59 protein-coding genes (2 of these 59 only partly in view) are annotated in these 57671 nt (G+C 36.1%); all 59 read right to left on the reverse strand.

Going from position 1 to position 57671, the window contains the following annotated elements:
• Positions 1 to 530: the beginning of a transcription termination factor NusA gene (nusA, locus tag H7K77_RS08805; protein WP_186577434.1), read on the reverse strand. 580 nt of this gene lie to the left of the window's left edge; the window shows 530 of its 1110 coding nt (coding positions 1–530); the start codon lies at positions 528 to 530; the stop codon falls past the left edge of the window.
• Between the two features lie 18 nt (positions 531 to 548).
• Positions 549 to 1019 carry a ribosome maturation factor RimP gene (gene rimP, locus H7K77_RS08810; RefSeq protein WP_186577435.1) on the reverse strand — a complete coding sequence of 157 codons (471 nt, stop codon included), beginning with the start codon at positions 1017 to 1019 and terminating at the stop codon, positions 549 to 551.
• A gap of 336 nt (positions 1020 to 1355) precedes the next feature.
• A complete protein-coding gene (locus H7K77_RS08815) occupies positions 1356 to 5648 on the reverse strand; it encodes a PolC-type DNA polymerase III (protein WP_186577436.1) in 4293 nt (1430 codons plus the stop codon).
• A gap of 107 nt (positions 5649 to 5755) precedes the next feature.
• Positions 5756 to 7459, reverse strand: a complete 1704-nt coding sequence (locus H7K77_RS08820; protein WP_186577437.1) for a proline--tRNA ligase — start codon at positions 7457 to 7459, stop codon at positions 5756 to 5758.
• A gap of 37 nt (positions 7460 to 7496) precedes the next feature.
• On the reverse strand, positions 7497 to 8753 hold the full coding sequence (gene rseP / locus H7K77_RS08825) for an RIP metalloprotease RseP (protein ID WP_186577438.1): 1257 nt from the start codon (positions 8751 to 8753) through the stop codon (positions 7497 to 7499).
• Between the two features lie 32 nt (positions 8754 to 8785).
• Positions 8786 to 9931 (reverse strand): 1-deoxy-D-xylulose-5-phosphate reductoisomerase, encoded by a 1146-nt coding sequence (dxr, locus tag H7K77_RS08830; protein WP_186577439.1) that lies wholly within the window; start codon positions 9929 to 9931, stop codon positions 8786 to 8788.
• A 33-nt stretch (positions 9932 to 9964) separates the two neighbouring features.
• Positions 9965 to 10747 carry a phosphatidate cytidylyltransferase gene (locus H7K77_RS08835; RefSeq protein WP_186577440.1) on the reverse strand — a complete coding sequence of 261 codons (783 nt, stop codon included), beginning with the start codon at positions 10745 to 10747 and terminating at the stop codon, positions 9965 to 9967.
• A 13-nt stretch (positions 10748 to 10760) separates the two neighbouring features.
• Entirely contained in the window at positions 10761 to 11525 is a 765-nt protein-coding gene (locus tag H7K77_RS08840) for an isoprenyl transferase (protein ID WP_186577441.1), read from the reverse strand.
• Positions 11526 to 11686: 161 nt separating this feature from the next.
• Complete coding sequence (gene frr, locus H7K77_RS08845; protein ID WP_186577442.1) at positions 11687 to 12244, reverse strand: ribosome recycling factor; 558 nt, start codon at positions 12242 to 12244, stop codon at positions 11687 to 11689.
• Positions 12244 to 12969 (reverse strand): UMP kinase, encoded by a 726-nt coding sequence (gene pyrH / locus H7K77_RS08850; RefSeq protein ID WP_186577443.1) that lies wholly within the window; start codon positions 12967 to 12969, stop codon positions 12244 to 12246. Before pyrH ends, frr begins: the two co-directional genes overlap by 1 nt.
• A 191-nt stretch (positions 12970 to 13160) precedes the next feature.
• Positions 13161 to 14048, reverse strand: a complete 888-nt coding sequence (tsf, locus tag H7K77_RS08855) for a translation elongation factor Ts (RefSeq protein WP_186577444.1) — start codon at positions 14046 to 14048, stop codon at positions 13161 to 13163.
• Positions 14049 to 14137: 89 nt separating this feature from the next.
• The gene (rpsB, locus tag H7K77_RS08860) at positions 14138 to 14872 is read right to left on the reverse strand and encodes a 30S ribosomal protein S2 (protein WP_186577445.1); all 735 of its coding nucleotides are present in this window, start codon (positions 14870 to 14872) and stop codon (positions 14138 to 14140) included.
• A gap of 148 nt (positions 14873 to 15020) precedes the next feature.
• Positions 15021 to 15536, reverse strand: coding sequence for a DUF6115 domain-containing protein (locus H7K77_RS08865; RefSeq protein ID WP_186577446.1), 516 nt, complete (start codon positions 15534 to 15536; stop codon positions 15021 to 15023).
• Between the two features lie 11 nt (positions 15537 to 15547).
• Positions 15548 to 15859: a hypothetical protein gene (locus H7K77_RS08870; protein ID WP_186577447.1), complete on the reverse strand. Its 312-nt coding sequence runs from the start codon at positions 15857 to 15859 to the stop codon at positions 15548 to 15550.
• 103 nt (positions 15860 to 15962) lie between these two features.
• Positions 15963 to 17330 (reverse strand): DUF342 domain-containing protein, encoded by a 1368-nt coding sequence (locus H7K77_RS08875; protein ID WP_186577448.1) that lies wholly within the window; start codon positions 17328 to 17330, stop codon positions 15963 to 15965.
• A gap of 92 nt (positions 17331 to 17422) precedes the next feature.
• Positions 17423 to 18190 carry a FliA/WhiG family RNA polymerase sigma factor gene (locus H7K77_RS08880; protein ID WP_186577449.1) on the reverse strand — a complete coding sequence of 256 codons (768 nt, stop codon included), beginning with the start codon at positions 18188 to 18190 and terminating at the stop codon, positions 17423 to 17425.
• A 54-nt stretch (positions 18191 to 18244) separates the two neighbouring features.
• The gene (locus tag H7K77_RS08885; protein WP_186577450.1) at positions 18245 to 18742 is read right to left on the reverse strand and encodes a chemotaxis protein CheD; all 498 of its coding nucleotides are present in this window, start codon (positions 18740 to 18742) and stop codon (positions 18245 to 18247) included.
• Positions 18739 to 19365, reverse strand: a complete 627-nt coding sequence (locus H7K77_RS08890) for a chemotaxis protein CheC (RefSeq protein ID WP_186577451.1) — start codon at positions 19363 to 19365, stop codon at positions 18739 to 18741. The genes H7K77_RS08885 and H7K77_RS08890 overlap by 4 nt, the downstream gene beginning before the upstream one ends.
• A 10-nt stretch (positions 19366 to 19375) precedes the next feature.
• Complete coding sequence (locus H7K77_RS08895; protein ID WP_186577690.1) at positions 19376 to 19837, reverse strand: chemotaxis protein CheW; 462 nt, start codon at positions 19835 to 19837, stop codon at positions 19376 to 19378.
• Positions 19838 to 19865: 28 nt separating this feature from the next.
• Entirely contained in the window at positions 19866 to 21881 is a 2016-nt protein-coding gene (locus H7K77_RS08900) for a chemotaxis protein CheA (protein ID WP_186577691.1), read from the reverse strand.
• Positions 21882 to 21893: 12 nt separating this feature from the next.
• Positions 21894 to 22943 (reverse strand): protein-glutamate methylesterase/protein-glutamine glutaminase, encoded by a 1050-nt coding sequence (locus H7K77_RS08905; protein ID WP_186577452.1) that lies wholly within the window; start codon positions 22941 to 22943, stop codon positions 21894 to 21896.
• Complete coding sequence (locus tag H7K77_RS08910) at positions 22940 to 23812, reverse strand: MinD/ParA family protein (RefSeq protein WP_186577453.1); 873 nt, start codon at positions 23810 to 23812, stop codon at positions 22940 to 22942. Before H7K77_RS08910 ends, H7K77_RS08905 begins: the two co-directional genes overlap by 4 nt.
• 3 nt (positions 23813 to 23815) lie before the next feature.
• On the reverse strand, positions 23816 to 24937 hold the full coding sequence (gene flhF, locus H7K77_RS08915) for a flagellar biosynthesis protein FlhF (protein WP_186577454.1): 1122 nt from the start codon (positions 24935 to 24937) through the stop codon (positions 23816 to 23818).
• Positions 24934 to 26967 (reverse strand): flagellar biosynthesis protein FlhA, encoded by a 2034-nt coding sequence (gene flhA / locus H7K77_RS08920; protein ID WP_186577455.1) that lies wholly within the window; start codon positions 26965 to 26967, stop codon positions 24934 to 24936. The genes flhF and flhA overlap by 4 nt, the downstream gene beginning before the upstream one ends.
• Positions 26968 to 27030: 63 nt before the next feature.
• The gene (gene flhB, locus H7K77_RS08925; protein WP_186577456.1) at positions 27031 to 28110 is read right to left on the reverse strand and encodes a flagellar biosynthesis protein FlhB; all 1080 of its coding nucleotides are present in this window, start codon (positions 28108 to 28110) and stop codon (positions 27031 to 27033) included.
• Positions 28111 to 28890, reverse strand: a complete 780-nt coding sequence (gene fliR, locus H7K77_RS08930; protein WP_186577457.1) for a flagellar biosynthetic protein FliR — start codon at positions 28888 to 28890, stop codon at positions 28111 to 28113.
• Positions 28891 to 28893: 3 nt separating this feature from the next.
• Positions 28894 to 29163, reverse strand: a complete 270-nt coding sequence (gene fliQ / locus H7K77_RS08935) for a flagellar biosynthesis protein FliQ (RefSeq protein ID WP_186577458.1) — start codon at positions 29161 to 29163, stop codon at positions 28894 to 28896.
• Positions 29164 to 29197: 34 nt separating this feature from the next.
• Positions 29198 to 29863, reverse strand: a complete 666-nt coding sequence (fliP, locus tag H7K77_RS08940) for a flagellar type III secretion system pore protein FliP (RefSeq protein ID WP_186577459.1) — start codon at positions 29861 to 29863, stop codon at positions 29198 to 29200.
• Positions 29856 to 30500: a flagellar biosynthetic protein FliO gene (locus H7K77_RS08945; RefSeq protein ID WP_328701084.1), complete on the reverse strand. Its 645-nt coding sequence runs from the start codon at positions 30498 to 30500 to the stop codon at positions 29856 to 29858. The genes fliP and H7K77_RS08945 overlap by 8 nt, the downstream gene beginning before the upstream one ends.
• Positions 30501 to 30534: 34 nt before the next feature.
• Complete coding sequence (locus tag H7K77_RS08950) at positions 30535 to 30897, reverse strand: response regulator (RefSeq protein ID WP_186577461.1); 363 nt, start codon at positions 30895 to 30897, stop codon at positions 30535 to 30537.
• Positions 30898 to 30925: 28 nt separating this feature from the next.
• Positions 30926 to 32146, reverse strand: coding sequence for a flagellar motor switch phosphatase FliY (fliY, locus tag H7K77_RS08955; RefSeq protein WP_186577462.1), 1221 nt, complete (start codon positions 32144 to 32146; stop codon positions 30926 to 30928).
• The gene (gene fliM / locus H7K77_RS08960; protein ID WP_186577463.1) at positions 32136 to 33137 is read right to left on the reverse strand and encodes a flagellar motor switch protein FliM; all 1002 of its coding nucleotides are present in this window, start codon (positions 33135 to 33137) and stop codon (positions 32136 to 32138) included. Before fliM ends, fliY begins: the two co-directional genes overlap by 11 nt.
• A gap of 30 nt (positions 33138 to 33167) precedes the next feature.
• On the reverse strand, positions 33168 to 33587 hold the full coding sequence (locus tag H7K77_RS08965; protein ID WP_186577464.1) for a flagellar basal body-associated FliL family protein: 420 nt from the start codon (positions 33585 to 33587) through the stop codon (positions 33168 to 33170).
• Positions 33577 to 33798 (reverse strand): flagellar FlbD family protein, encoded by a 222-nt coding sequence (locus H7K77_RS08970; protein WP_186577465.1) that lies wholly within the window; start codon positions 33796 to 33798, stop codon positions 33577 to 33579. The genes H7K77_RS08965 and H7K77_RS08970 overlap by 11 nt, the downstream gene beginning before the upstream one ends.
• 52 nt (positions 33799 to 33850) lie before the next feature.
• Complete coding sequence (gene flgG / locus H7K77_RS08975) at positions 33851 to 34825, reverse strand: flagellar basal body rod protein FlgG (protein WP_186577466.1); 975 nt, start codon at positions 34823 to 34825, stop codon at positions 33851 to 33853.
• Positions 34826 to 34905: 80 nt separating this feature from the next.
• The gene (locus H7K77_RS08980) at positions 34906 to 35271 is read right to left on the reverse strand and encodes a TIGR02530 family flagellar biosynthesis protein (protein ID WP_186577467.1); all 366 of its coding nucleotides are present in this window, start codon (positions 35269 to 35271) and stop codon (positions 34906 to 34908) included.
• Between the two features lie 17 nt (positions 35272 to 35288).
• Positions 35289 to 35738 (reverse strand): flagellar hook assembly protein FlgD, encoded by a 450-nt coding sequence (flgD, locus tag H7K77_RS08985; RefSeq protein ID WP_186577468.1) that lies wholly within the window; start codon positions 35736 to 35738, stop codon positions 35289 to 35291.
• Between the two features lie 10 nt (positions 35739 to 35748).
• A complete protein-coding gene (locus H7K77_RS21715) occupies positions 35749 to 37140 on the reverse strand; it encodes a flagellar hook-length control protein FliK (protein ID WP_186577469.1) in 1392 nt (463 codons plus the stop codon).
• 33 nt (positions 37141 to 37173) lie between these two features.
• Positions 37174 to 37773 carry a MotE family protein gene (locus tag H7K77_RS08995; protein ID WP_186577470.1) on the reverse strand — a complete coding sequence of 200 codons (600 nt, stop codon included), beginning with the start codon at positions 37771 to 37773 and terminating at the stop codon, positions 37174 to 37176.
• Positions 37774 to 37777: 4 nt separating this feature from the next.
• Positions 37778 to 38224 carry a flagellar export protein FliJ gene (gene fliJ, locus H7K77_RS09000; RefSeq protein ID WP_186577471.1) on the reverse strand — a complete coding sequence of 149 codons (447 nt, stop codon included), beginning with the start codon at positions 38222 to 38224 and terminating at the stop codon, positions 37778 to 37780.
• Complete coding sequence (gene fliI / locus H7K77_RS09005) at positions 38224 to 39540, reverse strand: flagellar protein export ATPase FliI (protein WP_186577472.1); 1317 nt, start codon at positions 39538 to 39540, stop codon at positions 38224 to 38226. The genes fliJ and fliI overlap by 1 nt, the downstream gene beginning before the upstream one ends.
• Positions 39518 to 40291, reverse strand: coding sequence for a flagellar assembly protein FliH (gene fliH, locus H7K77_RS09010; protein ID WP_186577473.1), 774 nt, complete (start codon positions 40289 to 40291; stop codon positions 39518 to 39520). The genes fliI and fliH overlap by 23 nt, the downstream gene beginning before the upstream one ends.
• Complete coding sequence (fliG, locus tag H7K77_RS09015) at positions 40284 to 41297, reverse strand: flagellar motor switch protein FliG (protein ID WP_186577474.1); 1014 nt, start codon at positions 41295 to 41297, stop codon at positions 40284 to 40286. Before fliG ends, fliH begins: the two co-directional genes overlap by 8 nt.
• 15 nt (positions 41298 to 41312) lie before the next feature.
• Positions 41313 to 42923, reverse strand: coding sequence for a flagellar basal-body MS-ring/collar protein FliF (gene fliF / locus H7K77_RS09020; RefSeq protein WP_186577475.1), 1611 nt, complete (start codon positions 42921 to 42923; stop codon positions 41313 to 41315).
• Positions 42924 to 42976: 53 nt separating this feature from the next.
• Positions 42977 to 43285 carry a flagellar hook-basal body complex protein FliE gene (gene fliE / locus H7K77_RS09025; RefSeq protein WP_186577476.1) on the reverse strand — a complete coding sequence of 103 codons (309 nt, stop codon included), beginning with the start codon at positions 43283 to 43285 and terminating at the stop codon, positions 42977 to 42979.
• Positions 43286 to 43307: 22 nt separating this feature from the next.
• Positions 43308 to 43763 carry a flagellar basal body rod protein FlgC gene (gene flgC, locus H7K77_RS09030; RefSeq protein WP_186577477.1) on the reverse strand — a complete coding sequence of 152 codons (456 nt, stop codon included), beginning with the start codon at positions 43761 to 43763 and terminating at the stop codon, positions 43308 to 43310.
• A gap of 2 nt (positions 43764 to 43765) precedes the next feature.
• On the reverse strand, positions 43766 to 44164 hold the full coding sequence (flgB, locus tag H7K77_RS09035; protein ID WP_186577478.1) for a flagellar basal body rod protein FlgB: 399 nt from the start codon (positions 44162 to 44164) through the stop codon (positions 43766 to 43768).
• 440 nt (positions 44165 to 44604) lie between these two features.
• Positions 44605 to 45384, reverse strand: coding sequence for a GTP-sensing pleiotropic transcriptional regulator CodY (gene codY, locus H7K77_RS09040; protein ID WP_186577479.1), 780 nt, complete (start codon positions 45382 to 45384; stop codon positions 44605 to 44607).
• A 22-nt stretch (positions 45385 to 45406) separates the two neighbouring features.
• Entirely contained in the window at positions 45407 to 46801 is a 1395-nt protein-coding gene (gene hslU / locus H7K77_RS09045; protein WP_186577480.1) for an HslU--HslV peptidase ATPase subunit, read from the reverse strand.
• A gap of 22 nt (positions 46802 to 46823) precedes the next feature.
• Positions 46824 to 47369: an ATP-dependent protease subunit HslV gene (gene hslV / locus H7K77_RS09050; protein WP_186577481.1), complete on the reverse strand. Its 546-nt coding sequence runs from the start codon at positions 47367 to 47369 to the stop codon at positions 46824 to 46826.
• Positions 47370 to 47388: 19 nt separating this feature from the next.
• A complete protein-coding gene (xerC, locus tag H7K77_RS09055) occupies positions 47389 to 48303 on the reverse strand; it encodes a tyrosine recombinase XerC (RefSeq protein WP_186577692.1) in 915 nt (304 codons plus the stop codon).
• Positions 48304 to 48919: 616 nt separating this feature from the next.
• Positions 48920 to 50998 carry a type I DNA topoisomerase gene (gene topA / locus H7K77_RS09060; RefSeq protein WP_186577482.1) on the reverse strand — a complete coding sequence of 693 codons (2079 nt, stop codon included), beginning with the start codon at positions 50996 to 50998 and terminating at the stop codon, positions 48920 to 48922.
• A 194-nt stretch (positions 50999 to 51192) separates the two neighbouring features.
• On the reverse strand, positions 51193 to 52110 hold the full coding sequence (gene dprA, locus H7K77_RS09065) for a DNA-processing protein DprA (RefSeq protein ID WP_186577483.1): 918 nt from the start codon (positions 52108 to 52110) through the stop codon (positions 51193 to 51195).
• A 73-nt stretch (positions 52111 to 52183) separates the two neighbouring features.
• A complete protein-coding gene (sucD, locus tag H7K77_RS09070) occupies positions 52184 to 53086 on the reverse strand; it encodes a succinate--CoA ligase subunit alpha (RefSeq protein WP_186577484.1) in 903 nt (300 codons plus the stop codon).
• 56 nt (positions 53087 to 53142) lie between these two features.
• Positions 53143 to 54303, reverse strand: a complete 1161-nt coding sequence (gene sucC, locus H7K77_RS09075) for an ADP-forming succinate--CoA ligase subunit beta (protein WP_186577485.1) — start codon at positions 54301 to 54303, stop codon at positions 53143 to 53145.
• Between the two features lie 111 nt (positions 54304 to 54414).
• Entirely contained in the window at positions 54415 to 54696 is a 282-nt protein-coding gene (locus H7K77_RS09080; RefSeq protein WP_186577486.1) for an EscU/YscU/HrcU family type III secretion system export apparatus switch protein, read from the reverse strand.
• The gene (locus H7K77_RS09085) at positions 54693 to 56516 is read right to left on the reverse strand and encodes a hypothetical protein (protein ID WP_186577487.1); all 1824 of its coding nucleotides are present in this window, start codon (positions 56514 to 56516) and stop codon (positions 54693 to 54695) included. The genes H7K77_RS09080 and H7K77_RS09085 overlap by 4 nt, the downstream gene beginning before the upstream one ends.
• Positions 56517 to 56537: 21 nt before the next feature.
• On the reverse strand, positions 56538 to 57314 hold the full coding sequence (locus H7K77_RS09090; protein WP_186577488.1) for a ribonuclease HII: 777 nt from the start codon (positions 57312 to 57314) through the stop codon (positions 56538 to 56540).
• A gap of 80 nt (positions 57315 to 57394) precedes the next feature.
• Positions 57395 to 57671: the end of a ribosome biogenesis GTPase YlqF gene (ylqF, locus tag H7K77_RS09095; protein ID WP_186577489.1), read on the reverse strand. The gene runs 569 nt beyond the window's last position; only the last 277 of its 846 coding nucleotides appear in the window; its start codon lies beyond the right edge, outside the window — the gene reads right to left on this strand; its stop codon occupies positions 57395 to 57397.

Genomic DNA, 57671 nt, shown 5'->3' on the forward strand with positions numbered 1-57671 from the left:
CGATCGTGCACATTATATTCTTCTGTTGGCATTTGTTCACTGTCCGGTAGTTTTGCTTCTATTTTTCCAAGGTTAACATATATAAAGCGAGGATCTTTCCTTTGAATAATTCCTGTCATTATGTCCTCTTCTCTATCTATGTACTCACTAAAAATAACGCCTCGTTCCGCTTCACGAACTCGTTGTGTTACGACTTGTTTTGCAGCTTGAGCTGCAATTCTACCAAAATCCTTTGGCGTAACTTCTATTTCCATAACATCGCCAATTTCATAGTTCGGGTTCAACTGCTTTGCTTCCTCAAGCGAAATCTGTTGTTGTTGATCATCCACTTCTTCAACAATATCCTTTCGAGCATAAACATGCATCGAGCCAGATTGTTCATTTAAATCAACTCTAACATTCGTAGCAGATTTAAAATTTTTCTTATAAGCTGAAATAAGAGCAGCCTCAAGGGCCTCCATTAAAATGTTTTTATCGATACCTTTTTCTCTTTCCAAATAATCAATGGCATCAAAAAGCTCACTACTCACTTTTTTTCCCCCTTAATATTAAAATGTTACTGCTAACCGAGCTTTTGCAATTTTTTCAAAAGGAATTTCAATTTCTTTCTTTTTCGTTTTAACTTTAATTTCTATTACAGCTATATCATTTTCAAAAGACTTTAAAATACCTTCAAACTCTTTTGCATCATGAAGTGGCTCATATAACTTAATGTAAACATTATTTTCTAAGTTGCTAAGAAAGTCCTTTTTCTTTTTTAAAGGACGTTCTGCACCTGGTGATGACACCTCTAAAAAATAAGGGAATGTAATCGGGTCGTCTGCGTCTAATTTTTCACTTAGTTTCTCTGATACTTGCCCACACTCCTCAATGTCGACACCACCATCTTTGTCAACAAAAATGCGTAGAAACCAGTTTGGCCCTTCTTTTTCAAATTCAACATCAACAAGTTCTAGGCTCATTTCTTCAAGTATTGGTAGTACTAATTGCTCTGTCTGTTCCGTTACTTTATTACTCACTAAAATTCCCTCCTTTTAAGCACTACTAATGGTCCTCGGATAAATACCTTTTGTAATTAGTATATTCAACTATACACTTTTCATTTAAAAGCAATACTTGGAAAGTATAACTACAAAACCCTTGCCAAAAATTGGCAAGGGAACATATCGAATTCCATCCTAATTCAGGGACTCTTTTTGCTGCGACAGGTCAGATCAAAAAGACATAAGTATGAAAGAAAGAGTGGGTTTCCCCACTCTCTCTTTCTTACGTATCATTGCTTACCACTATAAAATATAACACATCTTTGTTAATTATGCAAGAATATACCAACTAGTAATAGATTATCGTTTTTTCTAAAATAAAGATAACTGGTTTTTATCTGCCATTCCTTCTAAACAACCATGGTTATCAAGATATTCTAAAACCGTTTTGGAAATACGACTTCGCTCCCGAAGATCTTCTTTGGAAAGAAATTCTCCTTCTTCTCTCGCTTTTACAATATTTAAAGCAGCATTCGTACCTAAGCCGTCAACTGCATTAAATGGTGGAATTAATGTATTTCCATCCACTATAAAATTTGTTGCACTAGAACGGTATAAGTCAACCTTTTGAAATGAGAATCCTCTTTCGTTCATTTCTAAAGCGAGCTCTAAAACAGTAGATAAATTCTTCTCTTTTGGAGGTGCATCGTTTCCTTTAGCAAAAATTTCCTCAATTCTTTTTCGGATCGCAGCAGAACCTTTAACCATAACATCAAGGTCAAAGTCACCTGCGCGAACAGAAAAATAAGCAGCGTAAAAGAAAATAGGATAGTGAACTTTAAAGTAAGCAATACGGATTGCCATCAACACATATGCAGCGGCGTGTGCTTTTGGGAACATATACTTAATTTTCTTACAAGAATCAATATACCAATCTGGTACATTATGTTTTCTCATTTCTTCTATCCATTCATCCTGTAATCCTTTACCCTTACGAACAAACTCCATAATTTTAAAGGCTAATGATGCATCTAAGCCTTTGTGCATGAGGTAAACCATGATATCGTCACGACACCCAATAACATCTGGCAAACCACAAATCCCGTTATTAATCAATTCTTGTGCATTGCCTAACCAAACATCTGTACCATGAGATAATCCTGATATAATGACAAGTTCTGCAAATGTTTTTGGTTTCGTATCTTCAAGCATTTGCCTAACAAAACGTGTTCCAAATTCAGGTACACCTAACGTCCCTGTTTTACACATAATTTGATCAGCAGTTACTCCTAACACTTCAGGACTAGAAAAGATCTTCATTGTTTCTTCGTCATCTGTTGGTATTGTTTTTGGGTCAATCCCACTAAGATCTTGAAGCATTCGGATAACCGTCGGATCATCGTGTCCAAGTATATCTAACTTTAACAAGTTATCATGGATAGAATGGAAATCAAAGTGCGTTGTTTTCCATTCAGAAGTTCGATCATCTGCTGGGAACTGTATCGGTGTAAAATCATATATTTCCATATCATCTGGCACAACGATAATACCACCAGGATGCTGTCCAGTAGTTCGTTTAACACCTGTACATCCTGATACTAATCGATCCACCTCTACATTTTTCACCTGCATCTGGTGATCACTTGCATACCCCTTCACGTATCCGTATGCAGTTTTTTCCGCTACTGTACCGATTGTTCCTGCACGATATACATTGTCTTCCCCAAATAACACTTTCGTATAGTTGTGCGCTCGTGGTTGATACTCTCCGGAAAAGTTAAGGTCAATATCGGGAACCTTATCTCCTTTAAAGCCCAAAAACGTTTCAAATGGAATATCTTGTCCATCTTTCTTTAGGTTAGCTCCACAATTCGGACAAGCTTTATCTGGTAAGTCAAAACCACTACCGAAAGATCCATCATTAAAGAATTCATTATACTGACATGTTCTACAAACGTAATGAGGTGGAAGTGGATTAACCTCCGTAATTTCTGTCAACGTAGCGATTAATGATGATCCAACAGAACCACGAGATCCAACTAGATAACCATCGTCTAAAGATTTTTTAACTAATTTATGTGAAATTAAATAAATAACAGCAAATCCATGCCCAATAATACTTTTTAACTCTTTCTCTATACGTTTTTCTACAATCTCAGGCAATTGCTCCCCATACAAATTCCGCGCAAAACTATAACTCAACTCTCTAATTTCTTCCTCAGCACCATCAATATTAGGCGTGTATAGGTCTTCTTTCACAGGTTTTATAGATTCAATTTGATCAGCTATATATTGTGTATTCGTTACTACAACTTCTTTTGCTTTATCTGGTGGAAGGAAATGAAAACATCCAATCATTTCATCTGTTGTTCTAAAGTGTACATCAGGTAATGTTTGTCTACTTAATGGGTTACCATTTTGAGATGAGATCAAGATCTGACGGTACATTTTATCATGTGGCTCTAAGTAATGAACATTTCCTGTCGCTACACATTTTTTTCCAAGTCGATCTGCCATTTCTACTAAGTTCTTTAAAATATCATAAATTTGTGCCTCGTTCTGCACTAATTCCCTATCCATTAAATGAAAATAATTTGATGGTGGTTGTATTTCTATATAATCGTAAAAATCAGCGACTTGCTCTGCTTCATCTTTTGATTTTTGCATCATCGTTTCAAAAACTTCCCCTTTGTCACAGCCTGAACCGACTAAAATACCTTCTCTTAAAGACTGTAACTTTGATCGTGGAATTCTTGGAACGCGATAGAAATAATCAATGTGAGATAGGGATACAAGCTTAAAAATATTTTTTAAACCTACCTCATTTTGAGCCAATAACGTCACATGGAATGGTCTAGAACGTTGGTAAGCATTTCCTTCCCCCATGTGAATATTAAATTGATTGTGGTTATTTATTTCCTTTTCTGAAGCTAATTTAATTAGCTTCCACATTAAATAACCCGTTGCTTCGGCATCATAAATAGCACGGTGGTGTTGTGTTAACTCAATATCAAGCTTTTTACACAGCGTATTTAAGCGGTGATTTTTAAGTTCAGGGAATAAGAAACGCGCTAACTCTAATGTATCTACTACTGGGTTAGTAGCTTTAGGGAAGTCGATTTTCTTCAATCCTTCATTCAAAAACCCCATATCAAAGCTCGCATTATGAGCAACTAAAATGTCGTTACCCATCCACTTATGGAAATCTCTCAATACTTCATCTACTTCAGGTGCATCCTTAACCATATCATCTGTGATACCAGTTAGATCTATGGTTGTTTGAGATAACGGATGATGAGGATTAGCAAAGGCCTCAAATCGATCAATAATATCTCCATTTTTAATTTTGACAGCAGCAAGTTCAATAATAGTGTCATAAACCGCGGATAGTCCTGTTGTTTCTACGTCAAAGACTACATATGTGGCATCTTCTAAGATAACATCGGACTCATTATATGCAATGGGTACACCGTCATCGACAATATTCGCCTCTAATCCATATATAACCTTTATTCCATGCTTACTACCAGCAGCATAGGCTTCCGGATATGATTGAGCAACAGCATGATCCGTAATCGCAATAGCAGGATGGCCCCATTTAGCTGCTTGCTCTACTAACTTAGATGCTGAAACAACTGAATCCATTTGACTCATCATAGTATGGGCATGAAGCTCTGCTCGCTTTTCATCATCAGATGCTCTATCTTGCCTAGTTTTAGGTGTCACCTCATTGATGTCATTTACCATCATGGTTAGTTCATTGGTAAAAGTATCTGTTTGGATACTTCCCCGTGCTTTTATCCACATACCCTTTTTAATTTGTTTAAACTTCTCTGCGTCTTGATCGCCTTTAGAAAACATTTTTAATTGGAATGAATTGGTATAGTCTGTTGCTTTTACAATTAATAAGTGCCTTCCAGATCTAAGTTCACGGACATCGACGTCAAATATATAGCCTTGCACAATCATTCGACGTTCTTCTTCTGTAATAGTTTCCATTGGAACAGGTTCTTCCGTAATGTTATAGCCTAACATAACTGGACCTTCTGGAGTCTGATCATTACTTTGCTTTGATCTTTCTTCCTTATCTTTCACAGCTTTTTGGACAAGCCGTTGGTCTTCTAATGCCTTTTGTTCCCGGAATTTTTCTAGGTCATTTAGTTCTGTTTTCACATCGATTGTTAAATTATATGTTGCAGCCCCGATACGATAGCAATAATTTTTAAAAGCGGGTTCTAATCTCTTTTTTAAAGCATTTGCTTCTGCATCATTTCTTGCAGTTAACATAATCTTATTACCGTCAATACGAGGTTTTTGCTCATGAACCAAATCTTTATAAGCGGGTGATAGATCTTTCATAGTCGAAATAAAGTCCCGCCAATAATCACATACTTCCTCTTCTTCTAACTTTTTATCTGTTGTATAGATGGTCCAATCTATTGTTGCGATATGGGAAAAGCTATCTCTTAGCTTTAACGTGAATTCATGATACACTTTAGGTGGCAAAATCTTAGCAAGATTAATGTGAAAGTGCCATAGTTTTTCCTTTGTATAAACTTCCAATTTAGATAAGGAACTATCTATAAAATACTGTTCCGTTATATCTTCTTGTAAATTAATTTGTTGCAGCAATAATGTCATTTTCTCGTTGCTGGATATCCCCATTTATTGTTCCTCCCTACCCAGAAACATGTCTTCTTAAAAACACTCTATTATATTCTACTATTAATTAAAACCCTTGTCATTAGAGAATTAGACAAGGGTTTTTATAACTAAATTTCCAATAATTCTTTTATTTTATTTAAAATATCAGATTGATGTAAGTCGGTCTGGTCTCCAGTATTTCGTACTTTAAATTCCACATAACCTTCATTAGCTCTTTTACCGACTGTTATCCTGAACGGAATTCCTACAAGATCACTATCTGCAAATTTAACACCAGCTCGTTCCTTACGGTCATCGTAAAGCACTTCCATACCTGCTTCTTGTAACATCTGATATAGTTCATCTGCAAGCTGTTTTTGCTCTTCATTTTTTGCATTAATAGACAGTAAATGAACTTGAAATGGCGCTACATTTGTAGGCCAAGTTATTCCTTTTTCATCATGGAATTGTTCTACAATAGCGGCTAGTGTTCGAGAAACACCAATACCATAACAACCCATAATCATCGTGTTTGCCTTCCCTTGATCATCTAAGAATGTTGCGCCCATTTTCTCCGCATAAAATTTCCCTAGTTTAAACACATGGCCTACTTCAATTCCCCTAGCGAATTTAATTGTACCATTGCCATCTGGAGATGGATCCCCTTCTTTGATGAACCTTAAATCTGCATATTCCTTAACGTTGAAATCTCTACCTGGGTTAACATTTTTATAATGGAAACCATCTTCATTAGCACCACAGGATACATTAACGACATATTGCACAGCAGTGTCTGCAACAACATCAATCTTTTCATTCACACCAATAGGACCTAGCGAACCGAAACTAGCTCCTAAAACTTCCTTCGTTTCTGTTTCAGTAGCGAGCTCTACTACACTTGCATTGTATAGATTCTTAAGTTTAATATCATTTACTTCGTGATCACCACGAGTGATAACGAGAACCAATGATTCATCCACTTTAAACATTAGTGCTTTTAATCCTTGTTCTAAGCTATGACCTAAAAAATCAGCTACTTCTTGCATTGTTCTTTGATTTGGTGTTTCCACCTTTTCCATGTCTTTCAAAGGTATATCTAATTGCTTATATTCTTGTGTTACTGGAGCCATTTCGATATTAGCTGCATAATTAGATGTATCTGAATAGGCAATTGTATCCTCACCAACATCAGACAATACCATAAATTCGTGTGTATCCTTCCCGCCCATTGCACCAGAATCAGCAATAACTGCTCTGAAATTTAAACCACAACGACTAAAAATATTAGAGTATGCTTGATACATTTTAGAATATGTCTCATCAAGGCTATCAAACGAATCATGGAAAGAGTAAGCGTCCTTCATTACAAATTCTCTACCGCGTAATAAACCAAATCGAGGTCGTTTTTCATCTCTAAATTTAGTTTGAATTTGATATAAAGTTAATGGTAAGCGTTTGTAACTCTTTACTTCATCTCTTACTAAACTAGTAATAACTTCTTCATGAGTTGCACCCAGTGCAAATTCTCGATCATGTCGGTCATGGAGACGCATTAACTCTGGACCAAAGTTATTCCATCTGCCAGTCTCTTTCCAAAGTTCAGCTGGCTGTAGTGCTGGCATAAACATTTCATTTGCACCAGCTTTGTCCATTTCATCTCTAACTATTTCTTCTACTTTACGCAACACCCTTTTACCTAAAGGCAAAAAGCTATAAACACCCGATGCCGTTTGACGGATGAAACCAGCACGAAGTAATAGTTGGTGACTTTTTATATCTGCATCTGCTGGTACTTCTTTTAGTGTTGGTAATAATGTCTGACTTTGCTTCATCCTTAATTCCCACCTCTGAATTATTTACCGAACTATTCTATAAGAACAAACGTTGTATATCATTCCATGTAACTACAATCATCAAAAGCATTAACAATGCAAAGCCAATAAAGTGAACAATTCCTTCTTTTTGTGGGTCTATTGGTTTACCTCTAACTGCTTCAATTCCTACAAATAATAATCTTCCTCCGTCAAGCGCTGGTAACGGGAGTAAATTCATAATACCTAAGTTAACACTTAATGCAGCAGTCCAAGATAAGAAATTCATAAATCCTGTTTGAACCACTTGGTCTGTAACGTCATAGATACCTACAGGACCAGATAATGCTTCAATCGAGAATTGTCCTGTTACTAGTTTCACTACGTTAACAAGAATAAGTTTCCCCCAAAAGTAAGTTTCTTCTAAACTATAGGGAATTGCTTTTATCACTGATTTTTCTACTTGTGTGGTAACACCAATTTGGCCAAATTCTTGGTCTTGTGACTTTATACTTTTAGGGACAACCGTTAATTCAACTTGCTCATTATTCCGGTTTACTACCATAGATAGCTCTTCTTCTGGACTATCCCCAACAATTGCTTTAAATTCATCAAATGAACTGATTGAAGTATCTTCAATTTTTATAACTTGATCGCCTGATTGAAACCCAGCTTCTTCCGCAGGACTATCAGGTACCACTTCACCAATAATAGCTTCATCAGTCGGAACTCCTTGAACAAATCCTATAATGGCAAAGATAACAATAGTTAAAAGAAAGTTCATCATTGGTCCAGCAAATAGTTGCATCGCACGCTGAGGTATTGTTTTAGAAGCAAATTGTCTATTATAAGGTGCAATCTGTGTCTCATTTTCATCCATGACAAATACAGCTTTTGGATCTACTTGAAAAACCAATCTATCTTCAGCATCAACTTCATAACCCTCAATCATTAAGCGATGATCTAAATCTGCCTTTTCAACCTCGATTACATGCGCATTAGGATGTTTCGATTTGTTGTTGACAATTATCTTGTTGACATGACCAGACTCACTAAATTCCAGTCCAATGTGTTGTCCCGCTTTCAGTTCAATAATTTCAGGATCTTCTCCGGCTACACGAACATAACCACCAAGCGGAAGTAGACGAATCGTATATAACGTTTCATTTCTTTTAAGAGAAAAAACTTTAGGACCCATTCCTATAGCAAATTCTCTAACTAGCATTCCTGCTCTTTTTGCGAATATAAAATGACCAAACTCATGTACAAACACGAGAAGTCCAAACATTAAAATGAATGCAATGATGGTGTTCAAATGTAGCACTCTCCTTTTTTGTCTTTGTTCCTCTATAAAAGATAGGATTGAACTTGATGACGTGTCTCCTTATCAATTGCTATAATGGTTTCTAAATCAGGGTGTTCAATCAACCGATGACTGCTCATAGCACGTTCTATGTACTCTTCAATCATTAAAAATGATATTTTACCTTTTAAAAACATGTCCACAGCAATTTCATTAGCTGCGTTCATCACTGTTGGGACAGACCCCCCTAATCTTCCTGCTTCAAAAGCAATCGCTAGACTCGGAAAACGATTCAGGTCCATTTCTGAGAAGTGAAGTTTGCTAACCTCTAATAAGTTTAACTGCTTTGTTGTAGGTAATTCAAGCCTCGAGGGATATGTGAGCGCATATTGGATTGGAACACGCATATCTGGTGTTCCTAGTTGAGCGATGACACTGCTATCTTTAAATTCTACCATAGAATGAATAACACTTTCCTTATGTTGAATTACTTCAATCTGGTCATAAGGGATATCAAATAACCAATGGGCTTCAATGACTTCTAAACCCTTATTCATCATAGTGGCAGAATCTACCGTTATTTTTGCTCCCATACTCCAATTAGGATGGTTTAATGCATCTTCCACAGAAACATTCTTTAGGTCTTCTCGGGATTTATCCCGAAAACTTCCACCTGAAGCTGTCAAAATCAACTTGTTAATTTCATTTCTGTTTTCGCCATTCAAACATTGAAAAATAGCGGAATGTTCACTATCAACAGGTAATAAACTAACATCATATTTCTTCGCTTCGTCCATCACTAAGTGGCCTGCTGTAACTAACGTTTCTTTATTTGCAATAGCAATTTGTTTCCTTTCACGAATGGCGTGTAAAGTAGCTTGTAAACCTACACTCCCCATAACAGCATTGACTAGAACATCAGTAAACTTGTCAACACTTATTTCAATCATACCTTCATTACCCACTAATATAGTTTGGTGAGGAATATGTATGGATAACTTTCGCTTAGTTTCCATATCTTGAACAACAATTTTTTTCGGATAAAATTCTTGGATTATTGGTAATGCTTTCTCCACATTCTTGCCGAAAGCAATAGCATATAAACTAAATTGCTCGGGGTGCTGTCTAATCACATCTAATGTTTGGATTCCTATTGATCCAGTAGCACCCAAAAGGGTAATATTCTTCATTTTTTTACGCTCCTATACGTATCTATCCTATGTTTAAAAAAGGATAAAATGCAGTAATGGAAAAACAAATAACCAACTATCAAATCGGTCTAATATTCCTCCATGACCAGGTAATATTTTTCCGGAATCTTTGACATCATAATATCGTTTAAATGCTGATTCCACAAGATCTCCTACTTGTCCAAAAGCCGATGCTAATATGGTGACCAATATTAACACAATTACAGATGAATGAACAGGGAAAAACAGGTGAAATACAACTCCTGCGACACAAGCCAGGATAATACCGCCTATGGCCCCTTCAATTGTTTTATTAGGACTTATTTCAGGCCATAATTTATTTTTACCGAAAGCTCGTCCAAAAAAGTAGGCACCGGTATCCGTCGCAAGAATGACTACAATACCATAGAAAATATATACTAACCCATTATCTGGATCCGCGTTTCTTGTTTGGATAAAGTAGTAAAATCCTAAACCTACATAGATTGCTGAAAGAACAAAGAAACCTGCATCTTCAAAGGTAAACTTATTTTTAACTAAGACTGTATAAGCTAATAATAAGAGAACTCCTAATAGAGTTATTTCTATTTTTGAAGCAAATAAAATATGATCATTTGGGTAAAGCAAGGCCCAAAGAAATAACATTGTGATCAATGTTGGTACAGGGTATGTTGTTGTTTTCCGCATTTTCAATAGTTCTAGTAGCCCTATCGTTGCAATAACGTACATAACTAAATGAAAAGGCAATTTGCCTATATAAACAAACGGAAAAAATAAAAGGATAGCGATGACTGCTGTTATAATTCTTTGCTTCATATTAATTCACACCTTAAATCCCGCCAAAACGACGTTTTCTATTCTGATAGTCCAAAAGCGCTTGTTCAAACAACGCTTCGCTAAAATCAGGCCATAGTGCATCTGTAAACCAAAACTCTGTATAAGCAGATTGCCATAACAAAAAGTTACTTAATCTAATCTCTCCACTAGTTCTAATCAATAAATCAGGATCTTTAAGATGACTAGTATAAAGATTATCAGATATAACGTTTTCGTCAATTTCTTCCACACTGTATTTTCCATTTTGAATATCTGTCACGGTTTTCTTTATAGATTGTACTAATTCATATCTACTTCCATAGTTTAAAGCAATATTTAGTATTAATCCATTATTCTTAACTGTTTTATCCTTTGCCTCTTGGATCGCCTTTTTTGTGTGATCAGGTAATAAATCAAACTCACCAATAGTTTGGATTTGAACATTTTCCTCTATTAACTCAGGTAAATATGTACTTAAGAAATCCATAGGTAATTTCATTAGATAATCTACTTCAGGCTTTGGTCTCTTCCAATTTTCTGTTGAAAAGGCATATAGCGTAAGAACTTTCAAACCATGTTTATTCGCGGTTTTAACAACTTTTTTTACGTTGTCCATTCCTTCTTTATGACCTGCGAACCTAGGTAACCCACGTTTTTTAGCCCAACGTCCATTCCCATCCATTATTATTGCCACATGTTCTGGTATGTTATCCGGTTTTAGCGTTCGTATTTCTTCGCTACTTTTCTTTTTTAAAAAAGGAAGTTTATTAATCAGCATACGGAATCCTCCATCAAGAAATACATATATGTAATGTGCTCCATCTGTTATATAAATAACACTACTTCACAGCATATGCATCATTTGTCTTGCCTATAACGTGCAAAAACCCCCTTTGTAAAGAGGGTCTTCCTTAATCATTAATTTTACATGTTATAAGCTCAAACTTCCATAATTTCTTTTTCTTTTTCTTTTGTTACATTATCTATCTCTGTAATGTACTTATCTGTTTCCTTCTGAACATCATCTTGAAAGCCACGAAGTTCATCCTCAGTAAGGTCTCCGTTTTTTTCATCCTTTTTTAACTGATCGTTAGAGTCACGACGGATATTTCTTATTTGAACTTTTGCCTCTTCCGCATATTTCCCAACTACTTTTACTAATTCTTTTCTTCTTTCCTCAGTTAATGCAGGAATACTAATGCGAATGACATTACCATCACTAGATGGTGATAGCCCTAAATCAGCTTTCTGAATAGCTTTCTCAACATCAGATATGGATGATTTATCAAATGGAGTAATCATTAATAATCTCGCCTCGGGTACTGAAATAGTTGACAACTGGTTTAATGGCGTAGATGCTCCGTAATAATCTACATAAACGTTATCAAGTAATGACGGATTTGCTCTACCTGCACGGACTGTAGCTAATTGTTTAGAAAAGGCTTTTACTGCTTGTGACATTTTAGAACTAGTTTCATTAATTAATTGTTGTGACATTATTTTTTCCCCCTTATGATTGTCCCTATTTGTTCGCCTTGAACAGCTCGCTTAATATTGCCTTCTTCCATTATGGAAAAAACAAGTAATGGAATGTCATTATCCATACAAAGTGATGATGCAGTAGAGTCCATAACACCTAATCCTTCATTCAGCACTTCTAAATACGATAGTTCTTCATATTTGGTTGCATGTTCATCAAGCTTTGGATCTGCTGTATAAACACCATCCACATTATTTTTAGCCATTAGGATAACATCTGCTTCTACTTCCGCTGCCCTTAATGCAGCAGTTGTATCAGTTGAGAAGTATGGGTTACCTGTACCCGCAGCAAAAATAACTACTCTTTTCTTCTCAAGGTGTCTTATTGCTTTTCTTCTAATGTATGGTTCTGCAACTTGTCTCATTTCAATAGACGTTTGTACCCTAGTAGGAATTCCAAAGTTTTCAAGACTATCTTGAAGTGCAAGTGAGTTCATAACAGTTGCTAACATACCCATATAGTCGGCGTTAGCTCGGTCCATTCCCATTTCACTCCCCACTTTGCCGCGCCAAATATTACCGCCACCAACAACAACAGCAACCTCAACACCAAGTTCTACTACTTCTTTAACTTGAGATGCGATTGACTGGATAACCTTTGGTTCGATTCCATACCCAAGCTCTCCACTAAGCGCTTCTCCACTCAATTTTAACACAATTCTTCGGTAGCTAGCAGTAGTCATAATAACCTCCATTATGTAATTTTCTTCACTTTATAAGGATTAGATTTTCCTATTAATATGTACTCTATCAGTTTAATTAGAGTATATCTGCTTCGATTTTCACATTGCTGCACCAATTTATAGAAAAGGGAACACAGTGTGTCCCCCTTTAATTAGTATCTAATCCAAGTTTTCCTTGTTAAACAAAGGTCTTATTTATTTTTAACTTGGCTCATTACTTCTTCAGCAAAGTTATCAACACGTTTTTCAATACCTTCGCCTACTTCGTAACGTACAAACCCTTTAAGGGTAGCACCTTTTTCTGCTACAACCTGTTTTACTTTTTTATCTGGATCTTTAACGAATCCTTGCTCAAGTAAACAGATCTCTTGGAAGAATTTGCTTAGGCGGCCTTCCACCATTTTTTCAACGATATTTTCTGGTTTTCCTTCGTTTAATGCTTGTGTTTTTAATACTTCACGCTCTTTTTCTACTTCTTCTTCAGAAACAGCATCACGTGATACATAACGAGGATTTACTGCTGCTACGTGCATTGCAATATCTTTAGCTGTTTCTTCATCTGTGGATCCTTCTAATACAGTTACAACACCAATGTTTCCACCCATATGAATGTATGCACCAAATGCATCATTATCAGTCTTTTCAAAGATTGTAAAACGACGAAGAGAGATTTTCTCCCCAATTTTAGCAATATTAGAATTGATGTATTGCTCTAACACTTCGCCATCACCATGAAGTTTTTGTTGAAGAGCAGTTTCTACTGAATCGGGCTTCTGGTTAAGTAGGTGCTTACCTAATTCAGCTAATAAGTTTTTAAACTGATCATTTTTTGTAACAAAATCTGTTTCACAATTTACTTCTAGAAGTACAGCAGTGTTACCTTCTACTTCTACATATGTAGAACCTTCAGCAGCAATACGGTCTGCCTTTTTAGCAGCCTTTGAAATACCTTTTTCACGAAGGTAATCGATTGCTTCATCAATATTACCATTTGTTTCAGTTAGTGCTTTTTTACAGTCCATCATACCCGCACCAGTTTTTTCACGAAGTTCTTTTACCATTTGAGCAGTTACAGCCATTGTTAATTTCCTCCTTGGTTTCCGTATAGTAGTATTCCCTTAAAAAAAGGTGATAAAAGGTTCCCCTTCTATCACCCCTAAACCTTTTGTTACTCAGATACAGCTTCAGTTTCTGCTTCTTCAGCAACTTCTTCTGTAATTTCACCTTGCTTAACTTCTAAAATAGCGTCAGCCATTTTAGCAGTAAGAAGTTTTACAGCACGAATAGCATCATCGTTTGCTGGGATTACATAATCGATTTCATCAGGATCACAGTTTGTATCCACAATACCCACGATTGGAATGTTTAATTTGTGTGCTTCAGCAACCGCAATACGCTCTTTTCTAGGATCGATAATGAATAAAACATCAGGAAGTTTATTCATATCTTTAATTCCACCTAAAAATTTCACAAGACGTTCTTTTTCTTTAAGAAGTCCAACAACTTCTTTCTTTGGAAGTACATCAAAAGTTCCGTCTTCTTCCATACGCTCGATGTCTTTTAATCGGTTAATACGTTTACGAATCGTACCGAAGTTAGTTAATGTACCACCTAACCAACGTTGGTTAACGAAGTACATACCAGAACGGATCGCTTCTTCTTTAACAGATTCTTGTGCTTGCTTTTTAGTACCAACAAAAAGTACAGTTCCTCCATCTTGAGCAACTTCCTTAATGTAGTTATAAGCTTCATCAACCTTTTTAACTGTTTTTTGAAGATCGATGATATAGATGCCGTTACGTTCTGTGAAAATGTATTTCTTCATTTTCGGGTTCCAACGGCGAGTCTGGTGACCAAAATGTACACCAGCTTCCAAAAGTTGTTTCATTGAAATAACTGCCATAATTTCTTCCTCCTAAAGGTTTTTTATCCTCCGCTTGCTTCATCTTTACGTAAGGACTAGAAAACCAGCACCTCTTACATAATCCACAAACGTGTGTGATTAACACCAAAAGTAAATATACCACATGCTAAACTTGCAATCAAGCAAATTATGAGTTTTTACGATGAAATTTTAACAATAACTCCACTTCCGTCCTACCCAAGCCGAGTTTTTTCGCGATTGCTTCCGGTGATTCACCTTGATCAAATAGTGCAAATACTTTACCAGATTGCGACTGTTCAACTGTATCTTGTTCCATATTCTCAAGTGGCGGAACATATTCGACATTTTTTTTAACCTTGTCTTTTTGTTGGGGAATAGGATATTGTTCAGCGTTATTTTGTTTTTTGTCCATTACTGGTCTAGCTGATTCAATACTGGTATCCTTTTGTTGACTATGGTTTGGATAAAGTGGAGTCCCTTGTTGTATTGAGTCGATAAATTTATCGTTTTCCTCACGTATTTCTAGCAGGTAGACGGCTAACAAATCTTCCATTTCTTTAATATTTTGTTTTTGCTTTCTGTCTATTTCTTCAAAATTCTGTACTTTTTCTTTCATTGTACGAATAAGAGTAAAAGCTAAAATATGTAATAAAAAACTAACTAACAATAAAATTATAACCATAAAATCCCTTCTTAACCGTTAAAGTCAACTTTATTTCCTAAATAAGGATGATTAATATGTATGTGTGGTGACTGTGATCCTTCATTATTCTGCTGATTATCCACAAAAGAGCTGTTACTCAGTTCTTGTTTTTGTTGATTATTTATATTATTTTTTTTATTCGTGTCATTTACTTGCTTCCTTTTTTGCTCTTCCATTGCAGATTGATTTTCTGCCATCATTTGCTGTACCAATTTGCTTTGTTGTTGCATTTGATCTTGTATTTTACCAGCATCATGTGTCCTCGGCAAGGCCACCTGCAATTCTACAGGTTTCCAACTCATTATTATCACTCCTTAGGGTCTATTCTACCTTAAATGATCGGTTAATGGTCACCAAATTACTCCTATCAGCTTCCATAGATTCAACATTTTAGGGAATTCAACCCTAAAGCGAGTGTATTTCTATTTCACTATCTTTCAAATAGACTTGTGTAAAATGATAATTAGTAGTAATGGATTTTGTATATTTATCAAACGTGATATGAACATTAGGATGTAGAACACCTTTTGCAACTAATTTCATTCCTTCTAAGTTACCTATGGTTACCTGGAGTTCCCCTAATTCTTCTTCTATTTCTTCAAGTTGTTTTATTGTTTTTTCCAACATATTCCGCTGTTTAAGTAATAAAATCCGTTCTTTGGTGCTGAGACTTGATGATTTTTCTTTTACCATTAAGCTATTTCCTAATTGCCTTAATTTGCTTATATTTTCTGTTTGCTCTTTTTTTCGGGCATATAATTCCTTTTCACGGGCTTTCACTTTATTATTGATGCCGAATGAAAGGTCTGTATTCGTATTCATATTATTGCCAATATCTTTTGCTTCAATCATTTTACCAGCTGAACTCATACCCCCAATAATATTGCCTGACTGACAGAAAATATTCTCTTGTGCAACACAGTGACTGTGTAATATCGAATTTTTAACAATAATATCTCTACCAGCTTCAATTATTGCTTGATTTACATAAGCAGCCTTTACATCTAAACTGGCTATAAGTGTTGCCTTTTTCATGCCTGAGATCCCCTCGGAAATATATATACTCCCCCCCGCTTCTAGATAAGCTGATTCCACTAATCCGTGAACGGTTATATCTCCTTGAGCTTTGACGGAGTATCCTGTTGGAACATTTCCCCTGATTGTGATTGATCCTACAAAATCTAAATTTCCTGTTTTAAGCGATAAGTCCCCATTCACCTCAAAGTTAGGTTGAACATGGATACTCTTTTCTCCAATTGACAACTGTCCATCAGCACGAGCATAGAACGTGTTGTCAGACTGTGAAAAATCAACATTTTTACCTGCCTTTATCTTTACAGGTTTCCCTACTTTCTGTTTGACAGGTTTTCCATATATATTTGTACCTGCCATTCCTTCTGTAGGGGGGATGATCTTAGCAATTTTATCATTTATCATAACGGAGGGAATTTTAATAACATCTCGGAACGTCCTTTTCTCCTCTAATTCCATATAGATAGATTGTTCATGATAAAAGTGGATACTTCCGTCGGCTCCATTTTCGGGATCTTTGCCAACTGCTACAGTATATGATTTGTTTTCATCTGTTCCATTTAGTAATAGATCATTTAGAACATTCTCTTGAATCCCGAAAACGATTCCCTTGTCAACTAAGAGTTTTTTTAAATCTTCTATATTTAACATTTCTGGACCATATGCTTCTTTGAAACAGAAATCTGCTTCCATTGCTCCTTTAGTTATTTCTACTGAGATCGTATTTTGTAACGCTTCCATTAACTTCATCTCCTATTGTGTACTGAAGTTCTATTGAAAAGAAGGTAACCAAATAAGATAAAAATCTCTATAGGTTACCTTTACTTTATTAATTAATGAACTTGTGTTAAGGATGATTTTAATTTAAAGATAGCTTGTTTATGAATTTGTGAAATTCTAGAAGTAGTTAATTCTAAAACTTTACCAATTTCGGTAAACGTTAATTCTTCATGATAAAATAAACTAAGAATAATTTGTTCATTTTCATTCAAGTTACGAATGGCCTGTTCTAATTCTAAATGGTCTTCTTTTGTTTTCAAAAATTGTTCTGGTAAGGGTGTTTTATCATCTGGAATCGAATAACCTATTCCATCTTTGAATTCATCACCATTATCATTTGAATTCTCTTCTATCGACAGAAGATTAGCAAATAAATTATCTTTAATTACTTCTTCTACTTCTGAAGAGCTCCATTGTAATTCTTTGGCTATTTCTTCAGAAGTGGGCGATCGATGAAGTTGTTGTTCCAATCTATGTGATTCACGCTCTACTTTTTTTGCTTTGTCTCTTGATGACCTGGGTAGCCAATCCTCTTTACGTAATCCGTCTATAATGGCACCCCTGATTCGGAAAGAAGCATAAGTTTCAAACTTTAAGTCTCTTGAGTAGTCAAATTTCAAAAGTGCATCATACAATCCAAACAACCCTAAACTTTTTATATCATCTTTGCTTACGTTCTTCGGTAAGTGAATGCCGATTCGTTGTACATGGTAGTTTACTAGATAAGTATAGTTCTCAATTAATTTATTCGCGTTATCATTATCTCTTTGATTTATCCAGTTTTCCCACAAATCATTTTTTATAGATGCCTGATTGATCATTGGTAACCACCTCACATTAGCCCTTTTTCTGAATTAATAACCATACTTTTATTGCTAAATTTCAGTTTCACCTAAATGAACCGTCTTTACTTTTAATAGACCCGTTTCTGGTGAAAACTCAATGGTCCTTCCACTGCTACCTCCTACATCCTTAGCCATAATCGGTATCCGATAGTGATCAAGCATATGGAGTACAGCCTCCACATTCCGTTGTCCAACTCGGAGCATATCATTGGATGATGTAAAAGAGAACATTTGCGCTCCTCCTGCCAATTTTGCTTTTAAAGCAAACTTTCTAGCCCCCAGTCCTACAATATCATTAACTAGTATTTCAATAGCTGTATCTGCGTATTTCAATAGATTCAAGTTTTCTCTTTTAGATGATGTGGAATCAGGTAACATAACATGAGCCATTCCAGCCAATTTAAGCGGTAAATCATATACTACAACACCAACACAAGACCCTAACCCTGAAGTTCTTAGTACCTCAGGAGATTTAGTAAACTTTAAGTCGGCTATTCCTACTTTTACGACTTGATTGATCACATTCATTGCTCCCTAACACCTAGTGCTTCAAAAATTTTCACAAATGATTCCGGATCTGGCAAAAGGAAAAAGTGACCATTTATTGCTTTATTAGCATTGTCTAGTTCTTGGATATTCGTATCAATAATAATGGCATAATCACTTTCTTGAGATAGTTCTATCAATCCCTGAATCAGTACTGCACCAGCCATATCCATGTGTAGGGACGGAACAGATGGTTGCATGTTAATTGAAGTGAAATCGGATAAAGCCGATAAATAAGAGCCTGCCAATATATTCCCGACCTCTTGTAGTGCTGATAGACCAAGCTCTTCAATTGGTGGTTCTGTTAAAGAAAAAGTCGAATTTCCAGTAACCTGTTTAACAAAAGTTTCGGCTTCTGAAGGGGATAGCACAAAAAACATACTTCCTGGCGCTTCCCCTTGGATTCTCAAAAAGACAGAGACGATTAACTCGTCTGGTCCTCCTACCATATCCATCATGTCATCGAACCCTACAACTCGAACAGAAGGCACTTTCATGTCTACCTTTTGATTTAATAGCTTAGACAGGGCCGTTGCGGCATTTCCAGAACCGATATTACCGATTTCCTTTAAAATATCTAACTGATAATTGGATAAATGGTCCATAATAGATAACTTATCCTTCTAAATTATTAAGTTCTTTATAGTCTTGAGTAGATAACACCTTATCCAAATTCAAAAGCATTAAAAGGCGTGAATCTACTTTAGCAACACCTTCGATATAATCTGCATCGACCGTACCGATCACTTCAGGTGGAGGCTCAATTGCATCCTTAGCAATATCAATGACATCATATGCTGCATCTACAATTAACCCAACTTCCATTTCACTTATATAAACAATAATAATTCGAGTGCTATCCGTATATTCAGAAGCTTCGATACCAAATCGTTTTCTTAAATCGATGATAGGTGTGACAACACCACGTAAGTTAATAACTCCCGTTACAAAGTCAGGTGTCTGTGGTACTCTCGTGATGTGCAATTCACGTTCAATGGAACCTACTTGTTGAACAGGTATCGCATATTCCTCATCTTTTAATTGAAAGATAATCGCTTTTACAGTTTCATTACTCATTTCTGCCATTTTTAAACACTCCCTTAATTTACTTTATTAAAGAATTCGTATCGACAATTAATGCTACTTGTCCATCTCCTAAAATAGTGGCCCCAGATATTGCAAACACATCTTTCAAATAGTCCCCTAACGATTTAAGCACGACTTCTTGTTGGCCAATAAATGTATCTACTATTAAGCCTGCCATTTTGTCACCTTTTCTTATGATAACAATAGAGTAAAATTCTTCTTCCACTTGTTCACCTGGCACATCAAATACCTCTTTTAGTGAAATAAGCGGCACAACTTTCCCTCTAAAATCTATTACTTTTTTATTATGTGCATTTAAAATATCCGACTTACTCACAATTGCCGTTTCAATTATAGAAGATAGTGGAATTGCATATTTCTCCTTTTCAACTTCTATTAATAAAACGGAAATGATAGAAAGTGTAAGCGGGAGCTGAATAGAGAAGACTGAGCCTTTTCCAAATTCAGATTCAATTGTTATATTTCCACCAAGTGATTCAATCGTGTTTTTCACAACATCTAGCCCTACACCACGTCCTGATATGTCTGATATAGTTTCAGCTGTCGAGAAACCACTTGCCATAATTAATTGGAACACTTGTTTGTCTGATAAAGTATTCGCTTGTTCTTGCGTTATAACGCCATTAGAAATTGCCTTTTTCACTATTTTCTCTCTGCTTATACCCGCTCCGTCATCCGAGATTTCAATAAACACATGATTCCCACTATGAAAAGCATTCAATAATAACTTACCTTCAGCAGGCTTTCCTTTTGCTTCTCGTTCATTTGGGGTTTCAACGCCATGGTCCAACGCATTTCGAATTAAGTGAACAAGTGGATCACCGATTTCATCAATTACTGTTCTATCTAATTCTGTTTCTGCACCAACGATTTCAAGGTTCACTTGCTTTCCTAAATCTTTTGTAAGTTGACGTACCATACGAGGGAAACGGTTAAACACCTGTTCAATTGGTACCATTCTCATATTTAGAATAATATTCTGTAGGTCTCCAGAGATTCTTGTCATTCTTTCAACTGTTTCTTGTAGTTCTCCATGTTTTAGATTGGCAGAAATTTGTTCTAATCGGCCTCTATCAATTACTAATTCCTCAAATAAATTCATTAGGGCATCTAATCTATCAATGTTAACACGGATCGTCTTGTTATTAATGACACCATTGTTAGGTTTCTTTGCCGTTTTCTCAGCTGTCGCAGTCACTTCTGTAGCTTTATCTTGACCTTCATCAACCTTCTCAGAAACGTCATCCGATACACCTAGTTCAAATAGATTAATAGAGACATCCTCAATTTCTGATACCTTTAAAATACGTTTCTTTACATCATCGGCAGATTCTTTAGTTACCAATAAGACAGTAAAATCAAGCTCAAAATTCTCTTCTTCTAATTCTTGTACGGATGGATTTGCTTTAATAACTTCTCCTACCTGTTCCAATACTTCAAAGACCATATAGACACGTGCAGCTTTTAACAGGCAATTTTCATTAAGTCTGATATGAATTTCTTGATTCTGGAACCCTTTTTCTTCAGATTGTTGAAGAATTGCCCATTCAAATTGATCTAATTTTTCAAAGGATGAATCATTGTTTTTAACTGGTTTGCTAGAAGTCTTACTAGATTTATCTACCTCTTGATGTTCTCCAGTTTCAATTGCATTTAATTGGGCAACCAATGACTCTACATCTCGAGTACCATCTCCACCACTTGCAATATCAACTACCATTGCTTCAAGTTGGTCAACCGCATCTAATACTACGTCTAGAATATCTGAAGTAATGACTAACTTGTGATTACGAACTGCATCTAAAACGTTCTCCATTTTATGAGTTAGATTTGCTAAATCCTGATAACCCATGGTTGCGGACATCCCTTTAAGTGTGTGAGCAGAACGGAATATTTCACTTACTGTATCCATGTTTGTCGGTTCTTTTTCTAATATAAGTAACTGATCGTTCAACGACTGAATATGCTCTTTGCTTTCTTCAATAAATACTTCTAAATACTCATTCATTTCCATCATTCATCACCTCTAAGCCTTTATTTTATTAATAAGAACATCACTTATTTCATGCAAATCTACTACCAAATCGACTAAATTTGTTTTTTCTGCCGCTTGAGGCATCCCATAGACAATGGCAGTGTTTTTTGACTCGGACACGATAAACGAATTTTCTTTTTTTGCCTTTAAATTGTGCAACGATTTGGCTCCATCAGATCCCATACCTGTCATAATCACCGCATATGCTCGATACTGCTCTAAATCAGCTACCGAATCAAACAGAACATCCACTGAAGGCTGATGACCATTCACAGGTGCCTCCTTCGTGATTTGGGCGATTAGGCTTTCTCCTCTTTGCTTAACTCGAAATTGATACCCTCCAGGAGCTATGTATGCAGTCCCTTTGGTTAGAATTTCGCCATCATCTGCTTCTTTTACCTCAATTTGTGATAGTGTATTTAACCGTTGAGCTAAGGAACGCGTAAAGCCGGCTGGCATGTGCTGAACAATGACAATTGGTGTAGGGAAATTTCCCGGTAAAGTCGTTAATACTTGTTGTAACGCCCTTGGTCCTCCTGTTGAGGTACCAATTGCAACTACTGTTTGATTTGGTTTAAAAGTAGTTATCCGTCTAAAAGGTGTATTATTCAGTTCTGTTTGCTTTATTATTTGTTGTATTTTTAACTTTGCAGCACTTTTAACTTTATCAATAATTTGGCTTTGAATTTTCTTGATATCCAAAGAGATAGAACCCGACGGCTTCGCGATAAAATCAATAGCACCTAAGGTCATTGATTCTATTGTTTTTTCTGCTCCCTCTTTTGTTAAACTAGAAAGCATAATAACAGGGATTGGAGATTTAGCCATAATCTCTTTTAACGTAGTTATACCATCCATAATCGGCATTTCCACATCAAGTGTCACTACATCTGGCTTTATTTGTTCTACTTTAGTTAACCCTTCCTTACCATTTCTAGCGGTTGCGACTACTTCTATATTTGGATCTGAATTTAGTATATCGGATATCATTTTCCGCATAAATGCCGAGTCATCAACAACTAATACGCGAATTAAACTCATGATAGTCTACCTTTCTTTAAGAACTGTTTTAACTTGTGTGTAAAAGGTACTGTCTCTTTTACATCCTGTTCGCTATAATCACGGACATACTGATCAACGATGCGGTTCATTGCTAACGATATCGATGATTTTGGTGCGTACAAAACAAAAGGTGTTTGACGAATAACTGCTTTTCCTACAGTACTATCGTCCGGCAAAATTCCTATCGTTGCTACTTCCTTTTTGATAAATTGTTGGACCACCTGAAATAAACGTTGTGAAGTTCGTAATCCTATCTTTTGACTAGGTGCCTTATTTACAATCAAACTCATAGGTAAGTTAAAACGTTTATGCGTCAAGTGTTTAATCATGGAATAAGCGTCTGTTAGAGAGGTAGGTTCTGGTGTTGTAACAACGATACACTCATCGACTGCTAATATATAATGAACGCTTTCCTCCGTGACGCCTGCCCCCATATCAAAAATAATGTAGTCGTAAAGACTCATTAATTCGTCAAGTTGCGACAAAAAATAATCGAACTTATCTTCATTTAAGCTAAAAATCTGATTTAACCCTGAACCTGCAGCAACATATGATAAGGAATTTGGTCCTAGTTCTATAATATCATGAATCGACAAATTTTGATCAAACAAATTTATAATTGTTTTCTTAGGAGTTAGACCCATTAAGATATCAATATTACCCATGCCAATATCTAAATCAAAAATTAGCACTTTTTTATTTTTCATTGCCATAGTCATAGAGAAGTTCAATGCAAAATTTGATTTACCAACGCCGCCTTTTCCACTAACAATTGCTAATGTTTTGGCTCTTTTTATACTACGTGACATTTCCATTTTTCTTCGTAGGTTTGCTGCTTGGTCACTCATGTTCTATTCCCCCACGATTAATGTACTTATATAATCAACAGTTGTCTCAACAATATCATCCGGAACATCTTGACCATGGGTAACGTACGCAACCCCTTTATTATGCAAAAGACAAAGATTTAATATTGCTCCAAACGTTGTAGTCTCATCTTTTTTAGTGAAAATTAACTGTTTAATTGGAATATTTTTAAATTGAGTAAATATCTCTTCCAGATCAGTTGCCCTTGTTGTAAGCGAAAGGACTAAATAAGTGTCAATGTCATGCGTTAAGTCCACTACCTTGCCTAAATCCGCAATGTATTTAGGATCTCTAAAATTTCGTCCAGCAGTATCCACTAATACCAGATCGTAATCCTTAAACTTTTCTCTAGCCTGACGATAATCTTCAATCGAGTATGCAATCTCTAACGGAATATCTAAAATTTTAGAATACGTCTTTAATTGTTCAATTGCGGCTATTCGGTATGTGTCAGTCGTGATCAACGCAACTTTCTTTTTATCCTTTAACATACTGTTTGCAGCAATTTTAGCAATTGTTGTTGTTTTTCCAACACCAGTTGGGCCTACTAGATGGACGAATTTTTTTGAATAGTCGATCTGATGAAATGATTGCTTACCTAGTCTATTTTTAATTTCCTTCCGGAGTAATCCTTTAATATCTTCATAGCTAATCTCTTGCTTATTGCTAGAAGGATACTCCATAACCGTTTCGATCAAATCATAAGCTAGTTTGCCGTCCACTTCTTTATCAATCAATAAATCATAAACTGCCTGATAAGAGGATGGAAAATGGTGTTGTTGTTTAGAAGTATTTTTTTCCATCCACCTCCTAAGCTCTCTCACTTCTTCAATTACCTTATCATTATTAATTGAATCATTGGTCTTTTGACTAGTCCGCTCAAATTTAATATCTGCTAATGATGGTTGTGGTGGTGTTTTCTTCGGTTTTTCTGGCTGTGGATCAACTGCTGCTAAAACCTCTATTTTTCTTTTCTTAAATAACCCGAAGACCCCACCTTGGTAAACCTCTTTAGAATTCAGAATTACCGCATCACTACCCAATTCTTTACGAACTTGCTTCATAACCTCAGGCATGGTTGGTGCTGTATACTTTTTTACCTTCATGCTACGTTCACCACCCCGATACTTTGTACTTCTAGATTTGGTTCTAATTCGTTATAGGATAATACAACCACCTGCGGGAAGAAACGATCAAGCAATTGCTTCACGTACATACGAATAGTTGGTGAACACAATATTATTGGTGTTTCCTCTTGCAGGGTAAGTTGCTCCATTTTTTCTGTTACAGAATTAATAATTAGTTGTTGGGATTCAGGATCCAAGGATAAATAACTTCCATGCTCCGTTTGCTGAATATGTTCTGCAATCATTCTTTCTACTTCATTACCAACAGTAATTACTCGTAAAGAGTTATTCTGCCCTACATATGTTTTTGTTATTTGAACAGCTAACGATTGTCTGGCATATTCTGTTAATAAGTCGGTATCATTCGTCATTTTTCCAAAGTCAGCCAATGTTTCGAAAATAACCGGTAAATTCCGAATAGATATTCCCTCTCTTAACAATTTAGCTAATACCTTTTGTACATCCCCAATTGAAAGTGGGTCTGGTGTAACTTCTTCAACAAGGATTGGATATGTTTCTTTTAAATGGTCTATCAATTGTTTCGTTTCTTGTCTTCCCAATAGTAAGTGGGCATGACTTTTGATTATTTCTGTAATATGGGTTGAAACGACAGAAGGTGGGTCAACAACTGTATAACCTGAAAGTTCAGCCTCATCTTTTACCTCTTCACTTATCCATTTAGCTGGTAAGCCAAAGGCAGGTTCAACCGTATCGATCCCTTCCATGTTATCTTCTTCCATACCAGGACTCATGGCTAGGTAATGATCTAACAGTAACTCCCCGCTTGCCACTTCATTGCCCTTAATTTTCAACCGATACTCATTAGGATTAAGTTGTATATTATCTCGAATTCTAACAACAGGTATAACAATACCAAGCTCGATTGCTAGCTGTCTTCGAATCATCACAATACGGTCTAATAAATCTCCACCCTGATTGGTATCCGCTAATGGAATTAAAGCATAGCCAAATTCAAACTCTATAGGATCCATACTTAACAATCCAACAACATTTTCAGGTGCTTTCATATGATCAGATTCTGCCTGTTCCTCCACTTCTTCTAAGTTTTCTTCAACAGAAGTCTCTGGCCTTGATAGGAAATACCCTCCTGCTGCTAATACTAACGCAATCGAAGTAGTTAAAAAGAAGTTTATTGGCGTTAATCCAAGTAGGAAAATGGTACCAGCCGCAATATAAAGCATCATTGGAAATCTAAATAACTGCTCCGTTACATCTGTTCCAAGATTTCCTTTTGAAGCTACACGAGTAACCATGATACCTGTTGCAGTTGAAATTAGAAGTGCTGGAATCTGAGAAACTAGTCCATCTCCGACAGTTAACTGCATATAAGTAGTTATAGCTTCTCCAAAACTCATATCCATTTGCATCATACCGATAATTAAACCAAAAATAATATTAATTAGTACGATAATGATACCTGCAATAGCGTCCCCTTTTACAAACTTACTAGCACCATCCATCGCACCATAAAAGTCAGCTTCATGCTCTACCTTCTGACGTCTCTCTCTTGCTTGATGTTCATTGATCATGCCAGCATTTAAATCTGCATCAATACTCATTTGTTTTCCTGGCATCGCATCTAGTGTAAATCGGGCTGCAACTTCCGATACACGTTCACTACCTTTTGTTATAACCATAAATTGAATGATAATTAGAATGATAAAGACAACAAAACCTACTAAGGGATTATCTCCGATAACGAACGTACCGAACGTTTCAACAACCCCTCCAGCTTCTGCTTTAGACAAGATAGACCTAGTAGTAGACACATTTAGTCCTAGTCTAAAAAGAGTTAGCAATAATAATAGTGAAGGAAATACAGAAAACTGAAGCGGTTCAGAGGTATTCATTGATACAAGAATTACAATAAGTGCTAAGGATATATTCATTAATATGAAAATACTTAATAACCAACCAGGTAATGGCACTACTAACATAATGATTATTAAAATAACACCTAACAACACTGATAAATCTTTTGCTTTCATCTACTTTCCCCACTCCTTAGAGAAATTTAATTTATCTCTTTTCTAATTTCTCTTTACTAATAATCATGCTTTCTGCTTCAAGCGATAAACATAGGCAAGAATTTCTGCAACAGCTTGATAGAACTCTTCATTAATTACATTGCCTATTTCTACTTGGTCATACAATGCTCTTGCTAAAGGTCGATTTTCTACTAACATAATTTGATTAGCCTTAGCAATTTCCCTAATTTTAAAGGCTACAAAATCGACACCTTTAGCAACAACATATGGCGCATCCCCTTTTTCTTCATCGTACTTTATAGCAATCGAATAATGAGTTGGGTTTGTTATAATAACATCCGCCTCTGGAACTTCACTCATCATTCGGCGCATCGCCATCTGTCGTTGCTTTTCTTTAATTTTGGATTTTATTAGAGGATTACCTTCAATATTTTTATATTCATCTTTTATATCGTTTTTAGACATTCGGATATTTTTTTCAAAGTCATATTTTTGATAGGTATAGTCCATCACAGATAAAATCAATAAAGCAATCGAAGCAGCGATACCCATTTGAATCGTTATATTTCCAAAAAATGCTAAAGCGCCATTGACATCTTTTCCAGCTAACATCATCATGTCATCTTTGTTCATCCAAAGAATTGAAAAAGTCACGACACCTACAATCGATATTTTTAATAATGACTTGAGTAATTCCACTAGTGCACGAGCAGAAAAGATTCTCTTAGCACCTTGAATTGGATCAAGCTTATTTAATTTCATTTGTAATGGCTCAGTTGTAAATAAGAACCCTATTTGCATGTAGTTAGCAGCTACACCCGCAAGCATTGCAATTCCCATAACAGGAGCAAGCGTCATGGCCATCTCTAAAGTTAATTCTACGAACAGTGTATGGACACTGTACTCAGTTATGTCCCAATGAATATATTCTGTGAAGGACTTTTCGTACATGGAAGTCATAGTATCTTTCCATTGTCCTCCCATTACAATTAATGCGATAAATACAAAAAACAATAAAATAGCCGTATTAACATCCTGACTTTTTGCAACTTGTCCTTTTTTACGAGAATCTTGTCTCTTTTTCGGAGTCGCTTTTTCTGTTTTTTCTCCAGCAAAATATTGTAAATCCAAATGAAGTTTCATCTAAGCACCTCCGAAAAATCGCATTAATCCTTGCATGGTTTCCAACATTAATTCAAAAAGATCCTTCACAAGCATGACATATATACCGATAAATATAATAAGGACGAACAAAGCAACTAAAATTTTTAGAGGCAGTCCAACAACAAACACATTTAATTGTGGAACAGTCCTTGCCACTATACCAAGTGCTACATCTACTAGAAACATACACCCTACGATCGGTATTGACATTTGAAAGGCAATTAGAAACATCTGACTAAATGTTTGAAGGATAAATGCAATTGTATTCCCATCACCGAGGTCTATTAAGGAATCAATCGGTATGGTATCGAAACTATACATAATCCCGTTTATGATAAGATGGTGCCCATTAACAGTGAATAAAAACAATAAAGCAATCGTATAAAAGTATTGTCCCATTAACGGACTTTGTGCACCTGTTTGCGGATCAACAACGTTCGCAATTGCAAACCCCATTTGAAAATCAATAAATCCTCCAGCTATTTGTATCGCAGACAGGACGATATAAGCGATTAAACCTAAAGCTAGTCCTACAATTATCTCTTTCAACAGTAATAAAATGAACATGCCGTCGATAGGTAATTCAGGAATAGGACCTGTAAAGAATACGATCCAAGCAAGAAAAAAACCTATTCCAATCTTAAAGTGAGTCGGCACATTTCGGTAAGAAAATATCGGTATTGTTACAAAAAAAGCCGTAACCCTAAACAGTATCAGTAAAAATGCTGGTAAACTATTTATATTTATAACTTCAATCATTGGTTACCCTACAAACTGATTCAAATTTTGAAATATATTTGCTGCAAATTCAACCATTCTTCCTAGCATCCACGGTCCGAAGAAAACCAAGCCAACTAGTACTGCTACTATTTTAGGAATAAAAGCAAGCGTTTGTTCTTGTATTTGGGTAGTTGCCTGAAAAATACTTACTAATAGTCCAACGACTAGAGCTAGTATTAATAAAGGTCCAGTAACCATTAACACCGTATAGATGCCTTTTTCAGCTAGAGAAATAACAAATTCACCACTCACAGTTCTTTCCCCTCTCCTCTACCTTCATTTATATCTAGAATCCTTCTAATAAGGAGTGTGTGATCAAATACCATCCATCAACTAAGATAAACAACAATATTTTAAATGGTAGAGAGATCATAACAGGTGGGAGCATCATCATCCCCATAGACATTAGAACACTGGCAACAGCCATATCAATGACCAAAAATGGAATGAATATCATGAATCCCATTTGAAACGCTGTTTTTAGTTCACTAATAGCAAAAGCTGGAACTAAAGTGGTAAGCGGAATATCTTGAACTGTTTCAGGCCTGTCCATCTCTGCATAATTGATAAACAATGCAAGATCCTTTTGCCTTGTATGTTTAGCCATAAACTCTTTTATAGGTCCACTAGCACTTGTATATGCTTCATCTAACGTTATTTCTTCATTTAATAAAGGTGATAACGCCTCTTCGTTAATCTCTTGAAATGTAGGTGCCATAATAAAAAATGTCATAAACAAAGCAATACCGATTAAAACTTGGTTTGGTGGCATTTGTTGTGTAGCAAGAGATGTTCGCACAAAAGATAGCACGATTAGGATTCTTGTAAAACTAGTCATTAAAACCATAATACTTGGTGCTAAAGAAAACACAGTTAAAAGTAATAACAATCTTACTGATGTGGATACATTAGTAGGGTCTGTGCCAGAAAAAATATCTACAAACTCATTCATGACGATCCCCTTCTTTTTTAGTAAAATCTTTCCTTACCTTTTGTCTACCTTTAACCAATGATTCAAGTTCCTTTTGAAACATATTAGTAAATGTTTGTGTTTGGCTATTCTCAAACTTATCATTGGTTTCAACTTTCTTAGTTTTAGGCAGAAATGTTTTAACCAAATTAGTGGGGTTGTAGTCTGTAGGATTATTCGCCATCAATTCTGATTTCGTTTTTTCATCCGTTACCTCTAACAGCATTTCTACTGTATCCCCAACCCCAATAACATATATTCTTTCACCAATTCTAACTGTTTGTAATGACTTGTTTGTCCCTAAAGGAATTCCACCAAGATTCTCTAATGAACGTGTTTTTTGCACCGTCTTGTTTTTACCATTAACTATCTTTAGAACAAAATAGATCAAAATAATAATGATTGCTAACGCAAAAACTAATTTAACAGTACTTATGAACATGTTAGGCGGTTCATAAGTACCTTCTTCTTCTTGAGTTTCATTTTCTACATTTTCTTCATTCTGTTTATCAGTTTCTATTTTCTTCTCTTCATTGCCAAACATCTCATCCACCATGGGAGACGCCTTTACTTGGGTAGCTTCATCTTGAAACAACCAACTAGCAATTATTAAGCACACCAAGAAAATACACTTTTTTATTGGGATCACCTCATTAATCTAATGCTTTAGAGATTGCCTCTAATACTCGATCAGCCTGAAAAGGTTTTACAATGAAATCTTTAGCACCAGCTTGAATGGCATCAATTACCATAGCTTGCTGCCCCATTGCAGAACACATAATAATCTTAGCTTCTCCACTCATCTTTTTGATTTCTTTTAAGGCTGTAATACCGTCCATTTCAGGCATTGTAATATCCATCGTAACTAAATCTGGAGAAAGCTCTTTATACTTTTCAACAGCTTGAGCACCATCTTGTGCCTCTCCTACAACATCGTACCCATTTTTACTTAAGATATCCTTAATCATCATTCTCATAAATGCTGCATCATCAACGATTAATATTTTTTTACCCATGTTAGTTCTCCCTCTCCCGAAACCATTTTTATTTTAATTTTTTTAGTCGATCTGATTGACTTACTATATCTGTAACTCTTACGCCAAAGTTTTCGTCAATAACAACTACTTCACCTTTTGCAATTAGTTTGTCATTTACGTGAATATCAACTGGCTCTCCGGCTAATTTATCAAGTTCAACAATAGAACCAGAAGACAATTCCAGAATATCTTTAATTGTTCTCTGTGTTCTTCCCAATTCCACTGTAACCTTTAGCGGTATATCTAACAGCATATCTAAATTTCTTTTTTCTGTCTCTGGTAAATTTATGCTACTAAAATCTGAGAAAGATGCTGCTTGTACATTAGCATTGGGTTGTGAAAAACCACCAATTTGTTTAGGCTCTTGTACTTGTTGATAAACCGGTTGTTGTGTTTGGTTAGCATAGTTCCCACTATTTACTTGTGCTTCAGAAGCTTGATTATAGGAACTTGCTTGTACCGATTCTTCTAACACACTACTTGCAGATGCCATTTGATTCACTGTTTCAGTCACTTCTGCTTGGGCCTCTTGCGGTGGATTCAACAGTTGATCTACTAACTCTTTCGCAAAAGAAACTGGTAATAATTGCATAATACTAGAGTCAATTAATGTTCCGATTTTTAGATCGAAAGAAACTTTAACAAACACATCATCATTAGGAATATAGTTCTTTCCTTCTTCTTCCTTTACATCAAGTAATGTTATAGCAGGTGGTGATATATCCACTCTTTTCGTAAACAGGGTCGACATACTAGTAGCTGCTGTTCCCATCATTTGATTCATTGCTTCTTGAACTGCGCTTAAGTGTATTTCACTTAACTCAACTGAGTCGACTTTTCCTTCGCCACCTAACATGAGATCCGCAATGATCGCAGCATCTGTAGATTCTAATACGAAAAGGTTAGCCCCAATAAAACCTTCTGTAAATTTCACTTCGACTCCAACATAAGGGTCAGGAAATTCCTGCTCTATGTCTTTTTTATGAATCAGAGAAACAGTGGGTGTTGTAATATCCACCTTTTGATTTAATAATGTAGACAAAGTAGTAGCAGAACTACCAAAAGAAATATTTCCAATTTCGCCTATTGCATCCTCTTCTAATGAGGACAAATAATCACCATTAGATGGTGCGTTATCAGCAGGCTCATTATTATCTTCATCCTCGATATCACTACCATTTAAAAGCGCATCTATTTCATCTTGAGACAACATGCCATCATTCATCATATTGGTCCCCCTTCTTAATTTCCTCAATAACTTGAACCGCTAGTTTATGTTTCTTTTTACCTGGCTGAACGTGGAACATTGGTTCTTTGTCGACAAGAAGATGTAATGGATCTTCGATGGATTTATCCAACAAAATGACATCATCTCGGTTTAAATTCAACAAGTCGTCTAGTGTAATAGTGGTTTCTCCCAAGTTAACTGTCAGATCAATAACTGCTTTTTCTAGGTTTTTCGATAAATCTTCAAATTCTTCAGGATTGCTTTCCTTAGCGTTTTCTGTTTGCATCCAATAGTGTACAGATAGTTTTGGAATGATTGGTTCTAATACAACATGAGGAATGCAGATATTAATCATTCCACTACTTTCTCCAATTGTAGTATTTAATGAAACAACAACTACTGTCTCATTAGGCGAAACCAATTGTAAAAACTGTGGATTTACTTCAAAGTCTTCTAACATTGGATCAATCTCCACTACAGAACGCCAGGCTTCCTGAAGATTGTCAAGAGCCTTTTCGAATAGCTGCGACATCAATGTCGTTTCAATTTCTGTTAGGTTCTCAACTTTATTAATACTACTACCTTTTCCACCTAACATACGATCGAGCATGGCATAGGCAATGTTTGGATTAAATTCAAAAATAATTCTACCTTCTAACGGCGTAACACTATACACATTTAAAATAGTCATAGTCGGTATCGATCGAATAAACTCCTCATATGGAATTTGATCTACTGACGCCACTGAAATATGCACATAGGTTCTTAGTTGTGCAGAAAAATATGTTGTTAAGAGTCTCGCAAAGTTTTCGTGGATACGTGAAATGCTTCTGATTTGATCCTTTGAAAAACGGAGTGCTCTTTTAAAATCATAGACCCTGACTTTCTTATCTTTCTCTTCTTGTTTTAATTGATTGGCATCCATTTCCCCAGAGGAAAGTGCAGATAACAAGGCATCAATTTCATTTTGCGATAGTACTTCCTCAGCCAAAGAGGCTCACCTCCGTTTTAGGAGTCATTATCACTGGATAATTTTATTAATGATATAAACATCAATAATTTTCCCTTCAGTCATTAACTCGTTCATTTTAGTCTTTAAGTTTGACTCTAATTCTGTTAGTCCAGATTTAAAGTCAGCTTCCGTCAAAGATACAGATTGTTTTATAAATTCATTTTTAATTTGGAATGAGCGTTGTTCTATTTCTTTCTTAGCTTTCTCACTATCAGTCATAAATTGAAATTGAATCTGTACAAAACTACCATCTTGTAGGTCTGTATTCATTTCTTCAGTAGTAAAAGAATATTCCACCATTTTATCCAAACTAAGTGGCTCATCTTTCTTATCTCCGAAGACATTTAATACTAACACGAAAGCTACTACTCCGGTAATGGTAATTGCGACCAAAATAGCTATCAATATTTTTAATAGTTTAGGATTCATGATGATCACCTGTCTCTTTATAAAATCCTTGCAATCCGATTGTTCGGTAGTAGTTTGTCACAAGTTTTATTACTTCCTGTTCAGATTGTTTTACTACCAATTTTTTATTATTAGTTAAAGTAATGGTTGTGTCAGGGAACGATTGAATCTGTTCAATATATAAAGCATTTAATGTAAAGGCATCTCCGTTTAATCTATTTAATTCAATCATTAATTTGGTGGGGAGCTAGATCATAGTATGACTAACTCCCTGCCTCCTTTACCTATCGTTTTAGATTTACTAATTCTTGTAGAATTTCATCAGAAGTAGTAATAATTCTTGTATTTGCTTGGAAACCACGTTGCGCAGTGATCATTTCTGTAAATTCTTCGGCAAGGTCAACGTTAGACATTTCTAGAGCACCAGAGACGATGGATGCTGATCCTTCTTGTTCTGGAGTTACTAGATCTCCAATCGCATTAAATTCTCCATCATTGTCTGTAAATACACCTGCGTTATTAGTCATTTGGAACATATTTCCTCCAACTTTCTGTAAACCACCTGGGTTAGAGAACTTAGCTAGTAATATTTGCCCTGAATTCTGTGTTTTGCCACTCGCATCAACATAAGTAACAAGACCATTACCTTGAATACTAAAGCTCTCTGCATCTTCAGGGATTTTAATTCGACCCAATACATCATTAGGTTTTCCATCAAAAGCCATAAGCGGATTTCCATTAGCATCATTAATAGGATTACCAGCATCATCCACAACAGGAACATCTGCTATATCTGCATTACCTAATAAGTACTGACCATTAGCATTAACTACATATCCTTCATTATCAAGGTAAAAGTTTCCAGCTCGTGAAAAGGACATTGGCGTATTATTCATATTGATTCCAGAAGCCTCATCATTAGCAGTAATAAATTCTAGGTTATCACCAAGTACAAACATTCCGTCACCCTCTAAAGCTAAGTCTAACGTTCTATTAGTTGTTTGTCTGTTCCCTTGGGTATGGATATTATCGATAGAGCCAAGCTGAGAACCAAGTCCTACCTGTGCTGGATTTATACCACCACGAGTCTGAGTCGGTCCTTCAGCACCTGAAAGAGTTTGACTCATCATATCTTGAAAAGTAATACGACCTTTTTTGTATCCTGAAGTATTTACATTGGCAATGTTATTACCTACAACATCTAATTTTGTTTGGAAGTTTTTCATTCCCGAGATCCCTGCGTACATTGAACGTAACATTTAATCCATTCCTTCCGTTTTTATGTAGCTACATCAGTCAGTCAGTAGCTCATGAAGGCTTCCCTTATCTTGGGTCCAGCCTAGTCTAATAAAATCGTCCCATTAATATTTGTGAAAATTCGACTTGCTGCTTCAGTTCGGTCCATTGCTGTAACGACCGTGTTATTCGTTGCACTAACTACCAATGCAGCATCGTTGGTTAGCACTAAAGAGTCGGTAATACCTTTTTGTTTTGCTTCCCATACTTTTTCTGAGATTTGTTGCCACTGCTTATCGTCAATCATGATCTTTCGCTCGGTTAAGCGCTCCTTTGCATGTTTACTAATACTAAGATCTTGTACCTTAGATAGAACATCTTGGAAGGATGTTTGACTGATATTCTTTGTCTGGTTGTTTTTATTCGGCAACAAAGCTTGGCGATGTATTTGCTGAATGCGATGATCCATTACATCAGCTCCTTACTTTATTCCGCTGAAGGATTATTTACTTTTAATACTTCATCCGTATATATTTTGGAACCGTCTTTTAATTCCAATACAGCTTTACCTTGAGATTGACTAACCGCTGTTACTGCGCTTTTTGTTGTTTCCTTTGGTTCCATTATTTCACCAGTCTCTTCATCCAACTTATAAAAGGAAACTTCCTTTCCAATCAAATGACTATACTGAATCACAGGTGAAATTGATTGATTTTGCACTAAAGAACTAATGGAATTGGACATGTTCATCATTTGTTCTAGTGAAGAGAAACTTGCCATTTGGGAGATAAACTCTTTATCTTCCATTGGATTTAATGGATCTTGGTTTTGTAATTGTGCCATTAAAATTTTCAAAAACTCTTCCTTACCCATTGTTGAACTAGTTGATCCTCTAGTTTGATTTGTTAAATAAAGAGAAGGATCTATTCGGGTCATGTTGATTCACCTACACTTTCTCATTCATCAAAAGCTGATGAAAGCTAGTTTCAGTTTCTTGTTCATTAGAAGACTGTGTATCCTGTTGTTCATTTGATTGCTCACTGTTTTGCTCCTTCGTTTGTTGGTTCGTTTGTTGTTGTTTTAAACCTTGCTGATCCCCAGCAAATGAAGGTAAATCTTGTTTTTCAATCATAACCTGGTGTGGTGAAAACATATGTCTTAACTGCTGTAGATTGCCTTCTAAGAGCTCTTTCGTACTCTGGGAGTTGACAGTCATCTTGACAATCATTTCACCATTGACTTGAGTAAGTTTCACCATTATATCGCCGAGATTTTCTGGTCTAAGTTTTAATAACAGTTGATTTCCGTTTAGTCCGGTCATAAATTTACTAGATTTTATAACCTGTTGAAACTGATCTAACAATTGTTTTTGAACCTTTTCACTATCATTAGATGTTTGATCAAGATGAATAACAAATTGTTGAACTTTAGACATAGGTAGATTGTTCATTTGAATCTGCCCATCATTAGATATAGCTGGAGATCCGTCAGTTGCTGAGACATTATTAGATGTTGTAGTCAATGCACTACTCAACCATCTGGCTACATCTTTACTAGTTACGGTAGCAGTTTCCTGATATTTCTGCTGCATACCTGTTCTATTTTGATAAACTTGCAATAACTTACTCCAAACCGCTTCATCCTGTGTACCATCAGCATTACTAGTTGGTATCATCTGCTCTAATCCCGTTTTTAAACCGTTTGACTTTGCAACTTTAGTCCATTGCTCCAATAGACTTAGGATTTTAACTTGATCTTGCTGAGAAATATTCTCTGTATCAAGCTGTTGCAGTAGTTGCTTCACTTCAGTCCACAAATTAGAAATAGTATCGGATAATTTAGTGGTATTAGAATGTTCTATAGTACTTTCAGCCAGGTCAATCGTTTTATATGGTGTATAATTAAGCTGTAAACTAGCCAATACATTTAATGGCTCCATGTTGGAAGTGATTAAATTATCTTCTAGGTCTTCTCCAGACTGCAGTGCTAGATTTATGTCACTTTGAAGCGTACTAAGTTGTTCCACTAGTACTTCTTCATCAACAACTTGTCCTTCAACAGATAATTCTTCAGCAAGTTCCTTTAGTAGAGCTTCTCTTTCACCTTCGTCATCTACCTTTAATAATTTTCGCAGTGTACTATTTATATTGTTTTCATCATTTATCTGTTGCTCAGTTATTAGTTTGGTAGACTCAGATTGTTTATTTTCTATGCCTTGATTTAATTGTTTCTCGACGTTTTTCATTTCTGCCTGAAAAACACCTTTTGCTGCTTGAACTGGTTTAGTTGTTTTTGTTTGATTACTAGTAGAAGGTAATGATATCGCAACACTTTCCACTATTTCACCTCCCTTCAAGTTCTTTTACTAGGACTAATCTTGCATTTGAACTAATTGATTAGTTAGTTGAGCTGCAACGGTAGGGTCCATTGACCCAAACACCTCGCCTCTTTCTTTGGTAGGCAACTGCTTAAGAATAGATACAGCCAAATTTTCTTCCATATTAGTAATAATAGAAGCAGCAGCTTCCGGCTCCATTTCCTTAAAAGAAGAGGATACCTCTTCTAATACAACAGAGTTGTCTTCTTTTTCAGCAGTATTTATCTCTGATTCCTTTTGCTCTAACTGCGCCGTTAGGTTTTCAACTTCTTGTTTTAACGAATCAATTGCTGCGTCTCTTTCACTAACTTGTCCAGTTAACCCATCGATTTCTGCAGTTTTTGCATCAATTTTCTCCTGTAGCTTCTGAACTTCTTTGTTATGAGCACCCTCCACATCAGTCGTTACAACAGATGAAAGAAAAGGGACTTTATTTGCAAATGCTTCTGCTTTCCCAATGACGTCGATACCAGAGAAACTCATAATGCCTATAGCAATAACTAACGCAAAAATAAGAGGGACTATAAGAACAACAAACCATTGAATTGGAGTGGCTTTCTTTGTAACTTTTTCTTCAGCTTGTCTTTTAGCCATACAATCACCTATCTTTGTGGAATAAAAACTGTCTAACCGACGTCTCATCCATTACTTTATTGTCTTCAATTAGTTCCAGTTGGACTTGTTTTTGTTTTTTCTGTTCAATCAATTTTTCAAATTTCTTAACTTCTATATGTGCATCTGTCAATGCTAACTGCTTGATATCCATTTCATTTCTAGCTTTATTAACTGTAACTTCAAGTTGTAAAATTTTCTTGTTTAGCTGCTCCAAATAAGAATAGTGAGTTGCTATTGTAGTTACTGTACCTACATTCTCGATATAAGTTTGATACTGTCGCTCTATCTCTTCTTTTTTCCGTAGTAGGTTATACAACTTAGTTGCAATGGCTTCAAAACTCTCGACCGACTGACTATATGCCATTTGTGCGTCATTTTTTTGAACTTGCCGATAGTCTAGAATTTTTTGAAAGGTTTTTACATTAGCCACTAATTACCACTCCTACCAACCAATTGTTGCAATTCAATTAAGGACTGCTCTCTCGTAATCATTTCTTCTGTCTCTTGCTTCAAGAAGTTCACTATTTTAGGTTGAGTTTGAATCGAATGGTCTATGTCTCTGTTCGTTCCTCGTTTATAGGCACCAATTTGTATCAGTTCCACGTTATTTTCATATGTTGCTAACATCGAACGAACTTCCTGTGCCCATTTTTGTTCTTGTTTCGTAGTCACTTGTGGCATCACCCTACTAACTGACTTTAAAACGTTTAAAGCAGGAAACTGTCCTTGCTCCGCTAATTTTCGGTCTAAGACAAAATGCCCATCAAGAATTCCCCTTGCCGTATCCGCAATTGGTTCATTCATATCATCCCCGTCAACTAAAACAGTATAAAATGCGGTGATCGATCCTATATCATTTGTACCTGTTCGCTCTAATAACTTAGGAAGAATAGCAAAAACAGATGGAGTGTAACCTTTCGTAGTAGGAGGCTCACCTGTTGCTAAGCCAACTTCTCTTTGTGCCATTGCAACACGGGTAACAGAATCCATCATAAGATTTACGTGAAGACCCTGATCTCTAAAATATTCACAAATCGCTGTTGCAGTGTAAGCACCTTTTATCCTCATTAGAGCAGGCTGATCAGATGTTGCAACTACTACAATCGATTTTTTCAGTCCTTCTTCACCTAAATCCTTTTCTACAAACTCTCTTACTTCTCTCCCACGTTCTCCTATTAATGCAATAACATTAATATCGGCATCACTATTTCGTGCGATCATTCCTAGCAAGGTACTTTTACCAACGCCACTACCAGCAAAAAGGCCAACACGCTGTCCTTTCCCAACCGTTAATAAGGCATCTATCGATCGTACACCGATCTGGACTGGTTCTAAAATTCTAGGTCTTGACAAAGGATTTGGAGGAGCTTGCTCTGTTTGATAATCTCCCATTCCCTTAGGTAGTGGTGACCCATCTAATGGATTACCAAGCGAATCAATCACCTTCCCGATCAATCCGCGTCCCACTTTGATCGTTAACGGCTTATTAGTTGCTTCCACTAGGCAACCTGAGCCAATTTCTTTAATCGGTGAATACGGCATAAGGAGAACATTTTCCTTGTTAAAACCGACTACTTCAGCCAAAATTTTACGAGTGGACTTCGATGTGTGAATATAACAAACATCACCAACGCTTACTTCAGGTCCTTTCGACTCAATCATAAGTCCAACAACTCGATGAATCTTACCATATCGCCTATAAGTGTCCATCTGTTTGACCTCATCAAGATAACCTTGAATGTTCACGCCTTACCTCCTCAGACAGATTGAAAAGTTTATTTCTTAGTTCCTGTAATTGACCTTCAATACTTGCATCAATCTTGCCATATGGTGTTTCAATTACGCACCCGCCCTTTTCAACATCCGTATCTGGATAGATCGATAGTTCTGATCTTGATCCTACAATATTACTCAATTCCTGTTTTGACTCTAGTATCAACGTATAGTCTTCTGGATGCGCAAAAACCAAAATTGACGGTTGCTCTTTCACTTCTCTTAAGACGCCCTTAACTATTTGCAAAATCGGGTTATCTTGTTCTACACGCATATGGACAACCTTAGATGCAACTTCAACACTAAGTTTCAATATATCTTCTTCACTCTGTTCAATAATAGATTGATAATCTTGTTTTGCGAGATCGACTATTGACTTTGCATAATCAATTAACTCAATATACTGAGAGTGACTATCCTCTTTTCCTGTTTGGAAACCTGCTTGGTATCCCTCTTGCTGTGCTTGTTGTATATAAGCTTGTTTCTCACTTTCCCACTGTTGCTTTTCTAGCTCAATTGTCTCTTTTGTAGCTGTTAGTAAGTCTTCTATTTCTTTTTGTGTTTCCGTTAACTGTGCACGAGTAGCCTCAAGTTTTTCTTCCGTCATTCTAAGCTCGTCTTCTACAATATCTACCGTCGAATCTTGAGGCCGGTTCACAATGATTGGTTTTATTCCTATTATTTTTTTCTGGGCTTGATCATCATATCTATAAATACTAGACAATAATATCATCCCCTCCACCACGGGCTATAACTATTTCTCCAACCTCTTCTAAACGTCTAATAACGGACACAATTCTCGATTGAGATTCTTCCACATCTCTCAATCGAACAGGACCCATGAATTCCATCTCTTCTTTAAACGTTTCTGCCATTCTAGTAGACATGTTCTTAAAGACAACATCTCTAACCTCTTCACTAGCAACTTTAAGTGAAAGTCGTAAATCATCATTTTCAACTTCTCTAATAACTCTTTGTATTGCACGATTATCCAAAGTAACAATATCCTCAAACACAAACATACGTTTCTTAATTTCCTCAGCAAGTTCGGGATCTTGTATTTCTAATGCATCTAAAATCGTTCTTTCCGTACTTCTATCAACACCGTTTAACACTTCCACAACAGCCTGAATACCACCTGTTTGTGTATAATCTTGTGTAACAGTAGCAGACAATTTTCTTTCCAGTACTTGTTCTACTTCATAGATTATTTCTGGTGAAGTAGAATCCATCACAGCAATACGCTTTGCGATATCAGCTTGAACATCTTGTGGAAGCTCAGATAGGATTTGTCCTGCTTGATCAGCTTCAAGATAAGATAAAACAAGCGCAATAGTTTGAGGATGCTCATTTTGTATAAAATTCAATACTTGTGATGGATCAGCTTTCCTGGCAAAATCAAACGGTTTTACTTGCAAAGAAGAGGTTAGTCGATTGATAATATCAGATGCCTCTTTTTCTCCTAGCGCCTTCTCAAGAACAGTTTTTGCATAGGTTATACCGCCCTGCGAAATGTAGTCTTGCGCAAGTGCGATTTGATGAAATTGATCTAATACATCTTCTTTTTCTCCTGTGTCCACTTTTTTTACAGAAGAAATCTCCAACGTAAGCTTCTCTATCTCTTCTTCCGACAGGTGCTTATAAATCTGAGCAGAAACATCTGGACCTAAAGAGATCAAGAGAATTGCTGCTTTTTGCCTCCCTGTTAATGCTTGTTTATGTCTTACCATAACAGTTGACACCCCTTAATCTTCCGAAATCCAACTTCTTAATAGCTTAGCAAATTCCTCAGGCTTGTCCTTCGCCATTTTTTCTAATTGTTTCTTTCTTCTACTTGCTTCATTGTCTTCTAATGGTTCAATATCTGGAATTGGTTCTTCAATAGAAGCAGATATTGCCTCTTCTGTTTCCACTACATCTTCTTCCGTCTTCTTCTTTCTACGTAGCATAAAGATCAATCCGGCAATAATAACTAGTAGTAATGCGCCTCCAGCTATATACGCCCAAGTCGGTATTCCCGCACTAGGTGTTGGTGTTGAGAAATCTGGTTGTCCATTAAACTCTTGGAAAACAATCGATACTTTTTCCTCTGGATTCACTTCACCATAGGACTTGTCAACAGAGGTAGAGATAATCGAGTTCAAAATCGAAGAAATACCTTCTTGTACAGCAGCTTCTTCTTGTTGGCTCAAATATTGTACTTCGTCTGTTCCATCAGCATTGTCTTTTGTATTATCAACAGCTACCTGAATACCTAAATCACGCACCTTGTATGGACTTTCTGTAATATCTTTCTGAATTCTATTAAACTCATTGTTGATAGATTCTTTTACCATCTCGTAATCGCCATCATTACCCTCTTCTGTAGCAGGATAATTTGTAACATCACCTTCACCAGTTCCAGCTTCCCCAGTTACTGGTGGGTTACCTGTATATGATTCTTTAATAGTTTCGATGCTTACAGGAAGTCCTTCGGTTCCATCTTCACTAACGGACTCTACTAGTTGCTCTACTCTGTTTTCCTGGGTAAAATCAATGTCTGCTGTTACAGATGCGATAACCTTATCTTTTCCTACCATCATCCCCAACATTTGTTGAACACGACGTTGGATATCTCTTTCGATATCTTGCTTAATTTTTTGTTGATTGGTATATGTGTCACCAGTTGCAAAGCTATTTGAATTATTTAAGTCAAAATACTCAAAGTTTTGATTCATAATGACGATATTATCTGTAGGAAGATTTGGAACTGTTTTGGAAACTAAATGGTATAAGGAACTAATTTGACCTTGTTCAAACTGATAACCTGGTTTTGTATTAAGCACAATGGATGCAGATGCTTGCTGCGGTTCATCACTAACAAACACCGACTCTTCTGGTTTATTTATCATTACGTTAGCATCTTCAATACCTTCAATACTTTTCATAAGGTTAGCTAATTCTGTTTGCATAGCATCAAGTTTAATAACGTCAAACTCATTATCAGTCATCCCCCATGATGCATTACCACTAAAAAAGGAATAGTCAATGCTCCCACTATTAGGTAGTCCTTGAGCTGCAAGGTCAACTAGTAAAGTATCTACCATTTCTTCTGGCACCTCTATCGTTGTACCACCATTAGTAAGTTCATATTGAACTCCTCTTGCGTCCAACTCGGCTTTTATTTGTCCTACCTCTTGTAAGGAAAGATCTTTATACATCGGGACCATCTTGCTCGTGTTAGCAAGTAGAGTTCCTCCAACAACTACTAGGAGGAACAATAGAATAAGGCCCAAATATAAAGTTCTTTGTGATTTTGTTTTGGTATTCCAAAAATTTATAAATTTTTCTCTATAAATATCTATTTTTTGTTTCATCTTCTGCCCCCAACAAAAACACATCTTTTATTTTTGGAAGCCTATAATCCTATTTATACTTGCATTCTCATAATTTCGTTATAGGCATTAATTGCTTTACTTTGAACTTCAACAGCTGTTTGCAGTGCAATACTAGCTTTTTGGGCTGTTATCATAACATCATGCAGATCATCAATTTGACCAGTTACAAGCGCCTCAGTTTTCTTATCAGACGCCACTTGTGTTTTATTTAGATTTTCAATTGCGTTTTTTAAACTTGTCTTAAATTGATTTTGTGCTTCTCCACTCGTTATTTTCGATTTATTAATTGAATCAATTCCAATTTTCGGTGTTTGCAAGTTTCCAATCTTAGTTATCTCCATTATGAAATCTCCTTTTTAGCAATCATTTCCCAATTTCCAAGGCCTTCAGAAGCATGCTTTTCGTAGCATTTAGAGAGGTTACATTTGCTTCGTATGACCTCGTCGCACTCATTAAATCAACCATCTCTTTTAAAGGGTCCACATTAGGAAGCTCCACATAACCATCTGCTCCCGCGTCGGGATGGCTAGGATTATAAACTAGCTTAAAAGGCTCTTCATCTTCGGATATTTTACTTACCCTGACACCATCACCAACATTGGAACTGCCAGAAGTAGCTTTTTGCAAATAGGAAGAAAATCCTTGTTCTTTTGATTCTAAAACAACCATTTTCCTTCTATATGGTTCATATTCCCCATTTTCATTAATGGAGGCCCTAGTTGTCTCAGCATTTGCTATATTTGATGAAATAGTGTCCATTCTTAGCCGTTGCGCAGTAAGTGCACTGGCACTTGTATTAATAGAATGAAAGATTCCCACTATTATCTACCTCCTTTAAGGACTGTCTGTAGACTGTTAAATTTACCATTTAACCGATCCACAATTGCTTGATAATAAATTTGGTTTTCTGCCAACTCGGTCATTTCCTTATCAATATCAACATTGTTCCCGTTGTGGTTATATGTCGAACCTTTATCTGTCACCACTCTAAAAGAACCCTCTAATGAGGAAGATTGAAAAGGAATGTGTTTGACGTTAGTTCGCTTTGCTACAAAAGTACTGTTCATTTCCTTAGACAATGCATCCTTAAACACAACACTCTTAGCTTTATAATTATCTGTATCAACATTAGCAATGTTGTTAGAAATCGTTTTGTTTTTAACTGATGAATAATCTAGAGCTCTTTCTAATGAATTAACCGTATTTCCAAAAAAAGACATACCTTCATTCCTCCGTCTCCTTTTTTCGACAATCTACAACCCAATATCGAATATTGTAATTTAATCTACCCGAAGTGTCTACGAAATTTAGACATAATCTGACTATAGTTGCTATTTAATTCAGAATTACTATGACTAAAGAACTAAATAAATCGTACTATATTAATAAAATATACTTTTTTGTCGAAAAAAGTCATAAACTTACTTCACTAATTATTACATAGAAATACGGATTTTTAAATATTTTCTTTTAAAAAATCGACGTTATTTTTTGGAAATTACCCAAAACAGCCCCAAAACAGCCCCAAAACGTGGAGCAAATAACTTGACATTGCGTTCCGATTATCAGTGTGTGCTTAAAAAATACTAGCCATGTTAAAACATTTATCTAAACATAAAAAAGAAGCATCTAACTTAATAGATGCTTCTCATTTACTTATTTAGTTAGACTTAAGCTTTTGTAGTTCTACTAAAAATTTATTGTTTAATACTTTAATGTAAGTACCTTTCATCCCTAAGGAACGGGACTCAATTACACCAGCACTTTCCAACTTCCTTAATGCGTTAACAATCACTGACCGCGTGATACCGACTCTATCTGCTATCTTACTTGCCACAAGTAGTCCTTCATTACCTTCTAACTCATCAAAAATATGTTCTATTGCTTCAAGTTCACTATAGGATAAAGAGCTAATAGCCATTTGAACAACAGCCTTACTTCTAGCCTCCATCTCGATTTCTTCCGTTTTCTCATGAAGAATTTCCATTCCGACAACTGTTGCACCATATTCCGCTAATAATAAATCATCGTTATTAAAGCTTGCAGTCAATCGACTCAATATCAACGTACCTAAGCGTTCTCCTCCGCCTATAATAGGAACAATTGTCGTTAGACCATTTTTGAACAATTCTCTGTTTTCAACCGGAAATGCAGTGTACTCACTATCAATATCAATGTTTGATGTAGTTTCCTGGATGTTAAATAAACTATCCGTGTATTCTTCTGGAAACTGTCTTTGTTCAAGCATTGATTTCATTCGTTCGTTTTCAATCTGTTGATTAATAGCAAACCCCAACAGTTTTCCTCTACGACTAACAACAAAAATATTGGCTGTAATGATATCCCTTAATGTCGCAGCCATGTCATTAAAATTCACCGTTTTTCCTGTTACCTTTTGTAGCATCGAGTTAATTTTTCTTGCGCGATCTAATAATTCCATATTGCTCCTCCAGTCTTTCTGTTCACAAAATATATTGGCTTAAATCTTTGTTCTTTGCAATAGTGCTTAGTTTTTCATTCACATAACTTTCTGTAATTTCAATATGTCCCATTTGTATGTCTGATGCTTCAAATGATAGATCCTCTAATAACCTTTCAAGGATAGTATGCAATCTCCTTGCACCTATATTATCTGTATCCTGATTCACCTCAAAAGCTACTTCTGCAATTTTGGTAACAGCATCGTCGGTAAACGTTACTTTTATACCTTCCGTTCCCAATAACGCCTCATATTGTTTCAAAAGTGCATTAGATGGTTCAACAAGAATTTTCTTAAAATCGTCTACAGATAACTTATCAAATTCTACTCTAATCGGAAATCTCCCTTGTAACTCGGGGATTAAATCAGAAGGCTTTGCCATATGGAACGCACCTGCTGCTACAAACAGAATATGATCTGTCTTTACCGGGCCATGCTTAGTGACGATTGTTGATCCTTCTACAATCGGTAAAATATCGCGTTGGACCCCTTCTCTGGAGACATTTGCTGATTGTTCACTTTTACCAGCTACTTTATCGATCTCATCAATAAATATGATTCCTGATTGCTCCACTTTATCCACAGCTTCTTGCGTAACCTCATCCATATCAATTAACTTATGAGCTTCCTGTTGAGTTAAGAGCTTTCTTGCTTCAGAAACAGGCAATTTACGTTTCTTTTTCTTTTTAGGCATAAGTTGACCAAAAGCATCTTGCATGTTCATCCCCATTTGCTCCATACCAGATCCCTGCAGCATGTCAAACATAGACGGATTTTGTTCATCCACTTCTATTGTTACAATCGTATCTTCTAATTCACCAAGAGCTAATTGGTGTTCTATCCGCTTTCTTTTCGTCTCAATTTCTTGATTATCTTCTGTTTGTTCCTGACCTTCATCATCAGTTTGTTGAGAAGAAAAAAGCATTTCAAAAGGGTTTTTCATGGCATTTTGCTTTTTGGCCTGCGGCACAATAATTTTGACTAAACGTTTATTAGCATTTTCTTTTGCTTTATCCATAACACCTTTCATCTTTTCTTCTTTAACCATCCGAACGGCCATTTCAACTAGATCTCGCACCATTGATTCTACATCCCGACCTACATAACCAACCTCGGTAAACTTTGTAGCTTCTACCTTCACAAAAGGTGCGCCTACTAACTTAGCTAAACGTCTAGCCACCTCAGTTTTACCGACACCCGTAGGACCGATCATTAAAATGTTCTTAGGTACAATCTCTTCACGCATTTTTTCTTCAAGTTGCATACGTCTATATCTGTTTCTAAGTGCTATAGCGACAGATTTCTTGGCGCTCACTTGACCAATAATGTATTTGTCTAACTGCTCAACTATTTGTTTCGGAGTCATATTCATAGACATCTATCCAACCAGCCTCCCAGTATTAATCGATTACCTCTAGTGTAATTTGATCATTTGTGAAAACACAAATTTCTCCCGCAATCTTCAGCGCAGCCTGCGCTATATCCTTAGCAGTTAAATCTTGCGCATAATTCTTAAGTGCTCTACCCGCACTTAATGCATAATTACCACCAGACCCAATTGCCAATATACCGTCGTCTGGTTCTATAACCTCTCCAGTTCCAGAAACAAGTAACATTTCATCTTTATTCATAACTATTAACATCGCTTCAAGCTTGCGAAGTACTCTATCACTTCTCCATTCTTTGGCTAACTCAACTGCTGCACGAGAAAGATTGCCATCAAAAGATTCAAGTTTGCCCTCAAATTTTTCAAAAAGTGTAAAAGCATCTGCAACTGATCCTGCAAAACCTGCAAGCACCTGCCCTTTAAACAGTCTTCTTACTTTTTTTGCTGTATGTTTCATAACAACTGAATTCCCTAACGTTACCTGCCCATCACCACTCATGGCGCATTGTCCATTGTGTTGAACAGCAAAAATGGTGGTTGCGTGAAATTCTTGATTCACATTGTTCACCTCGTTCAATTTATTCCCGTTTTTGTGCCCGGGGATGGCTATTCATATATATTTTACGCAAGTGATCCTTGGTTACATGAGTATAAATTTGAGTGGAAGACAAATGTTCATGCCCTAACAGCTCTTGAACTACTCTAAGATCCGCCCCCTCATTTAGCATATGCGTAGCAAAGGTATGTCTTAATTTATGTGGATGAAGCTTCACGGTTATCGCTGCATCCTTTACCATTTTGTCCAGAATTAACCGTACCCCTCTAGCCGATAACGGATTTCCTCTCGCATTTAGAAAAATAGCTTCATGATTAAATTTAGCTTTATTCAACAATATATTACGACCATCTTGTATGTAAAGTTTCAATGCATTTTCTGAAAAGGATCCAAATGGAACGTACCTTTCTTTTCTCCCCTTTCCAGTAACGAGAGCAGTATTCATACTAAAATCAATATCATTCATTTTTAAACCAACACATTCACTAATCCGTATCCCTGTTGCGTATAACAACTCAAGTATCGCTTGATTTCTCTGTCCAATCGGCTCCGACTGATCACTAACTTGAAACAGTTTCTCTAATTCCTGTGTATAAAGAAAATCAGGAACTGGCTGCTCTGCTTTAGGTAAAGAAATATTTAGAAAAGGGTTACTATGTAAATAACCTTCTCTTTCCATAAACTTATAAAAGGTTCTGAGACTTGACAGTTTTCTTGATACACTTCTTCTAGATAGCTTTTTTTCATATAAGGATGTTAGAAACAGTCTTACAACTTGGTAATCTATATCATCTATCTCCGTTATTCCCTCACCAAGAAGAAATTGAACGAAAGATTCTAGATCCTTCATATAGTAGGTGATTGTGTAGGAAGATGCATTTTTCTCAATTTGTAAATATTCTAAAAACAATTGGTTTAGACGATCCACATTTTTCATTTGTTCATCTCCAAAGCGTATCAATAGTAACACAAAAGACTTTCCTCATGCAATTAATTAACGAAATTGTAACAAAATTCTGAATCATGCTCTGCACAAGTACAATTTACTGAGTTAAAGGTATCTTACTGAGTTAAAGGTATCTTTCTCACTTAAAAATATCTGTCAAGTAATATTACTTACCGAATGGAAATTATAGCTTTAATATCCACAATTGTCAATATTTTTATATAACCACTTCATTAAGTCGTGATCTAATCGTTAAAACATTTAAATTAACTTAATTTTTAAAATAGTTTTCCCTAATTACACTCGAAACAAACATAATAAGTAAGACCTTGAAATAGACTTGGTTACTATATTGTTTTTATGTCGTAATGTCCATAGACTCACCAGTAAAGTATGAAGACCTACATTCCTTATAGAAGATGAATGCTAAACCAACACTGCTTAAAAAACGCTCGCTTTCCGCAGCTTAGTGTGGATCATTTACTCAATAAAGCATTTAAAAATAGTATGACATCACTTAAAATGCAGAAAGCCTATCATAACAAGGTATGCAAAAGCGCCTAGAAATAAGAAAATGCACAAAAAAACCGTTAGAAAGACTAACGGTTTAGGTTTGAGGTTCCTCTTTGTATTCGCATTCCGTACACTGAATCTGTGTACCCTTTTTAGACTTCTTCTCCACAAGTAAAGCGTTACATTTCGGACAAGGTCTTGAAATAGGTTTATCCCATGAAATGAAATCACACTCTGGATAATTATCGCATCCATAGAAAGTTCGACGTTTTTTAGTTTTTCTTTCTACAACGTTTCCTTCTTTACACTTTGGACAAGTTACCCCTATCTCTTTTAAAATAGGTTTTGTATTTCGACACTCTGGAAAATTGGAACATGCCAAGAATTTACCATAACGACCCATTTTATATACCATTTCATTACCACAGTTTTCACAATCTATTCCTGCTGGTTCATCTTTTATTTCTACTTTTTCCATTTCCTTTTCAGCAATTTCTAATCTCTTATCAAAGCCTTGATAAAATCCATCAATGATATTTACCCATTCTGTATCGCCTTCTTCAACAGCATCTAAGTCCCCTTCCATCTTGACTGTAAAATCAACATCGATAATTTCAGGGAAAAACTCTTCTATTAAATCTATTACAATTTGACCTAGTTCTGTTGGTACAAAACGTTTATTATCAAGTGTTACGTAGCCTCGTCGTTGAATAGTGTCCAATGTTGGGGCATATGTGGAAGGTCTACCAATCCCTTGTTCTTCCATTGTCTTAACTAAACGCGCTTCTGTATATCTTGGAGGTGGTTGTGTAAAGTGTTGATTAGGTTCAATCTCTTTTGTTTCGATAACCATACCCTCTTCAAGATCAGGTAATAATTTATCTTCTTCTTTTTTGTTATCATCTGTACCTTCTATATAGATTTTCATAAAACCTTTAAATTTAATTTTTGAGCCAGATGCTCTAAACTCTACCCCCTCATTAAGAAGGTGAACCGTCATCGTATCCATAATTGCTGGAGCCATTTGGCTAGCAATAAATCGGTCCCAGATCAACTTATATAATCTAAATTGGTCTCTTGATAGAATACTTTTCAATGATTTAGGATCTCGATTAGGATACGTTGGTCTTATCGCTTCATGGGCATCTTGAGCGCCTTCGACTTTTTTACCTTGTTGGTATGAGCCTAAAAATTCTGTACCAAATTGATCAGTGATATATTCAGCGGCCTGTTTTTTGGCTGTGTCAGAAACTCTTGTGGAATCTGTACGCATATAGGTGATTAAACCTGTAATACCACCCTCGGCTTTCCCTAAGTCTATTCCTTCATATAATTGTTGTGCTACCATCATCGTTTTTCTCGCACGGAAATTAAGTTTCCTTGCTGCCTCTTGTTGTAGAGAAGAAGTGGTAAAAGGGGCTGAAGGATTACGTTTTCTTTCACGTTTTTTCACTTTATCAACAGTAAAATTAGACCCTTTCATTTGATCTAGTATTTTATCTACATCTTCTCGGTTATGGAGATCTGTCTTTTTTCCATCTAAACCATAAAAACTACCGTCAAAATTTTCTTTCCCTTTTAGAAATGACGCCTCTATCGACCAATACTCTTCTGGTATAAACTTTTCAATTTCGCGCTCTCGATCCATAATCATTTTAACTGCAACAGATTGCACGCGTCCGGCACTTAATCCTTTTTTTACTTTCTTCCATAATAAAGGACTAATATTATAACCTACTAATCTGTCTAAAATTCTTCTAGCTTGCTGTGCATCTACTAAATCCATATTAATGGTCCTTGGATGTTTAAACGATTCTTTGATCGCATCCTTGGTTATCTCGTTAAATACAACTCTGCACTCAGATTTGTCATCTATATCTAAGCTATGTGCTAAATGCCAAGCAATTGCTTCCCCTTCGCGATCCGGGTCAGCTGCGAGGAAAACTTTTTTAACTTTTTTAGCAGCAGTTTTTAATTCTTTTAACACGGGGCCTTTTCCGCGGATAGTAATATACTTCGGTTCATAATTTTCTTCTACATTTACACCCATCTGACTTTTAGGTAAATCACGTATATGTCCCATGGATGCCTTTACTTTATATTTTTTCCCTAAATATCTCTCAATCGTTTTTGCTTTTGCAGGAGATTCCACAATTACCAGATAATCTGCCATGTCTCTTTTCCTCCCAAGAGGTTTTTCTATTTTCATTTATTTTATCTACTTATGTTATATATTATTACTATACACAGGCTTCCGTACTGTGTTCTTTTTAAATAAGTTATTCCTTGAATATAAATCTTCCCTATTATTAAATACTTCTTATTGATTTGTCAAACAGCAAATTCAATTTCTGGATGTAATTACCGTTATTTTTCCGTCAATTCTGACAAAAACCGACTCCATTTTAACTTTTGATTCTCCCAATCCTCTACTAAATCATAGGCACTTTGTACTAATTTAGCGCCATCTTGTATCAGTTTATGACAGCCTTTTGTCTGTTTTTGAAGTGGTGATCCTGGTATTGCATACACTTCACGTCCCTGATCTAAAGCTTGATCAACCGTTATGAGGGATCCACTTTTTTCTTGTGCTTCTACCACGAGTGTTCCGTAACTTAATCCGCTTATAATTCGGTTCCTTTCGGGAAAATGATATCTCTTTGGAGGGGTGCTTGGAGGATATTCCGATACAATTAATTGTGTTGTAGCTAGTTGAAAAAATAAGTTTTCATGGTGTCTTGGATAGATATAGGAAAAGCCACTTCCTAAAACGGCAATCGTTCTTCCATTATTCTCGATAGCAAGTTGATGGGCTATCCCATCAATTCCACTTGCCATACCACTGACAATTGTCCATCCCATTTTTATAAGAGGTACGATAATAGGGGCCATTTTCTGTCTTGCTTCGAAAGTTGGATTTCTCGTTCCGACTATACTTAATGCTGGCATCTGAAGAAAAAGTTTGGAGTTTCCATATAAATACAAAACATACGGTGGGTCATTAATAGTCCTAAGCGCTAGAGGATAGTCTGAATCAAAAACGGTAGTAATATGGTAGAGCTCTCGATCATTTTTAATAGACTCAATTATAGTAGAATCATGTAGGTCAGAAAATAGTTGGTTGGCTCTCTGAGAAGGCAGAGAAAAATAATTCACAAAATCATGAGGCTTGAATCGGTAAAGGTTTTCTAGTTCAGTATCTAAAGCAATGATCTTTCTTAGGAGAGGTCTTGTCATCACAGATGACCTATGAAGATGAACGAGTCTCCATTTTTTCTTAGTCAAACGCAACATTCCTTTCTCGTCAATGTAAAAAATAAGTAGACTGACTTTTTACCTCGCCAGTCTACTATATATTTTAATGTGTTTTACACTTATCGTACAAGCCTTTTTCTTTTAAAACACCAATTAATGTTTCGCCCATAACAGAAGGTGTGTCTGCCACTGCAATTCCGCAGCTGTTCATAACTTTGATCTTTTCCTCTGCAGTACCTTTTCCACCAGAAATGATCGCACCAGCATGCCCCATTCTTTTTCCAGGTGGAGCCGTGCGTCCTCCAATAAAGCCTACAACCGGTTTAGTCATATTGGCTTTCACCCATTCAGCCGCTTCTTCCTCAGCTGTTCCACCAATCTCACCGATCATCATTACAGCTTCAGTTTCTGGATCTTCATTAAATGCTTTTAAGCAATCAATAAAGTCAGTACCATTTACTGGGTCTCCACCGATTCCAACTGCGGTTGACTGTCCAAAACCTTGTTCAGATAGCTGATGAACTGCTTCATACGTCAAAGTACCACTACGAGATACAACACCGATATGTCCCTTCTTATGAATGTATCCAGGCATAATACCAATTTTACATTCTTCCGGTGTTATGACACCAGGGCAGTTAGGTCCTACTAATCTTGTTTTCTTGCCTTCCATGTATCTTTTCACTTTAAGCATATCCATAACAGGAATGTGTTCCGTTATACAAATAACTAAATCTAACTCTGCATCCACTGCCTCAATAATCGCATCTGCAGCAAATGGCGCAGGAACGTAAATAACAGATGCATTAGCACCAGTTTCATTTACTGCGTCAATGACAGTATTAAATACAGGCACTCCTTCAACTTCTGTTCCGCCCTTTTTAGGCGTTACTCCGCCAACAATCTTAGTGCCGTACTCTAACATTTGCTTTGTATGGAAGAGAGCAGTTGATCCCGTAATACCTTGAACGATTACTTTTGTATCCTTATTTATAAAAACACTCATTTACGTCCGTCCTCCCTTTTTTTACAGTCCTCATTTGTCTATAATTTAAAGACAAACTATTGAACTAGTGATACGATTTTTTCAGCACCATCAGCCATAGATTCAGCTGTAGTTATGTTTAAACCAGATTCAGCTAGAATTTGCTTCCCTAAGTCAACGTTTGTTCCCTCCAAACGAACAACTAAAGGAATTTCTAATCCAATCTGTTTCGTTGCTTCAACAATCCCTTCCGCTATTACATCGCATTTCATAATACCACCAAAAATATTAACAAAAATACCCTTTACGTTATCATCTGATAAGATTATTTTAAATGCTTCTGTTACTTTTTCAGCAGTTGCACCGCCACCTACATCGAGGAAATTTGCAGGATCACCACTATAATGTTTGATAATATCCATTGTAGCCATAGCAAGTCCCGCACCGTTAACCATACAACCAATATTTCCTTCTAATGCGATATAGCTTAAGTCATGTTTAGAAGCTTCGATTTCTTTCGTATCCTCTTCATCCAAATCACGGTATGCCGCAATATCTTTATGACGGAACAAAGCATTGTCATCAAAGTTTAATTTGGCATCTAAAGCTAATACATCTCCACTTCCTGTTGTTACTAATGGATTAATTTCAGCGATCGAACAATCTTTATCTACAAAAACTTGGTATAATCCCATCATAAATTTCACTGCTTTTGACAAATATTCTTGTGGAATATTGATATTAAAAGCAAGTCGTCGTGCCTGATATGGTAATAATCCAGTAACTGGATCTATCACTTCTTTAAAAATCTTTTCTGGTGTTTCTGAGGCTACTTCCTCTATTTCTGTACCGCCTTCTTCAGAAGCCATCATCGTAACTCGGGAAGTTGCGCGATCTAATACTAGACCCACGTAATATTCCTTTTGAATATCGCAACCCTCTTCAATTAGTAAACGCTTAACTTCTTTACCTTGTGGACCTGTTTGATGTGTAACCAATGTTTTACCAAGAATTTCGTTTGCATATGTACGCACTTCATCAAGGTTTTTAGCTACCTTTACACCACCAGCTTTACCCCTACCACCAGCATGAATTTGCGCCTTTACTACAGATACACTACTGCCCAATTCTGTAGCTGCTTCCACAGCTTCATCTACTGAATAAGCAACTTTGCCATTTGGTACAGCAACACCGTATTTTCGCAAAATCTCTTTGCCTTGATACTCGTGAATGTTCATGTTCCATCCTCCCATCAAATAATCACTGCAAATTCATTGTATAAAAAACACGGCTAAATTGTCCACAAATTACCATTGATATTTCAAAATGATTAGAAAATTTATGAATTTTTATTGCTTCCCTATCAATTTGTCAGCTTGATAGATGTAGGCGAACACCTCCGCTACTGCATGGTAAAGTTCTTCTGGGATCGATTCATTAATATTTAATTCAGATAACAACGCTACTAATGATGGATCTTCTTGTATGGGAACATTATTTTCCTTGGCTTTTTGTAATATATTTTCTGCGACATATCCTTTTCCCATAGCAGATATCCTTGGTGCACCATCTATTTTGGAATCGTATTTTAAAGCAGCCGCCTGTTTTATATTTTTCAATTCTTTCTTCATATCCTGTAATCAACCCCCTCAGAACGTTGTTTGTTATTGCTTTGTACTCGATTTTGTCTAGATAATTGACCATCTTTAAATTGAACCTGAGATAATTGGTAATTAATTTTTGCAAGACCTTCCTTTAATAATGGCTTTAACTTAGGAAGTAACATCGCTAATTCTTGATGTTGATTTACAACTGTTACATTGACAACTCTTTTTTGTATGGACATGTCTATAACAGTCTCTCCTAAATTTGTCAGGTCCAAGAAAAAATAGATACGGCAAAAATCTGGATTTATCATATCAGTCTTTTCATCTTTATAACTTTCTATTTCTACACGCATATCGTCGTTCAAATTTAATTTTGAACCTGGTAATTGTAGATTAGCTTGTAACATGTTCCCTTCTTCTTGGAACGAATTAATTTGGATTCCTGTTAAAGTATGAAGCAATCGATTAATTCTTTCATTAGATCCTTGCTCTTCGACAGCAGACTGAATTAATAGGCTTTTCAAGGATTGGTCTAATTCATCCATACTATTCAATTGATCGTTAGCTAGCGTTGCCTCATGATTTATTCCACTATACTGAATGAATTGTTTTAAGAGTACTTGAAACTGTTGTTTAGGCGCTAATAAGTGATCCATTTTATCGATGGTTCGTCCTAATATATCGAGTACAATCTTCTCTTGCTCAGGAGGTAATTGTTCGATGCCTACTTTATGGATGAGCGATAGAACTTGCTTGGACACTTGTAGGTTTGTCTGTTCACTATAAAGCCATTTGTTAAATATGAAGGCTTCTTGTTTAGACAGTACAGACGAAATTTTATCTAAAATTCCCAAACTAATTAAATTTTGCTTTAAGTTAGTAAGCAAATGCTTCGTATCCTCATTACTATTTATTCGGTCAACTAGTTGACGAAACATTGCTTTCTTATTTTGAGAGACAGGGAGCTGGCGGAAGCTAATTTCTGCTAGTTTTTCTACCAAATCAGACTGCTGGAGCTTTAATGGGAGCTCTCTAGGGATGTTATTTGCAAATACTCTCTCTTCTGAATTCCAATTGCTCCACGCTTTTGTCCACTCTTCTTGTGTTAAATCAGGCGAAATAATCCCTGATTTGGAAAACAATGCAAAGGTATTGGTATTCATTTCCTGATTACTGATCGCATTGGAAATATAATTTCCAATAGACAGTTCTTTACTAGTTGTTAAGGTTGCAATCCGTTCCTGTAAAAGTAAATCTAATTTACTAGGTTGTGGTTTCGTGTCAATATACTTATTTAAGTTCATTAGTTGTTCCGTTAACTCATTCATTTGTCCTGCTTCTACACTTTGGAAGGTTAGTGCTGTTAGGGGAAGATTACGTTTTAGCAGAGTAGCAATTACTTCTTTCGTACTATTATTACTACCAAATCTGTCTAATAAATCAGCTACCTGTTTTACTTGATCACCATCAAAAGGTTCGCCTTGCTTAATTAGTTCGGTTACAATGGATAATAATTCTTTATTAATAGGAATCCCAAGTTTCTTTAACATTTGCTCAATTTGGTTAGAGTCAGATAATGGTTGTTCTACCACCACTTTTAGTTTTAAAAACTCACCGATAGATTGGACCTGAAACAAATAATTATTATGAAGGTTTAAGGATGTTTGTAATTGTGCAACAAACTGCTTCCCCCCAAGTAAAATCGCTGCACGTTGATTAGGAAAGATTTCTAGAACTTTACCTGACAATATATGTCCTGGTCGAATTTGGTTTAGGTTATTCCCACTCTTTACAACTTGTGAGGTCTTTAGTGGATTGTATCCTATTTTGGAAGATCCATTCATTAGGTTATGTCACCCCTTATCTTACAAGTTTGAATAATTACTTACTGGTGCAAATGTTCTTCGGTGATAAGGGGTAATGCCGTACTTCTCAATTGCTAACAAATGGTCTTTCGTACCATAGCCCATATTTGAAGCAAATTGGTACATTGGATACTCCTTATCTAATTCTTCCATAAGTCGATCACGTGTTACCTTTGCAAGGATACTAGCAGCTGCAATCGAAACACTTTTTTGATCCCCTTTTATAATAGACTCACTTGTACATGGCAATTCATCTAATTTTACAGCATCTACCAATATGTGATCTGGAATAGGATCTAACTGCTGGATCGCAGACTTCATTGCCTTTTTAGTAGCCTGAAGTATATTTATCGAATCGATTTCATTATTATGTATTATCCCTATTCCATATGAAAAAGCGTTCGTTTTAATATAGTCAAAAAAATAATCTCTTTTTCTCTTGTTTAGTTGTTTTGAATCGTTCAGTCCTGCAAGATAAAAATCTTCTGTCAGAATAACTGCAGCTGCAACAACAGGGCCTGCTAAAGGGCCACGTCCAGCCTCATCTATGCCAGCAATATAATTGTCCCCCATCAGGTAACGCGCTTGTTCAAAAGTCATCATCTCCACAAACTTTTCCTTTTCAAGCTTTTCAAGTTCTTGTTGACGCTCATACTTTTCCACTAGTTTTTTCACGCCAATTCTTTTATCTTGCTTTAACTGCAATAATTCGTCAGCGGATAACTTGGAATCACTAATCATTTCACTCACTTGTGCAATAGTTAATTGTTTTGTCATTGTATCCCTCCGTCACCTATTTTATCGACAAAAATGTAAAAAATTAAAGACATTCTCTTCTAGAATGTCTTTAGTCATTTTTATGATGGTTGTTCCAACGTAATCCTTCCGAGTCTTCCAGAACGGAGATCTCTTATAATTACATCTGCAGTCTTCTCATAATTAACTTTCCCACCGCTTTCTAAACAGCCGCGGTCTCTGCCTATTTTTTCGAAAATTTCAACCATATCTGTTATCTCTTCGGTAATATGATACCGATTTTTCATAACATCAGGGTAGTGCGCTTTTAAGTATTCGATCGCAAATACAGCAATATCATCTAAAGATAAGATCTGATCTTTTATTGTACCAACAGCA

Source organism: Aquibacillus kalidii (assembly GCF_014280935.1).
Taxonomy (GTDB): domain Bacteria; phylum Bacillota; class Bacilli; order Bacillales; family Amphibacillaceae; genus Aquibacillus_D; species Aquibacillus_D kalidii.

Bases quoted from the DNA above. Each gene is read 5' to 3' on its own strand.
- fliP (WP_186577459.1), bottom strand. From the start codon at position 29,863: ATGAATGAGTTTGTAGATATTTTTTCTGGCACAGACCCTACTAATGTA.
- codY (WP_186577479.1), bottom strand. From the start codon at position 45,384: ATGGAATTATTAGATCGCGCAAGAAAAATTAACTCGATGCTACAAAAG.
- flhF (WP_186577454.1), bottom strand. From the start codon at position 24,937: ATGAAGGTAAAAAAGTATACAGCACCAACCATGCCTGAGGTTATGAAG.
- H7K77_RS08815 (WP_186577436.1), bottom strand. From the start codon at position 5,648: ATGGGGATATCCAGCAACGAGAAAATGACATTATTGCTGCAACAAATT.
- sucD (WP_186577484.1), bottom strand. From the start codon at position 53,086: ATGAGTGTTTTTATAAATAAGGATACAAAAGTAATCGTTCAAGGTATT.
- H7K77_RS08900 (WP_186577691.1), bottom strand. From the start codon at position 21,881: ATGGAAATGAATGAGTATTTAGAAGTATTTATTGAAGAAAGCAAAGAG.
- sucC (WP_186577485.1), bottom strand. From the start codon at position 54,303: ATGAACATTCACGAGTATCAAGGCAAAGAGATTTTGCGAAAATACGGT.
- fliE (WP_186577476.1), bottom strand. From the start codon at position 43,285: ATGGAGATAACTAAGATTGGAAACTTGCAAACACCGAAAATTGGAATT.
- flhB (WP_186577456.1), bottom strand. From the start codon at position 28,110: ATGAAACTTCATTTGGATTTACAATATTTTGCTGGAGAAAAAACAGAA.
- H7K77_RS08965 (WP_186577464.1), bottom strand. From the start codon at position 33,587: ATGAATCCTAAACTATTAAAAATATTGATAGCTATTTTGGTCGCAATT.
- H7K77_RS08950 (WP_186577461.1), bottom strand. From the start codon at position 30,897: ATGGGTAAAAAAATATTAATCGTTGATGATGCAGCATTTATGAGAATG.
- fliR (WP_186577457.1), bottom strand. From the start codon at position 28,890: ATGATTGAAGTTATAAATATAAATAGTTTACCAGCATTTTTACTGATA.
- topA (WP_186577482.1), bottom strand. From the start codon at position 50,998: ATGGCAGATTATCTGGTAATTGTGGAATCTCCTGCAAAAGCAAAAACG.
- H7K77_RS08970 (WP_186577465.1), bottom strand. From the start codon at position 33,798: ATGATTGAATTAAATAGATTAAACGGAGATGCCTTTACATTAAATGCT.
- hslU (WP_186577480.1), bottom strand. From the start codon at position 46,801: ATGTCTATGAATATGACTCCGAAACAAATAGTTGAGCAGTTAGACAAA.
- fliY (WP_186577462.1), bottom strand. From the start codon at position 32,146: ATGATGAATGATGGCATGTTGTCTCAAGATGAAATAGATGCGCTTTTA.
- flhA (WP_186577455.1), bottom strand. From the start codon at position 26,967: ATGAAAGCAAAAGATTTATCAGTGTTGTTAGGTGTTATTTTAATAATC.
- H7K77_RS08905 (WP_186577452.1), bottom strand. From the start codon at position 22,943: ATGAGTTTAATTCGCGTATTAGTTGTTGATGACTCGGCATTTATGCGG.
- H7K77_RS08835 (WP_186577440.1), bottom strand. From the start codon at position 10,747: ATGAAGCAAAGAATTATAACAGCAGTCATCGCTATCCTTTTATTTTTT.
- H7K77_RS08895 (WP_186577690.1), bottom strand. From the start codon at position 19,837: ATGAGTAATGAAACTGTAAAAGCGATTATCTTTCAATTAAAAGATGAG.
- H7K77_RS08875 (WP_186577448.1), bottom strand. From the start codon at position 17,330: ATGGAAGCGTTACAAAATACGATCTCAGTAGAAATAACTAAAGGAGCA.
- rpsB (WP_186577445.1), bottom strand. From the start codon at position 14,872: ATGGCAGTTATTTCAATGAAACAACTTTTGGAAGCTGGTGTACATTTT.
- H7K77_RS08840 (WP_186577441.1), bottom strand. From the start codon at position 11,525: ATGCTGATTAATAAACTTCCTTTTTTAAAAAAGAAAAGTAGCGAAGAA.
- H7K77_RS09090 (WP_186577488.1), bottom strand. From the start codon at position 57,314: ATGACAAAACAATTAACTATTGCACAAGTGAGTGAAATGATTAGTGAT.
- H7K77_RS08885 (WP_186577450.1), bottom strand. From the start codon at position 18,742: ATGAATGTGATCAATCAAGTCGTAAAAGTAGGAATAGCCGACTTAAAG.
- flgG (WP_186577466.1), bottom strand. From the start codon at position 34,825: ATGTTACGTTCAATGTACGCAGGGATCTCGGGAATGAAAAACTTCCAA.
- H7K77_RS08870 (WP_186577447.1), bottom strand. From the start codon at position 15,859: ATGAGTTGGAAACCTGTAGAATTGCAGGTGGCCTTGCCGAGGACACAT.
- H7K77_RS08890 (WP_186577451.1), bottom strand. From the start codon at position 19,365: ATGGACCATTTATCCAATTATCAGTTAGATATTTTAAAGGAAATCGGT.
- tsf (WP_186577444.1), bottom strand. From the start codon at position 14,048: ATGGCTGTAACTGCTCAAATGGTAAAAGAACTTCGTGAAAAAACTGGT.
- H7K77_RS09085 (WP_186577487.1), bottom strand. From the start codon at position 56,516: ATGAATGGATCTTCCAAAATAGGATACAATCCACTAAAGACCTCACAA.
- H7K77_RS08820 (WP_186577437.1), bottom strand. From the start codon at position 7,459: ATGAAGCAAAGTCAGACATTATTACCAACACTAAAAGAAGTACCAGCA.
- xerC (WP_186577692.1), bottom strand. From the start codon at position 48,303: ATGAAAAATGTGGATCGTCTAAACCAATTGTTTTTAGAATATTTACAA.
- fliF (WP_186577475.1), bottom strand. From the start codon at position 42,923: ATGAAACAAAAAATAGATATTTATAGAGAAAAATTTATAAATTTTTGG.
- dxr (WP_186577439.1), bottom strand. From the start codon at position 9,931: ATGAAGAATATTACCCTTTTGGGTGCTACTGGATCAATAGGAATCCAA.
- pyrH (WP_186577443.1), bottom strand. From the start codon at position 12,969: ATGACTACTGCTAGCTACCGAAGAATTGTGTTAAAATTGAGTGGAGAA.
- flgD (WP_186577468.1), bottom strand. From the start codon at position 35,738: ATGACCCGAATAGATCCTTCTCTTTATTTAACAAATCAAACTAGAGGA.
- H7K77_RS09080 (WP_186577486.1), bottom strand. From the start codon at position 54,696: ATGAAGAAAGAATTGAAAAATATAAAACAGGCGGCTGCTTTAAAATAC.
- fliG (WP_186577474.1), bottom strand. From the start codon at position 41,297: ATGGTAAGACATAAACAAGCATTAACAGGGAGGCAAAAAGCAGCAATT.
- H7K77_RS08995 (WP_186577470.1), bottom strand. From the start codon at position 37,773: ATGGCTAAAAGACAAGCTGAAGAAAAAGTTACAAAGAAAGCCACTCCA.
- flgB (WP_186577478.1), bottom strand. From the start codon at position 44,164: ATGTCTTTTTTTGGAAATACGGTTAATTCATTAGAAAGAGCTCTAGAT.
- frr (WP_186577442.1), bottom strand. From the start codon at position 12,244: ATGTCACAACAATTAATTAATGAAACTAGTTCTAAAATGTCACAAGCA.
- H7K77_RS08910 (WP_186577453.1), bottom strand. From the start codon at position 23,812: ATGAGTGACCAAGCAGCAAACCTACGAAGAAAAATGGAAATGTCACGT.
- H7K77_RS08865 (WP_186577446.1), bottom strand. From the start codon at position 15,536: ATGGTTATAATTTTATTGTTAGTTAGTTTTTTATTACATATTTTAGCT.
- H7K77_RS08980 (WP_186577467.1), bottom strand. From the start codon at position 35,271: ATGGATCATCGCATTCAGCAAATACATCGCCAAGCTTTGTTGCCGAAT.
- H7K77_RS08880 (WP_186577449.1), bottom strand. From the start codon at position 18,190: ATGATCAATCAGGCATCTATAAAAAATGATTTGTGGGAAAACTGGATA.